General features: G+C 46.4%; 53 protein-coding genes. 23 read left to right on the forward strand and 30 right to left on the reverse strand.

Features of this window, described 5'->3' with window-relative positions:
• The first annotated feature begins 460 nt into the window (after window positions 1-460).
• Window positions 461-1,774: a 30S ribosomal protein S12 methylthiotransferase RimO gene (gene rimO / locus EOO49_RS10775; protein WP_290845519.1), complete on the forward strand. Its 1,314-nt coding sequence runs from the start codon at window positions 461-463 to the stop codon at window positions 1,772-1,774.
• 305 nt (window positions 1,775-2,079) lie between these two features.
• Here the strand turns inward: rimO and EOO49_RS10780 are convergent, their stop codons facing one another.
• Window positions 2,080-2,484: a DUF1573 domain-containing protein gene (locus EOO49_RS10780; RefSeq protein WP_290845521.1), complete on the reverse strand. Its 405-nt coding sequence runs from the start codon at window positions 2,482-2,484 to the stop codon at window positions 2,080-2,082.
• A gap of 149 nt (window positions 2,485-2,633) precedes the next feature.
• Here EOO49_RS10780 and EOO49_RS10785 point away from each other — a divergent pair, with 149 nt between their 5' ends.
• The 3 genes from EOO49_RS10785 to EOO49_RS10795 all read left to right on the forward strand — a co-directional run bounded on the left by EOO49_RS10785 (window position 2,634) and on the right by EOO49_RS10795 (window position 6,263).
• Window positions 2,634-3,896, forward strand: a complete 1,263-nt coding sequence (locus tag EOO49_RS10785) for a HAMP domain-containing sensor histidine kinase (RefSeq protein ID WP_290845523.1) — start codon at window positions 2,634-2,636, stop codon at window positions 3,894-3,896.
• Window positions 3,897-4,107: 211 nt separating this feature from the next.
• Complete coding sequence (locus EOO49_RS10790; protein WP_290845525.1) at window positions 4,108-4,785, forward strand: response regulator transcription factor; 678 nt, start codon at window positions 4,108-4,110, stop codon at window positions 4,783-4,785.
• 164 nt (window positions 4,786-4,949) lie between these two features.
• Window positions 4,950-6,263: an ATP-binding protein gene (locus tag EOO49_RS10795; RefSeq protein ID WP_290845527.1), complete on the forward strand. Its 1,314-nt coding sequence runs from the start codon at window positions 4,950-4,952 to the stop codon at window positions 6,261-6,263.
• On the opposite strand, the gene EOO49_RS10800 is transcribed toward EOO49_RS10795, so the two are convergent.
• The gene (locus tag EOO49_RS10800; RefSeq protein ID WP_290845528.1) at window positions 6,260-8,461 is read right to left on the reverse strand and encodes a radical SAM protein; all 2,202 of its coding nucleotides are present in this window, start codon (window positions 8,459-8,461) and stop codon (window positions 6,260-6,262) included. The genes EOO49_RS10795 and EOO49_RS10800 overlap by 4 nt on opposite strands.
• 105 nt (window positions 8,462-8,566) lie before the next feature.
• Here EOO49_RS10800 and EOO49_RS10805 point away from each other — a divergent pair, with 105 nt between their 5' ends.
• The 4 genes from EOO49_RS10805 to EOO49_RS10820 all read left to right on the forward strand — a co-directional run bounded on the left by EOO49_RS10805 (window position 8,567) and on the right by EOO49_RS10820 (window position 16,463).
• Window positions 8,567-12,202 carry a T9SS type B sorting domain-containing protein gene (locus tag EOO49_RS10805; protein WP_290845530.1) on the forward strand — a complete coding sequence of 1,212 codons (3,636 nt, stop codon included), beginning with the start codon at window positions 8,567-8,569 and terminating at the stop codon, window positions 12,200-12,202.
• Window positions 12,203-12,999: 797 nt separating this feature from the next.
• Entirely contained in the window at window positions 13,000-14,589 is a 1,590-nt protein-coding gene (gene bshC, locus EOO49_RS10810; protein WP_290845532.1) for a bacillithiol biosynthesis cysteine-adding enzyme BshC, read from the forward strand.
• Window positions 14,590-14,742: 153 nt separating this feature from the next.
• Window positions 14,743-15,918 (forward strand): T9SS type A sorting domain-containing protein, encoded by a 1,176-nt coding sequence (locus EOO49_RS10815; RefSeq protein ID WP_290845534.1) that lies wholly within the window; start codon window positions 14,743-14,745, stop codon window positions 15,916-15,918.
• A gap of 125 nt (window positions 15,919-16,043) precedes the next feature.
• Entirely contained in the window at window positions 16,044-16,463 is a 420-nt protein-coding gene (locus EOO49_RS10820; RefSeq protein WP_290845535.1) for a nucleoside-diphosphate kinase, read from the forward strand.
• A gap of 246 nt (window positions 16,464-16,709) precedes the next feature.
• On the opposite strand, the gene EOO49_RS10825 is transcribed toward EOO49_RS10820, so the two are convergent.
• The 4 genes from EOO49_RS10825 to EOO49_RS10840 are packed head-to-tail and all read right to left on the reverse strand — an operon-like array spanning window position 16,710 to window position 17,882.
• Window positions 16,710-16,859 (reverse strand): hypothetical protein, encoded by a 150-nt coding sequence (locus tag EOO49_RS10825; protein WP_290845537.1) that lies wholly within the window; start codon window positions 16,857-16,859, stop codon window positions 16,710-16,712.
• A gap of 24 nt (window positions 16,860-16,883) precedes the next feature.
• On the reverse strand, window positions 16,884-17,180 hold the full coding sequence (locus tag EOO49_RS10830) for a DUF721 domain-containing protein (RefSeq protein WP_290845539.1): 297 nt from the start codon (window positions 17,178-17,180) through the stop codon (window positions 16,884-16,886).
• Window position 17,181: 1 nt separating this feature from the next.
• Window positions 17,182-17,601 carry a lipocalin family protein gene (locus EOO49_RS10835; protein ID WP_290845541.1) on the reverse strand — a complete coding sequence of 140 codons (420 nt, stop codon included), beginning with the start codon at window positions 17,599-17,601 and terminating at the stop codon, window positions 17,182-17,184.
• A 44-nt stretch (window positions 17,602-17,645) separates the two neighbouring features.
• Window positions 17,646-17,882: a hypothetical protein gene (locus EOO49_RS10840; RefSeq protein ID WP_290845543.1), complete on the reverse strand. Its 237-nt coding sequence runs from the start codon at window positions 17,880-17,882 to the stop codon at window positions 17,646-17,648.
• Here EOO49_RS10840 and EOO49_RS10845 point away from each other — a divergent pair.
• Entirely contained in the window at window positions 17,875-18,942 is a 1,068-nt protein-coding gene (locus tag EOO49_RS10845) for a serine hydrolase (RefSeq protein WP_290845545.1), read from the forward strand. The genes EOO49_RS10840 and EOO49_RS10845 overlap by 8 nt on opposite strands.
• A gap of 239 nt (window positions 18,943-19,181) precedes the next feature.
• Here the strand turns inward: EOO49_RS10845 and EOO49_RS10850 are convergent, their stop codons facing one another.
• From EOO49_RS10850 to EOO49_RS10905, 12 genes are all read right to left on the reverse strand, one after another.
• The gene (locus EOO49_RS10850) at window positions 19,182-19,364 is read right to left on the reverse strand and encodes a hypothetical protein (RefSeq protein ID WP_290845547.1); all 183 of its coding nucleotides are present in this window, start codon (window positions 19,362-19,364) and stop codon (window positions 19,182-19,184) included.
• Window positions 19,364-20,317 (reverse strand): signal recognition particle-docking protein FtsY, encoded by a 954-nt coding sequence (gene ftsY / locus EOO49_RS10855; protein WP_290845549.1) that lies wholly within the window; start codon window positions 20,315-20,317, stop codon window positions 19,364-19,366. Before ftsY ends, EOO49_RS10850 begins: the two co-directional genes overlap by 1 nt.
• A gap of 378 nt (window positions 20,318-20,695) precedes the next feature.
• Complete coding sequence (locus EOO49_RS10860) at window positions 20,696-20,848, reverse strand: DUF4295 domain-containing protein (RefSeq protein WP_169528377.1); 153 nt, start codon at window positions 20,846-20,848, stop codon at window positions 20,696-20,698.
• Between the two features lie 9 nt (window positions 20,849-20,857).
• Complete coding sequence (gene rpmG / locus EOO49_RS10865; protein ID WP_290845551.1) at window positions 20,858-21,040, reverse strand: 50S ribosomal protein L33; 183 nt, start codon at window positions 21,038-21,040, stop codon at window positions 20,858-20,860.
• A gap of 29 nt (window positions 21,041-21,069) precedes the next feature.
• A complete protein-coding gene (gene rpmB / locus EOO49_RS10870; RefSeq protein WP_290845554.1) occupies window positions 21,070-21,306 on the reverse strand; it encodes a 50S ribosomal protein L28 in 237 nt (78 codons plus the stop codon).
• A 74-nt stretch (window positions 21,307-21,380) separates the two neighbouring features.
• Window positions 21,381-22,637, reverse strand: coding sequence for a CinA family nicotinamide mononucleotide deamidase-related protein (locus EOO49_RS10875; RefSeq protein WP_290845556.1), 1,257 nt, complete (start codon window positions 22,635-22,637; stop codon window positions 21,381-21,383).
• Window positions 22,638-22,672: 35 nt separating this feature from the next.
• On the reverse strand, window positions 22,673-23,416 hold the full coding sequence (locus EOO49_RS10880) for a TlpA disulfide reductase family protein (RefSeq protein WP_290845558.1): 744 nt from the start codon (window positions 23,414-23,416) through the stop codon (window positions 22,673-22,675).
• A gap of 395 nt (window positions 23,417-23,811) precedes the next feature.
• Window positions 23,812-24,156: a histidine kinase gene (locus EOO49_RS10885; protein WP_290845560.1), complete on the reverse strand. Its 345-nt coding sequence runs from the start codon at window positions 24,154-24,156 to the stop codon at window positions 23,812-23,814.
• Window positions 24,156-24,767, reverse strand: a complete 612-nt coding sequence (locus EOO49_RS10890; protein WP_290845562.1) for a fumarylacetoacetate hydrolase family protein — start codon at window positions 24,765-24,767, stop codon at window positions 24,156-24,158. The genes EOO49_RS10885 and EOO49_RS10890 overlap by 1 nt, the downstream gene beginning before the upstream one ends.
• A gap of 117 nt (window positions 24,768-24,884) precedes the next feature.
• Complete coding sequence (locus EOO49_RS10895; protein WP_290845564.1) at window positions 24,885-25,658, reverse strand: 3'-5' exonuclease; 774 nt, start codon at window positions 25,656-25,658, stop codon at window positions 24,885-24,887.
• Between the two features lie 303 nt (window positions 25,659-25,961).
• A complete protein-coding gene (locus tag EOO49_RS10900) occupies window positions 25,962-27,386 on the reverse strand; it encodes an RtcB family protein (RefSeq protein WP_290845566.1) in 1,425 nt (474 codons plus the stop codon).
• Between the two features lie 76 nt (window positions 27,387-27,462).
• Window positions 27,463-28,554, reverse strand: coding sequence for a slipin family protein (locus tag EOO49_RS10905; RefSeq protein ID WP_290845568.1), 1,092 nt, complete (start codon window positions 28,552-28,554; stop codon window positions 27,463-27,465).
• Between the two features lie 1,164 nt (window positions 28,555-29,718).
• On the opposite strand from EOO49_RS10905, the gene EOO49_RS10910 reads away from it, so the two are divergent.
• Both EOO49_RS10910 and EOO49_RS10915 read left to right on the forward strand, forming a co-directional pair.
• The gene (locus EOO49_RS10910) at window positions 29,719-30,771 is read left to right on the forward strand and encodes a WYL domain-containing protein (protein WP_290845570.1); all 1,053 of its coding nucleotides are present in this window, start codon (window positions 29,719-29,721) and stop codon (window positions 30,769-30,771) included.
• Window positions 30,768-30,995 (forward strand): hypothetical protein, encoded by a 228-nt coding sequence (locus EOO49_RS10915; protein ID WP_290845572.1) that lies wholly within the window; start codon window positions 30,768-30,770, stop codon window positions 30,993-30,995. The genes EOO49_RS10910 and EOO49_RS10915 overlap by 4 nt, the downstream gene beginning before the upstream one ends.
• Window positions 30,996-32,629: 1,634 nt before the next feature.
• Here EOO49_RS10915 and EOO49_RS10920 read toward each other — a convergent pair.
• From EOO49_RS10920 to EOO49_RS10935, 4 genes are all read right to left on the reverse strand, one after another.
• Complete coding sequence (locus tag EOO49_RS10920) at window positions 32,630-33,193, reverse strand: metallophosphoesterase family protein (protein ID WP_290845574.1); 564 nt, start codon at window positions 33,191-33,193, stop codon at window positions 32,630-32,632.
• Window positions 33,194-33,323: 130 nt separating this feature from the next.
• On the reverse strand, window positions 33,324-34,778 hold the full coding sequence (locus tag EOO49_RS10925; RefSeq protein ID WP_290845575.1) for a 2-oxo acid dehydrogenase subunit E2: 1,455 nt from the start codon (window positions 34,776-34,778) through the stop codon (window positions 33,324-33,326).
• 117 nt (window positions 34,779-34,895) lie between these two features.
• Window positions 34,896-36,032, reverse strand: a complete 1,137-nt coding sequence (locus tag EOO49_RS10930; RefSeq protein WP_290845577.1) for a glycosyltransferase family 2 protein — start codon at window positions 36,030-36,032, stop codon at window positions 34,896-34,898.
• Between the two features lie 181 nt (window positions 36,033-36,213).
• Window positions 36,214-36,648 carry an Hsp20/alpha crystallin family protein gene (locus EOO49_RS10935; RefSeq protein ID WP_290845579.1) on the reverse strand — a complete coding sequence of 145 codons (435 nt, stop codon included), beginning with the start codon at window positions 36,646-36,648 and terminating at the stop codon, window positions 36,214-36,216.
• A 190-nt stretch (window positions 36,649-36,838) separates the two neighbouring features.
• Between EOO49_RS10935 and EOO49_RS10940 the strand changes: the two genes are divergently transcribed.
• Window positions 36,839-37,564, forward strand: a complete 726-nt coding sequence (locus tag EOO49_RS10940) for a hypothetical protein (RefSeq protein ID WP_290845581.1) — start codon at window positions 36,839-36,841, stop codon at window positions 37,562-37,564.
• 186 nt (window positions 37,565-37,750) lie between these two features.
• Here the strand turns inward: EOO49_RS10940 and EOO49_RS10945 are convergent, their stop codons facing one another.
• Window positions 37,751-39,610 carry an ABC-F family ATP-binding cassette domain-containing protein gene (locus tag EOO49_RS10945; RefSeq protein ID WP_290845583.1) on the reverse strand — a complete coding sequence of 620 codons (1,860 nt, stop codon included), beginning with the start codon at window positions 39,608-39,610 and terminating at the stop codon, window positions 37,751-37,753.
• Between the two features lie 1,208 nt (window positions 39,611-40,818).
• Between EOO49_RS10945 and EOO49_RS10950 the strand changes: the two genes are divergently transcribed.
• The 4 genes from EOO49_RS10950 to EOO49_RS10965 all read left to right on the forward strand — a co-directional run bounded on the left by EOO49_RS10950 (window position 40,819) and on the right by EOO49_RS10965 (window position 44,668).
• Entirely contained in the window at window positions 40,819-41,511 is a 693-nt protein-coding gene (locus EOO49_RS10950; protein ID WP_290845585.1) for an NUDIX domain-containing protein, read from the forward strand.
• 71 nt (window positions 41,512-41,582) lie between these two features.
• A complete protein-coding gene (gene prs / locus EOO49_RS10955) occupies window positions 41,583-42,422 on the forward strand; it encodes a ribose-phosphate diphosphokinase (RefSeq protein ID WP_290845587.1) in 840 nt (279 codons plus the stop codon).
• A gap of 15 nt (window positions 42,423-42,437) precedes the next feature.
• Window positions 42,438-43,889: a nicotinate phosphoribosyltransferase gene (locus EOO49_RS10960; protein ID WP_290845589.1), complete on the forward strand. Its 1,452-nt coding sequence runs from the start codon at window positions 42,438-42,440 to the stop codon at window positions 43,887-43,889.
• Window positions 43,889-44,668 carry a class I SAM-dependent methyltransferase gene (locus EOO49_RS10965; RefSeq protein ID WP_290845591.1) on the forward strand — a complete coding sequence of 260 codons (780 nt, stop codon included), beginning with the start codon at window positions 43,889-43,891 and terminating at the stop codon, window positions 44,666-44,668. Before EOO49_RS10960 ends, EOO49_RS10965 begins: the two co-directional genes overlap by 1 nt.
• 59 nt (window positions 44,669-44,727) lie before the next feature.
• Here EOO49_RS10965 and EOO49_RS10970 read toward each other — a convergent pair whose 3' ends face one another.
• The 3 genes from EOO49_RS10970 to EOO49_RS10980 all read right to left on the reverse strand — a co-directional run bounded on the left by EOO49_RS10970 (window position 44,728) and on the right by EOO49_RS10980 (window position 47,120).
• Window positions 44,728-45,426, reverse strand: a complete 699-nt coding sequence (locus EOO49_RS10970) for a hypothetical protein (protein WP_290845592.1) — start codon at window positions 45,424-45,426, stop codon at window positions 44,728-44,730.
• Between the two features lie 2 nt (window positions 45,427-45,428).
• Complete coding sequence (locus EOO49_RS10975) at window positions 45,429-46,118, reverse strand: hypothetical protein (protein WP_290845593.1); 690 nt, start codon at window positions 46,116-46,118, stop codon at window positions 45,429-45,431.
• A gap of 333 nt (window positions 46,119-46,451) precedes the next feature.
• The gene (locus EOO49_RS10980; RefSeq protein WP_290845594.1) at window positions 46,452-47,120 is read right to left on the reverse strand and encodes a hypothetical protein; all 669 of its coding nucleotides are present in this window, start codon (window positions 47,118-47,120) and stop codon (window positions 46,452-46,454) included.
• Between the two features lie 212 nt (window positions 47,121-47,332).
• On the opposite strand from EOO49_RS10980, the gene EOO49_RS10985 reads away from it, so the two are divergent.
• From EOO49_RS10985 to EOO49_RS11010, 6 genes are all read left to right on the forward strand, one after another.
• Window positions 47,333-48,037 (forward strand): ABC transporter ATP-binding protein, encoded by a 705-nt coding sequence (locus EOO49_RS10985; protein ID WP_290845595.1) that lies wholly within the window; start codon window positions 47,333-47,335, stop codon window positions 48,035-48,037.
• A gap of 180 nt (window positions 48,038-48,217) precedes the next feature.
• The gene (locus tag EOO49_RS10990) at window positions 48,218-48,787 is read left to right on the forward strand and encodes a cob(I)yrinic acid a,c-diamide adenosyltransferase (RefSeq protein WP_290845596.1); all 570 of its coding nucleotides are present in this window, start codon (window positions 48,218-48,220) and stop codon (window positions 48,785-48,787) included.
• A gap of 159 nt (window positions 48,788-48,946) precedes the next feature.
• Window positions 48,947-49,168, forward strand: coding sequence for a DUF2795 domain-containing protein (locus EOO49_RS10995; RefSeq protein WP_022828503.1), 222 nt, complete (start codon window positions 48,947-48,949; stop codon window positions 49,166-49,168).
• Window positions 49,169-49,262: 94 nt separating this feature from the next.
• On the forward strand, window positions 49,263-52,619 hold the full coding sequence (gene secA / locus EOO49_RS11000) for a preprotein translocase subunit SecA (RefSeq protein ID WP_290845597.1): 3,357 nt from the start codon (window positions 49,263-49,265) through the stop codon (window positions 52,617-52,619).
• 93 nt (window positions 52,620-52,712) lie between these two features.
• Window positions 52,713-53,288: a hypothetical protein gene (locus EOO49_RS11005; protein ID WP_290845598.1), complete on the forward strand. Its 576-nt coding sequence runs from the start codon at window positions 52,713-52,715 to the stop codon at window positions 53,286-53,288.
• 9 nt (window positions 53,289-53,297) lie between these two features.
• Complete coding sequence (locus EOO49_RS11010) at window positions 53,298-53,885, forward strand: hypothetical protein (protein ID WP_290845600.1); 588 nt, start codon at window positions 53,298-53,300, stop codon at window positions 53,883-53,885.
• Window positions 53,886-54,361: 476 nt separating this feature from the next.
• Here the strand turns inward: EOO49_RS11010 and EOO49_RS11015 are convergent, their stop codons facing one another.
• Both EOO49_RS11015 and EOO49_RS11020 read right to left on the reverse strand, forming a co-directional pair.
• Window positions 54,362-54,829, reverse strand: a complete 468-nt coding sequence (locus tag EOO49_RS11015) for an HAD domain-containing protein (protein WP_290845602.1) — start codon at window positions 54,827-54,829, stop codon at window positions 54,362-54,364.
• 57 nt (window positions 54,830-54,886) lie between these two features.
• Complete coding sequence (locus tag EOO49_RS11020; protein WP_290845604.1) at window positions 54,887-55,231, reverse strand: hypothetical protein; 345 nt, start codon at window positions 55,229-55,231, stop codon at window positions 54,887-54,889.
• A gap of 129 nt (window positions 55,232-55,360) precedes the next feature.
• Between EOO49_RS11020 and EOO49_RS11025 the strand changes: the two genes are divergently transcribed.
• Window positions 55,361-55,522, forward strand: coding sequence for a FeoB-associated Cys-rich membrane protein (locus EOO49_RS11025; protein WP_290845606.1), 162 nt, complete (start codon window positions 55,361-55,363; stop codon window positions 55,520-55,522).
• Here the strand turns inward: EOO49_RS11025 and EOO49_RS11030 are convergent.
• The gene (locus EOO49_RS11030) at window positions 55,517-56,932 is read right to left on the reverse strand and encodes an FAD-linked oxidase C-terminal domain-containing protein (RefSeq protein ID WP_290845607.1); all 1,416 of its coding nucleotides are present in this window, start codon (window positions 56,930-56,932) and stop codon (window positions 55,517-55,519) included. The genes EOO49_RS11025 and EOO49_RS11030 overlap by 6 nt on opposite strands.
• 36 nt (window positions 56,933-56,968) lie before the next feature.
• On the reverse strand, window positions 56,969-57,607 hold the full coding sequence (locus tag EOO49_RS11035; RefSeq protein ID WP_290845609.1) for a peroxiredoxin: 639 nt from the start codon (window positions 57,605-57,607) through the stop codon (window positions 56,969-56,971).
• Window positions 57,608-57,671: the final 64 nt, after the last annotated feature.

Genomic DNA, 57,671 nt, shown 5'->3' on the forward strand with positions numbered 1-57,671 from the left:
AAGAGCTTCCTTCGGTCGCTTTGGCAAACCTGCAAAAAACTGGCATTTTTGGGCGAAAGGCTAACCGCTTGCATCGGGGCTACGGGAATTTGTGGTTTTGGGAGTTGTGGTCTTTGAGTGAAGTCTTTGACTTCGCGAGGTGTGTGGCGGAGTCTGTGACTCCGGAAAATCAACTCGAAACCTACAATTTCCCAACTAAAAGAGATTTCCGGCGACCAGGTTCAGCCCCGATGCAAGCGGTTAGCCTTTCGCAGGAAACAGCCTGGTTTTGTTGACGCGACAAAGCGACCAACGGAAGCTCTTGTCACGTCTTACAAAACCGGTTGTTTGCAAGAAAGCTAGCAGCGGGCAGCGGGATTCGCTGCATAAAAAAATCACAACTTTCCATCTTCGCTTCACAGGATTTCAAAACTTCAAAACTTCTTTCGTACTTTTGCACGCCCAAAACAGGGTTTACCGTATGAGAACCAAAACGTTAAAGAAGAACAAAATCAATGTGATTACGCTGGGTTGCAGCAAGAACGTGTACGACAGCGAAGTGCTGATGGGACAATTGAAAGCGTCCGGGAAAGACGTCGAGCACGAAGCGCCGGCCGAAAACGAAGGCAACATCATCGTGATCAACACTTGTGGTTTTATCGACAACGCCAAAGAGGAATCGGTGAACATGATCTTGGAATACGCCGACAAGAAGGAAAGAGGAATTGTCGACAAAGTATTCGTTACAGGCTGTCTTTCTGAGCGTTATCGTCCAGATTTGGAGAAAGAAATCCCGAACGTAGACCAATATTTCGGAACGACCGAATTGCCGTTGCTACTGAAAGCTTTGGGCGCCGATTATCGCCACGAACTGCTCGGCGAGCGCTTGACGACGACTCCAAAAAACTACGCCTATCTCAAAATCGCCGAAGGCTGCGACCGTCCTTGCTCGTTTTGCGCCATTCCAATCATGCGCGGAAAGCACGTTTCCCAGTCAATAGAGAAATTGGTCAAAGAAGCCACGAATCTGGCGAAAGACGGCGTAAAAGAATTGATTCTCATCGCCCAAGACCTTACTTATTACGGGCTTGACCTATACAAAAAAAGAAATCTGGCCGAATTGCTCGAAGCTTTGGCTGCGGTTGAAGGAATCGAATGGATTCGTCTGCACTACGCGTTTCCCAGCGGTTTCCCGATGGACGTTCTCGAACTGATGAAACGCGAGCCAAAAATCTGCAATTACCTCGATATTCCATTGCAGCACATTTCAGATAAGATCCTGAAATCGATGCGACGCGGTACGACTCAGGAAAAGACGACGAAATTGCTCAGGGAATTCCGCGAGGCTGTTCCGGGAATGACCATCAGAACGACTTTGATCGTGGGTTATCCTGGAGAAACCGAAGAAGATTTCCAGATCCTGAAAGATTGGGTTCAGGAAATGCGCTTCGAAAGATTGGGCTGTTTCACGTATTCGCACGAGGAAAATACACACGCTTATTTGTTGGAAGACGATGTTCCGGCCGACGTAAAGCAACAACGCGCCAACGAGATCATGGAAATCCAGTCGCAAATTTCATGGGACTTGAACCAGGAAAAAGTCGGACAGGTTTTCAAGTGCATCATCGACAGGAAAGAAGGCCAATATTTCGTCGGAAGAACCGAATTTGACAGCCCGGACGTAGACAACGAGGTTTTGATCGACGCATCGAATACCTACCTCAAAACTGGGGAATTCGTCAACATCAGGATCGTCGACGCCACCGAATTCGATTTGTACGGAGAAGCGGTCTAAATAAGAAATAACAAAAAATGTCCTTAGTGAGCGAATCCTTTTCAGTCGATTTGCGCAGTAAGGACATTTTATTTTTAACAGATCAGAGATGCCATCTGACCATTCATCTGTCAATTAGGCAAGTATCCAAAAGCAAAAATCCCCTAAATCCGGTATATTTTCCAATACCTGATTCAAGGGATTTTCTAAGTAAGTGACCTTTGGGCTATTAACCGCTTAAATAATTGAGTGGTGAAAACTCGGTTTCGAGTAGTCGGAAGAATCAAGGGCCGCGTTCAACTTCAGCTCCAGATTCCTATTTGTGTTTAGATGACAGTTCCTTTGAACGTCAGCACTTTCGGAGCGTCTTCGGCATTCGTCGTGACGGTAACCGTTTTGGAAAACGCGCCTTTGGGAGCAGCGTTGTAAGTCGCTTTCACTATTCCGGATTCGCCCGGTTTGATTGGCGTTTTGGTGTAGTCGGCGGCCGTACAGCCACAAGCCGGTTTTACGTTCGTGATGATGATGTCGGTTTTGCCCATGTTCTTGAAACTGAACTCGATTGTTTTTGGCGTGCCTTGCGGAATCTGACCGATTTCCTGTGTGTCGGCTTTCCAGGCGACCGGCGATGCGGTCACAGATTTGACGATCGGATCAACGATAACAGTTTTAGGAGCGAATGACATCAGCGAAAAAGCCGCGGCTACCAAAGTGATTGAAAGTGTTTTCATATTGAAGTTTTTAAAATGGTTGTGGTCAATCGATTTTGATATTCCAAAACTACCTACATAGAATCCCAATCGCTGTTAACCGCTTTCAAATGTTTGTTAACGACTTGTTAACCGGGAATACGCGCGCCTTTTTCGCCTAATATTGCAATATGAAAATCGGGAAACTAAACGCCATCATCATCCTTGGGCTCGTCGCGATCATCGGCATTCTCGTCGCCCAATTGCTTTGGACGAAACAGGCGTATTCACTGGAAGAGAAGAAGTTTTCGCAGAAAGTGCACGTGGCTTTGCTCGACGTCGCCAAACGTCTGTACGAAGGCACAAACAACGATATGCCAAGCGAAAATCCTGTCGTAAAAGTCTCGAACGACTACTATATCGTGAACGTGAACAACGATTTCGAGCCGGACGTTCTCGAGTTTTACCTCAAAGGCGAATTCGAGAAAATGGACATCCACACTGATTTTGAATACGCGATGTACAACTGCCATTCAGATGAAATGGTTTATGGCGACTACATTTCGGTTTCGAACAAAGACAAGACGAAAAAGACGGTTTACTTTCCGAAGCACAAAAATCTCGTCTATTATTTTGCGATCAGATTCCCGAATGAAACGACATATTTGTTCAGCTCGCTCAAGTTCTGGTTCTTTCTCTCCGGCGCGCTCATCATCATTTTGCTGGTTTACGTCTACTCGATCGTGACGATCTTGCAGCAGAAAAAATATTCCGAACTGCAACGCGATTTCATCAATAACATGACACACGAGTTCAAGACACCGCTTTCATCGATTTTGCTGGCTTCGAATTATCTGGCGAAACAAAATCTAATTTCGTCCGATGAAAAACTCAGGAAATACACCGAAATCATCATCAGCCAAAGCAACAAACTCAACAGTCACATAGGCGAGATCCTCACGATTGCCAAGAGCGATTCCGTGCCGCTTGCGATGGACAAAAAGCCGGTTTCGGTACTTTCGGTCTTGACGGAAGTGGCCGACACGATGTATCTCAAACACGAAGATTTACAGCTTTCGGTCGCTTCTGACAAGGATTTCGAAATTTCGGCCGACATTTTCCACTTTACGAACATCGTTTACAACCTCATCGACAATTCCATCAAATATTGCGATGGAAAATCCGTGATCTGCATCCGCTTGACGCAAGAAAACAGCATACTCAAACTTGACTTTTGCGACAACGGAATCGGGATTCCAGCCAACAAATTGTCTGACATTTTCGACAAATTTTACCGCATTCCGAACAAACTTTCCAACGAGGTCACAGGCTTCGGACTCGGTTTGTATTACGTGAAAAAAATCTGTACGTTGCACCAATGGAAGATTTCGGCTCGCAATAATCCTGAAAAGGGCATTTGTGTTTCGATTGGCATTCCTCGCAAAACCGGTTGATTCTCGAACCTTTATTTTGAACCATTATTTTGAACCATTAAGTTCAGTAAGGGAATTAAGATTGGGATTTTGTTCCGATAGTCATTGCGATGGATTTGGGAATTGGAATTTAGAATTTGGGATTTGGGATTTGGTCCCGATAGCTATCGGGATGGAATTGGAATATTGAACAATGAATAACGAACAACGAACAACGAATATTGAAGTTCTGATGCCGCGCATACTCTACGCCGAAGACGACGAAACCCTGGCGTTTCTCACCAAAGACAACCTCGAACAGCAAGGCTACGAAGTCGTGCATTGTGCTGACGGAAATACGTGTTTCGAACATTTCAGCCAGCAGGATTTCGACATCTGCATTCTCGATATCATGATGCCAAAGCGCGACGGATTCGAGCTTGCCGAAGATATCCGAAAGGTCGACGGTCACATCCCGATTATTTTCCTGTCGGCCAAAACCTTGAAAGAAGATCGCATCAAAGGACTCAAATTGGGTGCCGACGATTATCTCGTGAAACCGTTTTCAATCGAGGAATTGGTATTGAAGATCGAGGTTTTTTTGAAGCGTTCGCAGAAATTCGTCGTTTCTGGCAAACCAGATTATAAAGTCGGGAAATTTGCTTTTGACAGTTTGAATTATGCGCTGGTTTTTGATTCCGAGAAAGTCACTTTGACCCAACGCGAGTCGGAACTGCTCAAGTTTTTCCTCGACAACAAAGGCCAGGTCTTGAAGCGCGAGCAAATCCTGAAAGCGCTTTGGGGCGACGACGATTATTTCATGGGCCGAAGCCTCGACGTGTTCATTTCGCGTCTTCGCAAGATTTTGGCTTCAGAAAATGTGGTTATCGAGAACTTGCACGGCATCGGCTTTCGTTTTTCCGACCGATAAACCTTGCGTTCATGCAATCGGGAGCTAAAAGTCCTGAGCCATCGCGGCATTGACGGCGCGTACCAAACTGAGTAACGCGCAACCCGGATATTCAGTTGAAAATATCGCTCGCGCCACTTGGTGCAGTTCGTCGATTTTTCTACATTTAGGCACTGGCAAAAGTTATGGAAAAAGATACGCAAATCTCGAGCAGCAACGAGACGCTTCGAATGCAGGCGCTCAGGGAATACGACATTCTCGATACGCTTGGCGAACAGGATTACGACGATATCACAGAAATGGCCTCGGTCATCTGCGAAGTTCCGATCGCGCTTATAAGTCTCGTGGACGAAAGCCGCCAGTGGTTCAAGTCGCGAAAAGGTCTCGCAATCGACCAAACGCCTCGCGAATACTCCTTTTGCTCTCGGGCCATCCTAAAACTTGACGAGGCTTTGATCGTCGAGGATTCCAGAAAAGACGAGCGCTTCATGCACAATCCCTACGTCTTGGGCGACCCCAATATTGTTTTCTATGCCGGAATTCCATTGGTTTCCCAAAGCGGAATGGGTTTGGGAACGGTTTGCGTGATCGACAACAAGCCGAGGGTTTTGACAGAAAAACAAATCGCGGCACTTAAAATACTTTCTCGCCAGGTCATGAAATTGCTTGAGTTGCGCAAGAGCAACCTACAGCTTTTGGACGCACGCGAAGCGCTGGAAACGATAAACAACGGACTTGAGGACACGATCAACAGGATGGTTGACCAACGCGTTGGGGAAATCGCCGCCCAAAACGAACACCTGGAAAGGATGAACAAGGAACTTCAATCCTTTGCCTATATTTCGAGCCACGATTTACAGGAACCACTTCGCAAAATCCAGACTTTCATGTCATGGATTTCAGAAAAGGAGTCCCATTTGCTGTCTGAGAAAGGGCGCGACTATCTGCAAAAAACGCATTTGGCCTCAGATCGCATGCGAAACCTTATCCAGGATTTGCTTGCCTATTCGCGCACGACGGCCTCTGAGATCGTTTTCGAAAAGCGATCGCTTCAACACATCGTCAACGAAGTCTGCGAGGATCTGATGGAAGAATTCGAGCAAAAGAAAGCGTTGATCCATTTGGATTCGGATGCCGAAATAACCGTGATTCCGTTCCAGTTCAGGCAAATGCTCTACAACCTTTTTTCGAATGCGCTCAAGTTTACCAAATTTGACATCAGTCCGATAATAAATATTTCCGTATCGGATGTCTTACATGCAGATGGCGCGAACTACCACAAGATCAGTGTGAGCGACAACGGCATCGGGTTTGACAACGATTACAACAAAAAGATTTTCGAACTGTTTCACCAACTCCATTCCAAAAGAGGTGAAAACGGAACGGGCATCGGTCTCGCGATCGTGAGCAAAATTGCCGATAACCACAAAGGATTCGTAGAAGCACACAGCAAAAAAGACGAAGGCGCGACTTTCCACGTCTACGTGCCGGTTGCCTAAAGCGAAAGTAGTCCGGCTTCTTTCAACTTTTCCATCGGTTTCGAAAACCAGAACAATTCAAAATCATCCGAGACAAACGTTTCAAAATCGGTTTTAAGCTGGGCGAAAGGCATCGGTTTACCCGAAAATGCCGACAGCGATTCCAGAATCCTGAGCAACCACTCACCTTCTTTCTGGCCAACCTGAACCGTCGTGACCGAACGCCTGTCGTGGAACTCGAGCGAAAGCATCGGCCAAGAATTTCCCTTTTTCGATTTGGTGAAAGCCGAAACGACCGCTCGTTTTCCGATCCAGACGATTTTGGAAGTCGGTTTTGTCTGGAAATCGGAATCGTCCGATAAAGCATCGTGGATGAAGTCCGGACGCACTTTCGTACGCGGAATCCTGAAATCGAACCAATCCTGAAGCTCGTAGTCGAAACAGATTCCGTGCATGTAGTTGAACAGCGATTTCTTGAGTCCGAAGCTGAATTTGTCGTGATCAATCCCGGTTTTGTCCTTGAACGCGATATCGTTGTTGGCGAAACTCCCAACAATGTCCGAATCTGGAACTACGCCAAATTTCGCGGGTTCCAAACCCACCGGACTGTGAGCGGTCATCGCGAATTGGTGCCAAAATCCAGATTGCAGCACGCCGGCTTCGAACAATTGGCGCACCATTTCCAGACTGTCGACGGTTTCCTGAACGGTTTGCGTCGGATAACCGTACATCAGATAGGCGTGTACCAAAACGCCGTTTTCGGTGAAATTCCTCGTGACTTTGGCCACTTGTTCTACCGTGACGCCTTTGTCAATCAAGGCCAGCAATCTATCGGAAGCGACTTCGAGTCCGCCCGAAACAGCGATGCAACCCGAGGCTTTGAGCAATCGGCACAAATCGTAAGCGAAACTTTTCTCGAACCTGATGTTCGTCCACCAGGTCACGGTGAGTTTTCGCTTCAGGATTTCCAACGCCAAAGCGCGCATCAAGGCCGGTGGCGCGGCTTCGTCGACGAAATGGAACCCGTTTTGTCCGGTTTGTGCGATGAGTTCTTCCATGCGATCGCACAAAATCGTGGCCGCGACAGGTTCGTAAATCTTGATATAATCGAGCGAAATGTCACAAAACGTGCATTTTCCCCAATAGCAGCCGTGCGCCATCGTGAGTTTGTTCCAGCGGCCGTCGCTCCACATGCGGTGCATCGGGTTCACGATTTCGATCACCGAAATGTAACTGTCCAAAGGCAAACCGGAATAATCTGGCGTCCCGACTTGGTTTTGTTTGTAATCGTGGCGCAGCGAATCGTTTCGGTAAACGACTTTTCCGTTCTCGAGCAAAAAAGTGCGCTTGAGTTCTTTTCCTGACGGATTTTCGGTCAAGCCGATGAAATCGATCAGCAATTCGACGGGAAGTTCGCCATCGTCCAAAGTGATGAAGTCGAAAAATTGCAACACGCGTGCGTCACTCAGCGAACGCAATTCGGTGTTGGCAAAACCGCCGCCCATCGCGATCCTGATTTCGGGACGATTTTGTTTTAGCCATTGCGCGCATCGGAAAGCCGAAAAAAGATTGCCCGGGAAAGGCACCGAAATCAAAACGAGTTTCGGGTTTTCAGATGCGACTTTTTCGCGCAACACATCGACGGTAATCTTGTCAATGTAAGAAAGCGGTCGCGACAGCTCAAAATAAATTTCGTCGAAAGAGTTCGCGCTTCTTCCCAAACGTTCGGCATAACGCGAGAATCCGAAGTTCTCATCGACACATTCCACGATGAGATCTGAAATGTCCTCGAGGTACAAAGTGGCCAAATGCTTGGCTTTGTCCTGCGTTCCCATCGATCCGAAAGCCCAATCGAGTTCTTCCAATTGAGAGAACCGCGAAGCTTCGGGAAGGAAGTTTTCCTGGCAGATCTGAAGCGCCAAAGTTGGGTTTTTTCCCTGCAGGAATGCGATAACCGAATCGATCGTCGAAATATAATCTTCCGATAAAGCGATTATCCGCTTGACGTTATCGGATAATTCGTCGGGTTTTCTATATTTGACATTGCCAAACAAATCCTCCAAACCGCCCTTGCAAAACACGCGAAGTATTACTTCTATGCCCAAATCGGCCTGCGTAGAAGCGATCTCTTTGGTTTTTAGGAAACCTTTGAGATAAGCCGTGGCCGGATAAGGTGTGTTGAGTTGGGTAAACGGAGGCGTTAACAGCAAAAAATCCATGTGGAGACTTTAAGTCGCAAAAGTAACCGATTTTTTTCGTCGGGCGTAAATTGTGGCAAATCGTCTTTCATCGGAAACCAAAAAACAAACAAAAACAAGGACAAGTTGAAACTATTCTACGCCATTGTGGCTTTGCTTTTTTGTGCGACGAGCCACGCCCAGTACGAAAAATTGCATTCAAAGGACAAACAGGAACGCGATGCCTTTCTGGCCTCGGTCAAACTCGAGGACAGGCACGGACACCTGATCACGAATCTCGAGGAAAAACGCCAGATTTTGCTCAAGCGGCTAAAGGCTTCCGAATCGGCGAAAGCCAGCCAGAGACAAGTGGCGCTGAACGCGGTTCCGATGTGCTCGAATGGTGCTTTCGAGGAATTTACGCCAGGCGGCACTCCTACGTTGTCCAATTTCGCCTTCACTTCGGGAGATGTCTGGAATCCGATGGAATGCCAAACGCTGGAAGGAACGGCGACCGCGGGCATCCAACAGTACAATCCGAATGTTACGGATATCATGGCCACAACCGTTCCGGCCAACCATCTCGATCCTTACATTGGCGACATTGGCGCTTTCGACCAATATGCGCTCAAGATCAACCACCGCGATTCCTACACTTCGGTGAGTAAAGTGCAGGCCAAACGCTTCAAGACAGACAACGAAACCCAATTCAAGTTCAACTATAAGGTCGTGCTTCAGTCGATTGCCGAATCCGGGCACGACAATGAACAACCTTTCCTCAAAGTTCGCGTCATCAAAGCTTCGGGCGCCGTGGTCGATGAATTTTGCCTTATCGGAACACCTACAAACTGCATTTTCAAGCAATATGGCGCGATGGAATCGGATGCGATCATTTTGTACACGCCAAACTGGCAATCGGGCGTGATGGACATCAGTTCAATCGCGAACAACGAGGAATTTACCGTCGAATTCATGGCTTCGCGCTGCGGATTGAACGGCCATTTCGGTTACGCGTACATAGACGACATCTGCTTGCTGCACTCAGACGAAAATCTTCAGGGAAGCATCACGCTCGATCCTTTGTACAAGACTTGTCCGGCGTTGCCAGTGAACGTTTGCGGCAAATTCACGATCCCGAATTCGGGCGGAATTTCGGCTACCGTGCAAAGCATCACGCTCGAACTCAAGAACGAATCCAATGCCGTGGTTTACTCGACGACGCAAAATTCAGGCTTCGACCTGGTCAATAAGACGTTTTGTTTTCCTTTGGTCGCGGCCAATTTTCCGAACGTGACGGCAATGGGTTACAACGTTTCGGTCAAGATCCAATATGGTTTGGTGCAGACGAATTGTTCGGGAACGAATTTCAACATTGCGACAGATGACGACGCGAATCCGGGCTACGACATCTGGTTCCTGAACTGCGCGAATTGTCCGGTTGAGCTCCACACGGCCAACCTTTTCAAATGCGACACCGATCACGATGGAACCGAGGTTTTCAACCTGAACCAACTCAATCCACTCGTCATTGCAAATACGGCCGGACTGACTTTCTCTTATTTTACGACGGTTGCAGATGCGGTCGCGAACACGAATCCGATCACGGCTGCCACAGCTTACACTTCGGGAACGCGGACGATTTTCGTGCGTGCCGAACAAAGCGCGACCTGTTTCAAGATCATCGCTTGTCAGGTCATCGTAAAAAATCCTACGGCGACGATTTCGGGAATTCTGAATGTTTGTGCCGGAAGCACGACCTTGACCGCTTCGCCCGGCGCTTCCTATTTGTGGAGCAATGGTGCGACTTCGTCAAGCATCAATCCGACGGCGACCGGTTCTTATAGCGTAAACGTGACCGACAGTTTCGGCTGCCAATCTACGGCAACCGTAAACATTCCGAGTTCCGGAGTTGCGGCACAACCGAATATTGCACTCACGCATCCTACTTGTTTCAACGATTTCGGAAGTATTACGATCACGTCTCCGGCATCTGAAGTGAGTTTCGACAACGGCGCAACTTGGGGAACGAGTTTGTCACTGGGCAATTTACCTGTCGGATCTTATGTCGTGATCATCAAGACGGTCATGAATTGCATTTCGTATCCGGTAACGGTGACGATCGCGCCTTACCTTTCACCAAGACCAGATGTTTCGGCTGTGAATCCAACGTATTGCGGCGATGTAGGAAGCATTACCGTTTCTACCGTGGCGCCGTTTTACAGCTTTGACGGCGGCGTGACCTGGGTGACGCAGAACACGATGAGCAATTTGCCTTCGGGGATTTATCAGATTCGGGTAAAAGACGCCAATGGTTGTATGTCGAACTACACCAGCGTCGACCTTTTCGGACAATTTTTGCCGATGCCGGACTTTACCGCGTTCAATCCATACTGCGGAAATCTGGGCAGCATCACGATCGACACCCCAGCCGCCGAATACAGTTTCGACGGCGGAAATACCTGGCAAACGAGCAATACCTTGACCGGACTTGTTTCCGGAAGTTATCTGATAAAGATCAGGAATGCGCAAGGCTGTACATCGCCTCACGATTACGTTTACCTCACTGATCTGGAATACACTTATCCGGATTACGCGATCGATCCTCCGGGTTGCGACCATTACGGAAGCGTCACGATCACGACTCCGGGCGATTTCTACAGCTTTGACGGCGGAGCGACCTGGACGACGAATCCGGTCGTGGACAATCTTGGAGCGCCCCAGAATTTTACGGTGAAAGTGAAGAAAGGCAGTTGCGAATCGTTGACTTCCTGGGTGAATTTTTACGGAAATTACCTGCCGCTTCCCGTCGTAAATGACTACGCGCCTTTTATTTGCGATGTATTGAACGATGGAAAACAAAGCGTCGATCTGTCAGATTGGAACGCGAATCTCGTGGCCTCGGTAACCGGTTTGGGCTTCCGATATTTCAGGACGCTCAACGGCGCGACCGGAATCGATGCGAATTCGGAAATCATGAATTTCAACTCCTATTTATTGGACGGCACAAACATGGAGGTTTTCGTAAGAGTGACCGATGCGAACTATTGCCAAAACGTCTGCAAACTAAACTTCAGCCTGCTTCCCACTCCGGTCATCGCCATGGAAAACGAGTATCCGCTTTGCGTCGGGAAACACGTGATTATTCGCGCAGGTGTTTTTGACCGTTATCTTTGGTCGACAGGCGAAACCACAGCGTCGATCGTGATTACGCAAGACGGCGATTATTGGGTTACGGTTTTCGAGAATCACCTGACCGTAAACGGATTGCAGGAATGCGAGACCACGCACAACTTCCACATTTTTTGGTCCGACAAAGCGATCATCACCAATATAGAAACCGAAGATTGGACGTACGACTTCAACGCCTTGCACGTATTTATCGACGGAATCGGCGACTATGAATTTTCGCTCGACAACCACCATTTTCAGGATAGTCCTGATTTTGTCGACTTGCCAAACGGCACCTACACGGTCTATGTAAGAGATAAATTCGGATGCGGAACTGTCGACCAAATCGCGTATTTGCTCATGCATCCCCGATTTTTCACACCTAACGGAGACGGTTTCAACGACTATTGGCAAGTGAAACTCTCGAATACCGAACCCACAATGGTCATCCGGATTTTCGACCGACACGGCAAATTGCTCAAACAGCTTTCGCCTATGGACAAAGGCTGGGACGGAACGTACAATGAAAAACCAATGCCGTCCTCAGATTATTGGTTCACGGTCACGAGAGCCGACGGTCAGGAACATTTTGGGCATTTTTCGCTCAAACGTTAAAACACAAAGGCCGCTCATCTAGCGGCTTTTTTTTGGCTTCTTTTTGTCTTCTCCCGACTTTACACTGAGACTGATTTCAGATTTTCAAACCGCGAATGGGCGAATTTTTATCCGCAATCCGATTCTGATCCAAACGAACTTATCGGCAAGCATTCGCGAATTCGCGGCTAAAAAAACGCTTCTCGCTTTGGAAAACAAGCCGAGATTTTCGAACCGCGAATGGGCGAATTTTTATCCGCAATCCGATTCTGATCCAACCGGACTTATCGGCAAGCATTCGCGAATTCGCGGCTAAAAAAAACGCTTCTCGCTTTGGAAATACAAGCCGGGATTGTCGAACCGCGAATGGGCGAATTTTTATCCGCAATCCGATTCTGATCCAACCGGACTTATCGGCAGGCATTCGCGAATTTGCGGCTAAAAAAACGCTTCTCGCTTTGGAAAACAAGCCGGGATTTTCGAACCGCGAATGGGCGAATTTTTATCCGCAATCCGATTCGGATCCAACCGAACTTATCGGCAGGCATTCGCGAATTTGCGGCTAAACATTTCGTCGGAACACCGCGGCAAAAAGTATCGGCGTTCGATAGATTGGATTCAAAAAACTCCCGAAGACGAAAGTAAAATCCATAAAAAAAAGAAAGTTTACCGGCATTTGGATTTCGTATTGAGGTTTGTAGGCGGCAAACTCTGGAAAAAGCACAAAAAATTGACCAAATGCACTCGTCACAAATCTTTCCCTATGGGAAAAGACGGCGGGAATCTTTTCGTATTTTTACGGCAATTTTCAATTCACTATGCCAAGCGACTGTATCAGCTACCAGGATTCGGGTTATTTTTCGTCTTTGATCGTCGATTACCTGAACCAAAAATTTGAACTGAAAAATTGGTACAACCGCTTTCCGGCACTCGGGAATTTCGAAGATCAGATTGCCGAAAAAGCACGGAATTTTCCTGCTGGAAACCGTCAGATCCTTGTCGACTCGCTGACCAATCAATACAAGGATTTTGATGTCTCGGATGCGACGAAAGCCAACATCGAATCGCTGGCAAAAAACACGACCTTTACCGTCACGACCGGCCATCAGCTAAACCTTTTCACCGGACCGCTTTACTTTCTCTACAAGATCATCTCGGCGGTGAACCTTTCCAAAACGCTCAGGGAAAAACATCCCGAAAACGACTTTGTTCCCGTGTATTGGATGGCGACCGAAGACCACGATTTCGAAGAAATTTCATATTTCAATTTCCACGGGAAAAAATTCCGTTGGAACCGTGAAAGTTCGGGCGCAGTGGGACGTTTGTCTACCGAAGGTCTGGAAAGCGTGCTGAAGTTGTTCCAAATGGAACTCGGCCCGTCTGAAAACGCGAAAAAAATCGCGCAACTTTTCCAGAAAGCTTATCTGGATCACGATAATTTGGCCGATGCCACGCGCTGGCTCGCCAACGAACTCTTCGGAAGTTACGGCCTCGTGATACTCGACGGTGACGACAAAAATCTCAAACGCGTTTTTGCACCTTTCGTCAAACAGGAATTGACAGATGGAATTGCGTTCAAAAACGTATCGGAAACCATCAAAAATTTCGGGAATTACAACGTTCAGGTGAATCCGCGCGAGATCAATCTTTTCTATTTGGACGAAAAATTGCGCGAGCGGATCGTTTTCGAAAACGGGAAATATTTCGTGAACGAGACTTCGATCGCTTTTTCGCATGCCGAGATTTTGTCGGAAGTGGAAACTCATCCTGAGAAATTCAGTCCGAACGTCATTATGCGCCCACTTTACCAAGAAGTCATTTTGCCGAATCTTTGCTACATCGGAGGCGGAGGCGAAATCGCGTACTGGCTCGAACTCAAAGCTTTTTTCGACGCCGTGGATGTGACTTTCCCGATGCTCCTGATTCGGAATTCGGTCTTGCTCGCCTCTGAAAAACAGGCCAAAAAAGCCGATGGTCTGGGCTTGAGTTGGCAAGATCTTTTCTTGAAACAATCGGAGCTCGTCAACAGAAAAGTGTCCGAAATTTCAGAATTTCCTTTGAATTTGCTTCCGCAGAAACTGGCGCTCCAAAAACAATTTGCCGACCTTTTTGCCTTATCGGAACAAACCGACAAATCGTTCTCGGGCGCAGTAAAAGCCCAGGAGACCAAGCAGCTGAAAGGTCTGGAAAACCTCGAAAAGCGACTGCTGAAAGCCCAAAAGCGCAAACACGCCGAAGAACTCGAGCGGCTCATGAATCTTCAGAACGAACTCTTTCCGTTCAAAAGCCTTCAGGAACGACAGGCGAATTTCTCTGAATTCTGGTTGGCAGAAGGCGAAAACCTGATCCCGAAGTTGCTTTCGGAACTCGATCCACTTGCCCAAATCTTCAATATTGTAACGATTTAAATTACAACCACTCAATTTTTATCGCAATAAAATAAGGAGTTGACAAAGTTTTCAACACGAAAACGTTTGCGTGGATATGTCAGGGATTATTCATTTACGAAAACGATTACTTTCGCGACTGTAACTTTTAATCTTTCTAAAAATCAAGTCCTTATGGTAAAAAAATTACTCTCGCTTTTTGTTTTCCTGATCGCTTTTTCAGGCTATTGCTTTGACAATATCAGCCTTACGGGACCGGCAACCGGACCAACCGGCGACTGGGGAATCGACGTCTTCATGACTACGACGGACGGCATCAATTACACGTTGGCCAATCACACTTTCGTTTCCGGCGAACTTAAATTCCGAAAGAATTCAGACTGGAATTTCGCCTACGGCTACGCAACCGCTCCAGGCTTCCCAAGCGGCACTGGCACGACTCCGGGAACCAATATCGCGGTTACGGCAGGCACTTACAACGTGACCTTCAACATCAATACGCTGGCTTATTCGTTTACCGCCGGCGTTCCACAGTTTCCCGTGATCAGTCTTTACGGAACTTCCACCGCCAATTCAGATGTGATGTTGAGCACGACAAACGGTATCGACTACCTGATCAAAAGCGTGACTTTCACAGCCGGAAACGTGAAATTTCGCCGCAATGGGAATTGGACGCAAAACTGGGGCGCATCCGCATTTCCTTCCGGAACCGGCGTTCAGAACGGCCAGGACATTCCTATGCCGGGCGGAACTTACAACATCACCTTCAATTTCAACACCGGCGCTTATGGCTTTACGCCAACATCTGTAGCGATGATCGGAGTTGGCGGACCTTCGGGAAGTTGGGATGTGGACGCGCCGATGACGACTACCGACGCGATTCACTACACTATAAACAACGTTACGATTGCCGGCGGAATGATGAAAATTCGCGACAACGGAACCTGGGCAGTTCAGTTTGGAGCGGCCGGCGCTGCGGGATCGAACGCTTTTCCGACAGGATTTGCGGTGCAGAACGGATCTGACATGGCGACACTTGCCGGAACTTACAACATCACTTTCAACCGCACGACTTTCGAATATAGTTTCCAGAACGCTCTTGGCGTTTCGAGCGCCTCGAAAAAAGTGTTCTCGGTGGCTCCGAATCCGGCGAATGAGAATTGGACGATCACTTCTGATGGCGCAATCGGGAAGGTGTCGGTGTACGACGTCACTGGAAAATTGGTGAAAAGTCAAGCATCCGACCAAAACACAATGACCATAGACGCGTCTGACCTTTCGAAAGGAATCTATTTCGCAAAAGTGATTTCGGGATCGGCAAATGCCACTCTGAAACTCATCCGAGAATAAGGCGACTGATTATCAACAAAATCCCTGATTGTGCTAAATAGTCAGGGATTTTGCATTTGATTGAGATTCTTGCTTTTTTAATCGACGAATTCGACTTACTTTTGCGCCAAATTTAAAAATACACTATGGCAACTAACAGAACTTTTACGATGATCAAACCGGATGGTGTCGAAGCTGGCAACATCGGAGGAATCCTCAATATGATTACAGAAGCGGGTTTCAGAATCGTTTCGTTGAAATTGACGCAATTGACAAAAGCTGATGCAGAGCAATTCTACGCAGTTCACAACGCACGTCCGTTCTTTGGGGAACTCGTCGAATTCATGACCCGCGGACCAATCGTTGCCGCAATCCTTGAAAAAGACAATGCGGTAGAAGCTTTCCGTACTTTGATCGGAGCTACGAACCCGGCTGACGCTGCCGAAGGAACAATCCGTAAAAAATACGCGAAATCTATCGGAGAAAATGCCGTTCACGGATCGGACAGCGATGAGAATGCCGCTATCGAAGGCGCTTTCCACTTTGCCGGACGCGAGCAGTTTTAAGAAAGTTGCAGTTTGCAGTTGCAGTAGCAGTTGTTGAGCCGCTTAGAAAAAGCAGCAGCAAACAGTTGTAGCAGCTAGTTGTTGAAACAATTATATACAAGAAATCCCGTTAGATCGAATCTGACGGGATTTTTTATTTGGTTCATAGCAGATTGGAATTCCTTAGTTATCGGAATAGTGCATAACTAAATAATCGCTGTTTTCGCCGTCGCCGACGCCTTCTCTTACTTTTCTGCGCCTTTTACGCTACCGCTTCTGCAACTGCTTCTTTTTCTGCTCTACTTCTGCTTCTACTGCTGCTGCTGCTGCTTCTGCAACTGCTGCTGCTTCTGCTGCTGCTTCTGCTTCTGCTTCTGCTTCTGCTTCTGCAACTGCTTCTGCTACTGCTACTGCCACTGCAACTGCTTCTACGCTAAAAAGCTACCTCAAAACCACATCAGTAACAATCTCCCGTCCCAATTCCTCGTTGATCATGGCGACGATCTTGGTTTTTCCGTAACTCAATTCTTCGCGCAAAACCGCCGAGGTCAGTTCCACGTAAAGCGTAGAGCCTTTGAGGACAACGTTCCGCGTGTAGGTTTTCACGCCGTTTCCCATTAGCGAGAACCACGCGTCTTTTACGGCCACGGCGTCCATTCCGGGTTGGAGTTTGTTCGAGGAAATGATCTGTTTCAGGACGTCCGAGATCGAACCTTCGTTGCTGGTGCGCTTTGCCATGTCAGTCGAGTTTTATCGGACCTGCCTTTTTGTAGTGATATTCGATCTGCTGCGGATTTTCGACCACCAATTCTGCATCGGAAATCGAAATGATCTTCTCGCGCCACTTGTCATAGTCGGTCATATAGTTCAAAAAAGTTCCGTCCTTTTCATAGGTGACGACAATTTTTTCGGTGAGATCGTTCGTCTGGAACGTGCCGTCGAGCTGCGGCATCACTTTGGCGCGATAGCCTTTATCGGACTTGATTTCATAAAAATCGTAGACCGTATTTGCCTGATAATCCTTGTGCTCACCATCGTTTTTCACGACTTTCTCTATTTGCCAATAGCCGTTGATCTTTGCTACGTCATCTTTCGAAAACTTGGTTTGGCAAGCGGTAAAAACCAGTGAAAATGCGAATAGGAATGCGAAATTTCTCATGTTGCAAAAGTAGGTTTTTTAGAAGCCGATCCGGCTACCCGCTTTTAGCTTTTTTGAACAAATCGGCTTTTGTGACGCGCCAAAGTAGCTTCCTTTGGTCGCTCTTTGGCCGCGACAAAATCACGATTTCTTCCAAAAAAGGCTAACCACTTGTATCCGGGCTGGGGCGTTCGTTCGGAATCAAGCGTTTGCGCAAGATCAAATCCAAAATAGGGCGCTATTAAACCTTTCGTCGTTTTTACAATCCAACCTTCAAACCAAAACCTCCCGATGATGAACAAATTGCTATTCACCTTTTTGTCGGCTTTCACTTTATTGGCCTGCAATACAACCGACGACGACGACCAAATTCCAGCAGAAAACCTGTATTTCCCGCCTTCCACAGGAACTGTCTGGGAAACCAAAACTGCTTATGAACTCAATTGGAACGAAGACCAAATCCAGCCGTTGCTCGATTTCCTCGAGGAAAAACACTCCAAAAGCTTCATCATACTCGTGGACGGGAAAATCGTCATGGAAAATTATTTCGGTTCACACACCGCCTCTTCACCTTGGTATTGGGCGAGCGCCGGAAAAACACTGACCTCGACGGCCGTCGGGATCGCGCAACAACAGGGTTTGCTCGACATTGACAATCCGGTTTCAGACTATTTGGGCGCCGGTTGGACGAGTCTTACCTCGGCTCAGGAAAACCAGATCACCGTAAAACATTTACTCACCATGACTTCAGGCCTGGACGACGCGGCAAACGGAGATTGCACAACTCCGCAATGTCTCGAATACCTCGCTCCGGCGGGAACGCGTTGGGCTTATGACAATGTTTATGTGGTTTTGCAAAATGTCGTCGCAGCGGCTTCGGGTCAAACCTGGGAAAACTATTTCAACGCCAATATCAAGAACAAGATTGGCATGACCGGACTTTGGACGCAACTCGATGGATTGTCGGTTTACTATTCGACCACGAGAAGTATGGCGCGATTCGGGCTTTTGGCATTGGCAAGCGGCAATTGGAATGGGCAACAGGTAATTCCGCAAGCTTTTTTCGATGACGCAACGCACACTTCCCAAAACATCAACAAGTCTTACGGTTATCTTTGGTGGATTAACGGCGAACAAAGCTATCATCTGCCGCAAACCCAAGCCGAATTTCTCGGAAGTTTGGTGCCAAGCGGACCGAGCGACATGTTCATGGCTTTGGGCAAAAACGACCAAAAAATCTACGTGATCCCAAGCAAGAGAATGGTTGTCGTGAGAATGGGCGAAGCCGCCGACGACAGCAATTGGGCGCTTTCAGGCTTCGACGAAGCTTTGTGGGTCAAGATAAACGCTGTGATTAATTAGCGACAAAATCGAAATACAACGAAAACGCTAAAACAAATGATTTGCTTTAGCGCTTTCTGTTTTTCCAGTATTTCCAAAAACAAAGCCCGAACAAAAGAGCTCCGACGATCGCGAATCCGTAGTCCAGGAAATTTACTTTGTTGGAGAAAAATTTGGACAGGAAAAAACAGATTGCACCCAAGATAAACAACTTGGCTACCGAGAATCCTTTGGTCGTTGCGGGTTTTGCCGTGCGCTTTTTAGCCATTGTTTTCAGAGCGGAAAAGTTTGACGAATCCGATCACGCAAACCAAAATCCCGATTCCCGTCATGACGTAGAAAACGTTCGGGCTCGAATTTTTCACCGATTGAGCCGATGCCACGATAAGCATTCCCGCAATCGAGTAAAGCATTCCCGGAGATGTCGATCGGCGGCGTCTCATCATTTGAAGAATGAATCTACGAATTCGTATTTGTTGAACACCTGAAGGTCATTGATTCCCTCGCCTACTCCAATGTATTTCACCGGAATCTGGAATTGGTCGGAAATTCCTATCACGACGCCGCCTTTCGCTGTTCCGTCGAGTTTGGTTACCGCCAATGCAGATACTTCTGTGGCCGCCGTGAATTGTTTGGCTTGTTCGAAAGCGTTTTGTCCCGTCGATCCGTCGAGTACAAGAAGTACGTCGTGAGGCGCATCTGGAAGTACTTTTTGCATGACACGCTTGACTTTCGACAGTTCGTTCATGAGATTGATCTTGTTGTGAAGACGTCCGGCGGTGTCTATGATCACGACGTCGGCGTTTTGTGAAACCGCAGATTGTAAGGTGTCGAACGCCACTGAAGCAGGATCGCTGCCCATTTGTTGTTTTACGATTGGCACGCCCACGCGATCAGCCCAGATTTGGAGCTGGTCGATTGCCGCAGCGCGGAAAGTGTCGGCGGCGCCAAGCACGACTTTGTAGCCGGCTTTGTTGAATTGGTTGGCGAGTTTCCCGATCGTCGTGGTTTTCCCCACTCCGTTTACTCCTACGACCATGATCACATATGGCTTTTTGTCTTGCGGAATCGTGAATTCGGAGGCTTCACCACTGTTGGTTTCAGACAACAAACCGGCGATTTCCTCGCGCAGGATTTTGTTGAGTTCGTCCGTGCCCATGTACTTGTCTTCGGAGACGCGTTTCTCGATGCGTCCGATGATCTTGAGTGTGGTTTCTACGCCAACGTCGCTCGAAACCAGCACTTCTTCGAGGTTGTCGAGTACCTCATCGTCTACTTTCGATTTGCCGGCGACTGCTTTGGTGAGTTTGGAAAAGAACGAGGTTTTGGTCTGCTCGAGGCCTTTGTCGAGGGTTTCTTTCTTTTCGGAGGAAAATATTCGTTTGAAGAATGACATTCTTATTGTTCGCTGTTCGTTAATCGTTGTTGGTTTTTCCAACATCCCTTTTGTCTGCCAAAGATTCGGATTACGAATGATTCCTGACTAATGACGAATGTTGAAATGGAGCTCGCGCCCTAGCCCGGATGCAAGCGGTTAGCCTTTTGACGAAAACGGCTTTGGTTTTGTTCGTTTGCCCAAGCGACCGAAGGAAGCTCTTGGCAAGCGTTACAAAACCCGGCGTTTTCTAGAAAGCTAAAAGCGGGTCAGCCGGATTGGCTACAAATATAATTAAAAGTCGCCTCGAGGCAATGCCGAACGCAGCGAAGCTAAAGTGTAATGCAAAAAAAAAGCCACCTCGATCGAAGTAGCTTTTCCAATTCGCTTTTCAGCAAATTATTTCTTTTTCAAAAACTCGTCTACAAGTTCAGGAGCCATGATAGACTCAACGAACGTATATGCGCCTGTTTTTGGAGATTTCACCATCTTGATGGCTTTAGACAATCTCTTTGACTGTGTTTGCAGGGTTGCAACGGTCTTTTTTGCCATGACTTAAACTTATTTAATTTCTTTATGAACCGTCATCTTTTTCAAGATCGGGTTGAATTTCTTGATCTCCATACGATCTGGAGTGTTCTTTTTGTTCTTCGTAGTGATGTAGCGCGAAGTTCCTGGAAGACCAGTTCCTTTGTGCTCAGTACACTCTAAAATCACCTGGATTCTGTTGCCTTTCTTTGCCATTTTGCTCTATAGTAGTTTTCGGGAAAAGATTACTTGATGAATCCGTTCGCCTTTGCTTGTTTCAAAACAGCGGCAATCCCGTTCTTGTTAATAGTTTTGATAGTAGAGGCAGCAACTCGGAGCGTGATCCATCTGTCTTCTTCAGCAAGATAGAAACGCTTTTTAACCAGGTTTACTGAAAATTTCCTCTTGGTTTTGTTCATTGCGTGGGAAACATTGTTTCCAACCATCGCTCTCTTACCTGTAAGGTCACAAACTCTTGACATTATGCTTCTCTTTATTCGTTATTCAAAATCAGGGTGCAAAGAAAGTAAAAAAAAGCGTTTGCACAAAACATTTTTTATACATTTTTTAAAATTTCTTTTTGGAGCATTTCCAGCGATTTGTTTACGGCTCTATCGACCACTTTTTCACGAGGTTGGCCAAAGTTGAAGCGTTCGACGATCGTTTCCTTCGGTGTCGCGACCGCTATGAAAACAATCCCGATTTCCTCGTGAGTGTCGTCTGACGTTGGGCCGGCATTTCCCGTGACGCCGATTCCGTAGTCTGTTTTTAGCAGTGTCATGACGTTTTGCGCCATCTCTTTGGCGACCTCCGCACTGACAACTGAATGCGCTGCTATCGTCTTTTCGGAAACGCCGAGATTGTTGATTTTCACGTCTTTGGAATAACACACGATACTTCCCGAGAAATACTTGGACGAACCCGGAACCGAAGTCAAAACCTGTGCGATTTTGCCGCCCGTACAACTTTCCGCCGTCGCGATCGTAAAGCCTTTTTGCGTGAGTTGGCCGCCGAGAACCGCTTCAAGTGTCTTGTCTTCCTCGAGTCCGACGATGGTTTCGCCAAGGATTTTCGAGACCAAACCAATGTTTTCTGCCAAAGCCGATTCGAGCAATTCCTTGTCAACGCCTCTCGCCGACAGCCGCAAACGCACGCGACCCGGCGATGGCAAATAAGCCAGTTTTATGAATCCGGGCAGTGCGTCTTCCCATCCCGAGATCTTGTCGGCAAGCAAACTTTCGCCCATTCCGTAGGTCATTATCGTTTTGTGGATGATGTACGGACGCCTGAAATCCTGGACTATCTTCGGAATCACGATCGTATCTATCAAACCTTTCATCTCGAATGGAACGCCCGGCATCGAGATAAAAACCGTTTCGCCTTTTTGCAGCCACATTCCCGGAGCCGTCCCGAATTCGTTGTGTAACACCAAAGCTTTTGACGGAACGAGCGCCTGATCGACGTTCGTTTGCAGAAGCGGCTGTCGTTTTCCCGAAAACTTCTCGAACAGATTCTCTACGTGAGCCAAGACTTTCGGATCACTCACAAGTTCGTCTTCAAAGTATTCCGCCAGCGTTTTCTTGGTGATGTCGTCTTTTGTCGGGCCTAGTCCGCCGGTGATTATCACGAAGTTGGTTTTGTCCTGCAAACGCTTGAAGGTTTCAAGAATGTGTTGGCGATCATCTGAAACCGAAAGCATTTCATGCACATCGATCCCGATGTTGTCGAAAGCCTTAGCGATGTATTGCGAATTCGTATCGAGAATTTGTCCAATCAGGATTTCGTCTCCTATGGTAACTATCGTTGCTGTCAAAGTGGAAATTTTGACGTAAAGTTACGCAATGGAAACTATTTGGTGCGCGGAGCGTCCAACGCCATCTGCAATTGCAGCCGCATTCCTTTGCCGTCTGACATGACCAAGCTGCCGTCGTCTTTTGCAATCATTGGAATTCCTCCCGAAACATTGGCGATCTCGCCGTCTTTGTCGAGCATCACATTGGTGGGGAATTCCGAGATCTCGAGTTTGTCGATAAGTTCTCGTGCGTCGGTAATTTGTATGAAATCGAATTTGTGCGTCTTGAGGAACTTCCTGACTTTTTCCTTGGGCTCGTAAGTAACCGCGATAAAGTTGATCTTGTCCCCGAATTGCTTCTTGATATCGTTGAGCACTTTCATTTCCGCGATGCAAGGCGCACACGAAGTGTACCAGAAGTTAACGAGCGTTGGCTTTCCTGCTACGTCTGAAAAAGGGATCGTTTTCCCGTCGAGTGTCCGGAACTTTTCAAATGGAATTTTCTCCATGAAATGATTGTTGAGCTTTACCGCTTTGGATTCGTTTTCACTGATAGTGCCCACGTCGACTGCCCAATTGTAAACCATGATAACAGAATCTTTGTTGCGATAAGATTCCTGGGCGCCTTCGCTAAATTTGGCTTTCGGCATACGAACCTTGACGCCTGCGAAATAATCGTCTCTGGCATTATTGTATGTTGCCTCATCGAGCGTGACGCCGAGTGCGCCTTTGTAATACTTTTTCTGGGAAATCCCGACGAGCGGGAATAGCAACACCATTGCGAGAAGTACTGTTTTCATCATTTTGTAACGTATTGGTTGTCAACCTAAAATTATGTAAATGACAAATGACGCAATTACAGAAAATCTGTAAAAAATGTGAAAGTTTTGTTAATGGAATTCGGTCGGATTTTGTTTAGTAAACATCGATTTCTTTTTGAATTAAGAACCGCCATGACCGAAGTGCGATAACCTGTCCAACATCCGGAATGACTCGTCACCCAAAAGCCTAGCCCTGATGCAAGCGGCTAGCCTTTGCCCTAAAACACAAAAGTTTTGCCGACTTGGCGAAGCGACCGAAGGAAGCTCTTGCCAAGTCTTGCAAAACTTGTGTTTTGGGGTAAAGCTACTAGCGGGTCAGCAGGATTTAGCTACAAATCAAAGTAGCGGTTGCAGTCGCAATAGCAGTAATTACCTTATATGTTGAAATCTTTCTTGAGTTCCTTGACGGCTTTCTCGACCTGAGCCTCGACGCTGTCAAAAGTTTCATTGATTTCCTTGCGCTTTCCTTCGCGCTTGGTCCAGGCTTCGATCTCGAGGATTTCCTCGAAGGCCTGCGTCATTCCCAAAAGATCGAGAGTAGGCTTGATTTTGTGGGCGTAGCTGTAGGCGAGCTTGTGTTCTTTGGTCTTGATGCCGAGTTTGATCTGCATCACGTCCTGAGGCACTTCGGTAATGAAAAGGGTGATGATTTGCATCACGAATTCATCGTCGTTGTCCGATAGCGCGTGGACTTTTGATAGATTGTAATGTAGGGCCATTATTTGATTTGTATTCTGAATAATTGTTTGTCCTGGATAAAACCTTCGAGCACGTCTCCGGCCGAAACTTTGGCAACACCTTCTGGCGTTCCCGTAAAAATGATGTCACCGACGCGCAACGTGAAATATTTGGAAACGTAGGAAATTATCTCGTCAATCTTCCACAACATGTGCGCAGAATCACCTTTTTGTACGGTTTTTCCGTTGTTGGTGAGTTCAAAGGTAATGGATTCATCAGAACTAAAAATTTTTTTCGATAAGAAGTCGCCAATAACCGCTGAACCGTCAAATGCCTTGGCTTTTTCCCACGGCAGGCCTTTGTCTTTGAGGCGCTGTTGCACGTCTCTGGCGGTAAAGTCAATGCCAAGGCCGATCTCGTCGTAATATTTGTGCGCAAATTTCGCATCTATGTACTTTCCGACCTTCGTGATCTTGACCAAAAGCTCGACTTCGTGGTGCACGTCGTTGGAAAATTCCGGAATCACGAACGGAAATTGTTTGGGCAAAACCGCCGTATCGGGCTTTAGGAAAATGACGGGCTCGTCTGGCTTTTCGTTGTTGAGTTCGGCTATGTGTGAGGCGTAATTTCGGCCTATGCAGATGATTTTCATTTTTTTGAGTGCCTGGTTTTTTAGTGCCTGAGTGCCTGAGTTTCTGAACACTTGAGTCCTACGTTCGCTATTCGCAACTCATTATTAATTATTAACTATTAATTATTAATCAACGAGCTAGAACTTATTGTTAAGCCGGCGCAACTTGATCGCCGTCAGGACCTTTTTGGTGTAAAGCGGAAAATCGGCGCCTTGTATCCAGCCGAAATAGCCCGGTTCGCTATCAAAAACAGCTTCCACCAAAACGCCTTTGTGCTTTCCGAAGGTAAAAACCTCTCGCCCTTTGTCGTCGAATGCGATCATTCCCGCGAAATCGGCGGCTTTCTTGCGCGTGGTGTATTCCGACAAGGTTTTCATGTCGTTTTCCAGATCGGGGTAACGATCCAATTGCGCTTTCAGTATCTCGTAAGTCGCAACGGTATCGGCTTCGGCAGAATGCGCGTTCTCGAGCGCTTTCCCGCAATAGAACTTCAAAGCGGCGCTCAAAGTGCGTTCTTCTTTTTTGTGGAAAATCGTCTGGACGTCTACCGAAACGCGGCTTTTCATGTCGAAATCGACTTCGGCACGCAACAATTCCTCGGCCAATAACGGAATGTCGAAACGATCGGAATTGTATCCGGCCAAATCGCTGTCCTTGATCATCGAATAAACCTGGGAAGCAAGTTCCTTGAAAGTCGGTTCGTTTGCCACTTTTTCGTCAGAAATCCCGTGAACGGCGGTAGAAGATGGCGGAATCGGAATCGTCGGATTGACCAGCCAAGTCTTGCTTTCGCGGTTGCCGTTCGGAAAAACCTTGAGTATGGAGATTTCTACGATTCGGTCTTTGCAGATGTCGATTCCCGTGGTCTCGAGGTCAAAGAAACAGATGGGACGCGTGAGTTTTAGTTCCATAAAATTTTGTTGGAAGGCAAAGATAGGGGTTTTCTTTTGGCGCGAATGTGAGGATTTTCACAAATGCTTTCAGCCCTGTCAGTTTGCCAGCATTCTTGATTTTTTTGCCACGATACGGACTAATTTATTTAGGCATCTCAAACCGATCAAATTGAAGTGTTATCATTTTTAACCGCGAATTCGCGAATTTGCTTTGCGGTACGAGCGTAAATTCGCGAATTCGCGGTTCGAAAAAATGGATAGCTGCGACTTTCCGTGGACTTAAAAATACGAAGCTAAAAAAGCAGCCAAAACCTGACTGCTTTAATCCTCGCGGCTGCCATCATCTGCCATACGGACGATTTTTGGTGTGAATTTGGCCACGACATCGACAAGCTCTCTCTGGGAATCCATCACGAGGTTGATGTCTTTGTATGCCATCGGCGCTTCGTCCTTTCCGGCGCCTATCAATGTTACGCCGTGGTCTTTGAGGACTTGCGCCATCTCGTTTTTGGTGACCGTTTTCATCGCCTGGGTTCTCGACAGTTGACGTCCGGCGCCGTGCGAGGCCGAATTGATTGCGTTCTCTTCACCTTTTCCGCGAACCAAAAATCCGGGCGCGGTCATCGAACCCGGAATGATTCCCATCACGCCTTTTGCGGCCGGAGTCGCACCTTTCCTATGCACGATCACTTCCTCTCCGTTCCAGATTTCCTTCCAGGCAAAGTTGTGGTGGTTTTCGACTTTGGCCAAAACTTCGGCACCGATCGCCTTGGCCATTTTTTCGTGAATGACCTCGTGGCAAGCCGATGCGTAATCGCCGGCAAGGTTCATTGCCATCCAATATTCCTGTCCTTCCTGTGAATCAAGTGACAGCCAAGCCAGATTTTGCGCCTCTTTCGGAAGTTTTGTGATGCTTTTGGCCAGTCGCGTGTAGTGTCCGGCCAGGGTCGCGCCGAAACCTCTCGATCCGGAATGTGTCAACAAAGCGACGTATTTGCCTTTTTCGATATTTAGGATGTCGTCCTTTTCGGCGAACTCGACGATCCCGAATTCCACAAAATGGTTGCCGCCGCCCGATGTTCCGAGTTGCGACCAAGCCTTGTCTTTCAACTGCTTTACCATCGGCGTCATGTTGAAATCGCTGTTGTCCAGAATTTCGTGATCTGATTTGTGCTGTCCGTGGAAGCCGTGACCCGCTCCGAATTTAGTGTGCGCGACCAGTTCGCGTTGGTATTTCGCACGGTTTTGCTCGAAAACGGATGCGGGAATATCGTAGATCGAAAGCGCCATCCTGCATCCGATATCGACTCCGACGCCATATGGAATGATCGCGTTTTTGGTCGCCAGCACGCCTCCTATCGGCAATCCGTAACCTTGGTGCGCGTCCGGCATCAACGCTCCGGCGACCGTGATCGGCAATTTCATGGCGATGTCCATTTGGTTCCTCGCGCCCTCCTCGATGTGTTGCGCGCCGTAAACCGAATAAGCATCCGCGGAAGCGTTCAAAGCGAGAATTTCATCTTTGGGAATGCTCGCCTCTTCGATCATTTTGGCCACCAGATTCCCGAGAATTTCATCATCGAGGAAGTTTTTGGGATAGTCCGCGATTTTTTTGAACAACGCTACAAGTTCGTCTTTTTCGAGTTCGGAATACTTGGAATTGGCAAGTTTGAGCGCCACTCCCAGGATTTCATTTTGTTTGTATCCGACAGCCAATAGATCGTTGCCGTTGATTTTTGTTTCCATTTTATCAATTTTGTGTTTTGATCATTGGATCGTCGGAAAACCCGATAATCTGAAAATCCTATTAATCCGATACTCATCATTTAGAAAATATCTGACGCAACTGGTCGACAATCTGTCCGCTTCCGGAAACCGAGATAGAGCCCACTTTTTCAGCGATTTTCTCGACATACTCCATTTCCTTGAGCTTGAAAAGCATCTCGTTTTCTTCCATCAGTTTCGCCGTGTTGAGCAAACTTCTGGTCGAGGCGGTTTCTTCCCGCCTCATGATGCTGTTGGCCTGGGCTTTTTTCTCGGCGACCAAAACCTGGTTCATGATGTCTTTCATTTCGCCCGGCAAGATCACGTCGCGGATTCCGGCTTCGAAAACCTCGATTCCCATAGCTTTCGCTTTCTGGGCAACTTCCGATAGGATTTCTTTGCCCAAACTGTCTTTTTTCGACAGCAACTCGTCCAGCGAAAGCGCACTCACGGTTTGCCTTAAGGCCAATTGCAACAAAATGTACAACTGTTTTTCGTAATCGCGGTTCTCGCTCAAGACCTTGACAGCATCGAACACTTTGAACTGCGCGAAAAAATTGATGCGGAGCGCAGCTTTGTCTTTCGTAAGCAATTCCTGTCCCGAAATCTCGAGAAACCGCAAACGCAGATCGACGCATTTTACTTCTACCGTGACGTTGTTTTGCCAGAACGAGTACATGCCAGACTTGAGTTGCTTCTCGAATTTTCCGTCTATGTAAAGCAACCCGGTTTCGTCAGACGGAACGAAAAACTTACGCACGAACGGACGCAATTTGACGTGGTCGAGCAAAACATCGGGAACCTTGTCGTCAATTTCGGCCTTTGAAATATCGGCTTTGACGAATTCGTAGCTCATGATGCTTTTCCAGAAGGCGTAGCGTCCGGCGGTCAAGACAGCGTTGAAGATTCCGTTTGTGAACAAAAGCACGATTTCGCCGTCCTTGACTTCTACAACTTCAAGCATCGCTGCCAGTTGCTGGTTTTGCAGTAAAATATTGAGTTCGGTTTTGGATTGGAACGAATGTGTCATGTCGTGTACTTCCACGTAATCGTATCCGAATACCCAATTTTTGCCTTGGGTAAGGACTTTCTTGACTTTTCCGTCGTTGAATACTAATCCGGCTTGGTTGGCTTTTAGGATATAAAACATGATTTCTCCAGTAATTATTAATTGTTAATTATTAATTGTTAATTAAAAAAAACGCCTTGCCTCGCCACCATCGCAAGCGGAATCAAAACAAGCAAAACGGAATCCGAATTTTGTTCTTGAGGACTTTTCGCGCCTGGCATTTCGCTTTCGCGGATTTGTCCTTTCGGAAGAAAATTGGCCCTGAATCCTTTTGTGCTGATCCAGGCCTTTGACTGGTTTGCGTCTCTTGGAAAAGAGTCGCCGGCAAAGGCAATTTGTCTTTTTTTGGTCGCGCTTTTTTGAGGAGTTCGCGCCTCCTAACTACATTTACAGTGTAGCACTCTACCACTTGAGTTACCCGATAACCTAAATCGGAGAAGGATTCGAACCTTCAACTGGAACTATTGCTATAACCGGACTTAGCTACAAGGCTTTCGCCAAGGCGGGATTCGAACCCGCGACACATAGTTGTGGGGAATTTTTGTGGAAAAACACCCGGAAACCTTCAAATCAAGTTGAACGAAACGCACTGATACCGAATGGCAAGTCATTTCGCAATGGTGCCTTTTGAAACACGCAACAAGACCTGATCGAACTCTTATTTATGTTGGAACGTTTGCCTGATTCCAACTAATTTCTTTTAAAAAGAATGAGGCGGTAGGCGAAAAGGCTCATTTTTGAATGAAACGGCCTGATCTTGGTTTTTGGAAAGGAAATTAAATTTCATGACGTTGTTATTTACTGGTTTGACTTGCATCAGTTTCATTGATTGTTCCTGACAGTGCAAAGATGGCCGCCTGTGTGTGCAACCGAATTGCGCAGTTGTTTTTTAGTTGCAACTTTTATTTCAAAAAACTAACAATCAATAACTTAAATCTTAAAATAATTTATTTTTTGTTTATGAGTCCAGAAAGTGCGCAGATAGATTGCGCAGTTGGAACCGGATTTGTTATTTTTGGATGGATGCTGCAATTCAGATGGCAGTGGCAGTTGCAGTTGCAGTTGCAGTTGCAGTTGCAGTGTTGTGCCGAAAGTTGAACCGAAGTTTTACAGGAATTGAAGCGAAGTTGAACCGAAGTTTTACCGGAATTGAAACGAAATTGATTCCAAATTGATTCCAAATTGATTCCAAATTGATTCCAAATTGACCCGAAAAACTGAATTGGAATTTTTATCCGAAATAGAATGGCTACGAACAAACTTGCGTTGATACGCTACAAAACGCTCGATGAATGCTTGAAAAACCGCTTTCGCAAGTGGACGCTCGAAGATTTGATGGAAAAGGTTTCGGATGCACTTTATGAGTATGAAGGCATTACTTCGGGCGTAAGCAGGCGCACGATCCAAGGGGATTTGCAGACGATGCGCAGCGACAAACTCGGCTACAATGCGCCGATCGTAATCGTGGATCGCAAGTTTTATGTCTACGAAGATCCTGATTTTTCGATCGCGAATTCTCCTATAAACGCCAGTGACATGGAGAAAATGAAGGAAATCGTGAGCGTTCTGAAGCATCTGAACGGCTTTCGCTATTTCGACGAGATGAGCGACATGATCGCCAAATTGGAGAACAACCTCAACAAATCGGCTGACAAGACCAAGAATTACATCCAATTCGAGAACAATTCGCAGTTGAAAGGTTTGGGTTTCATCAATCCTTTGTATCAGGCGATCCTGAAGAAAACGCCGCTGCTGATCGAATACAAATCGTTCCGCGCGAAGCAGTCGCAACAGAAAATCTACTTTCCTTATTTGCTCAAAGAATATCGGAACCGTTGGTTTTTGATGGCTTTGCCCAAGAAAAGTTCGACTTTGATAACAATGGCCTTGGACCGCATCGTGGAGTTTCACGAGATTCCGAAAGAGACGTTCATCGACTACGAAGGTGTGGCATTCGAAAGGTATTTCGAGGACTGCTTGGGCGTGACCAAAAGCGCCAAAGACCGCGGCCATCGAGTGGTTTTGCAGTTCGACGCATATAACGCGCCATATGTTTTGACCAAACCGTTGCACACCTCGCAACAGGTTTTGAAAGAGGACGAAAACGGCGTGGTAATTAGGCTTGACGTGGTTTTGAACTTCGAGCTCGAACGCGAGATTTTAGGTTTTGGCGAATGCGTCAAGGTTTTGTCGCCTCGAAATCTGGCCATGAGAATTGCCCGGCGTTTGGGACGCGCTTCCGGTCAATACGAGGTTTCGGAACAATCAGCCGATAAACAAACCGCAGAAACCCGATGACGCTGGTAATCTTGTTTGGGATTTTGGTTTTGATCTGGATGACGAACTATATTTTCGGACGGCTTTTTCCGCCCAAAGCGCAACGCGGGATTTTGTTTTTTTTCTTCGCGGTTTTGGGAGTCGTGATGGCGATTTTGCTTTTCAAAGTGCTCAAGACGTTTTTTGTGGTCGCTGTTCCTGTTGCGATTTTGCTGACTTTTATGGTTTTGACGCGCAAAAAGTAGCTTTTCGTCGCTTGAATTTTTACTTCGCTTTTCGATCACTTAGCTATTTATCCGCGGGCGAGTCACGTTTTTTCATGAAATGATACGTTTCCGAATTTACCACTAACATTCAACCGCGAATTCGCGAATTGCACAGATTTCCGTTTCACTTTTGGATCTCACAGATCTGGACGAATATCAAGCCGCAGACTCGTCGCAACAACCTTAATTTTCTTAACTATCTTAATTGTTCAAAAACTTCCACAAAGAATTTCCGGCGCGACAAAGCGAAGCGTCTTAATGTTCTTAATGTTCTTAATGACCTTAATGGTTTAAATCACTCGTGTTGTGTCAAGCCACGAATGCACGAATTTTCATTTCGCCTATTTTTTTGCCACGGATACACGGATTTTCACAGATTGCACAGATTTCCGTTTCACTTTTGGATCTCACGGATCGGGACGAATTTCAAACCGAGAATTCGTCGCAACAACCTTAATTTTCTTAACTATCTTAATTGTTCAAAAACTTCCACAAAGAATTTCCGGCGCGACAAAGCAAAGCGTCTTAATGTTCTTAATGTTCTTAATGACCTTAATGGTTTAAATCACTCGCGTCGGTGTGAAGCCACGAATGCACGAATTTTCGTTTCACTTTTGGATCTCACGGATCGGGACGAATTTCAAACCGAAAATTCGCCGCAACAACCTTAATTTTCTTAACTATCTTAATGGTTCAAAAACTTCCACAAAGAATTTCCGGCGCAACAAAGCAAAGCATCTTAATGACCTTAATGGTTTAAATCACTCGCGTCTGTGTCAAGCCACGGATACACGGATTTTCACAGATTGCACAGATCTCCGTTTCACTTTGGATCTCACGGATCTGGACGAATTTCAAACCGAGAATTCGTCACAACAACCTTAATCTTCTTAACTATCTTAATTGTTCAAAAACTTCCACAAAGAATTTCCGACGCAACAAAGCAAAGCGCCTTAATGTTCTTAATGTTCTTAATGACCTTAATGGTTTAAATCACTCGCGTCGGTGTGAAGCCACGAATGCACGAATTTTCGTTTCACTTTTGGATCTCACGGATCTGGACGAATTTCAAGCCGCAGACTCGTCGCAACAACCTTAATCTTCTTAACTATCTTAATTGTTCAAAAACTTCCACAAAGAATTTCCGGCGCAACAAAGCAAAGCGTCTTAATGTTCTTAATGACCTTAATGGTTTAAATCACTCGCGTCTGTGTGAAGCCACGAATGCACGAATTTTCATTTCGCCTATTTTTTTGCCACGGATACACGGATTTTCACAGATTGCACAGATTTCCGTTTCACTTTTGGATCTCACGGATCGGGACGAAGTCCAAACCGAAAATTCGTCGCAACAACCTTACTCTTCTCAACTATCTTAATTGTTCAAAAACTTCCACAAAAAATTTCCGGCGCAACAATGCGAAGTATCTTAATGCCCTTAATGCCCTTAATGGTTCAAAAACTTCCGCAAAGAATTTCGGGCGCGACAAGCAAAGCGTCTTAATGTTCTTAATGATCTTAATGGTTCAATTAATTGTTTTTGACGCGGATTTGCGTGCAAACGTTTCATGTCGCTTCCGCGGAATTTGAAACAACGCCTCAAAGAAAACTCGTCAATTCCGTGGCTCGAACGGCGACGTCCACGTTTTTCGGGACATGATCTGTTTTACTTCCTGATACGAAATCGGGTAAAAGTCATGACAGTCCACGCCAACGTCGAACGACAGAGAAGTTCTATCGTCGGGAAGTTCGTTGTGCGAATGACCATACAAATGCCACGAACCGTGATGGCTCGCGTTCCAGACGCGCATGGCATAATGAAAAAGCACGATCAGCCTTTTGCCGGCGTGCGCTTCCGGATCAGGAATTATGAGTTCGTGATAGTCTTTGACAGACTCGAAACAATCGGCGCATTGCAAGGCCACGCTTTCATGATTGCCCGTTACGAGATGGATTTTTCCGTTCAATTCGCCAAGGATTTCCCTGACTTTAGGTACGGAAGCAAGTCCGAAATCGCCCAAGTGATAAACGATATCCTCAGGTTTTACCTTTTCGTTCCAGCGCTTTATCAGCTCAGAATTCATTTCGTCAATATCGGCGAAAGGTCGGTTTGAAAATTTGATGATGTTCTTGTGACCGAAGTGATGGTCAGATGTGAACCATAAAGTAGATTCCATTGTAAAAAAAATATCGCGCCAAGATAGCATTTTTTCCGATTGGCATTTTTTCCGACCACCAGATTCAAATAATCGGAAATAAAAAAACCTCAGCGTTAACCGAGGTTTTGTATTCAAATAGGATTTTTCCTTAGAAATCGCGGTTCACATCGAAAGCTTCCATGTAATCAGCGACGCGTTTCACGAAACTTCCGCCAAGTGCGCCATCGACGACTCGGTGGTCGTAACTGTGCGACAGGAACATTTTCTTGCGGATTCCGATGAAGTCACCTTCCGGCGTCTCGATTACGGCTGGCACTTTGCGGATCGCTCCAAGTGCAAGGATTCCGACTTGCGGCTGGTTGATGATCGGCGTTCCGAACACAGAACCGAAAGTTCCAACATTCGTCACTGTATATGTTCCGCCTTGCGTATCGTCCGGTTTCAATTTTCCGGCTTTGGCGCGATTGCCCAAATCGTTTACGGCTTTCGCCATCCCAATAAGGTTCAACTGGTCGGCGTTCTTGATTACCGGAACGATCAGGTTCCCGTTTGGCAACGCGGCCGCCATTCCTAAATTGATCGCTTTTTTCTTGATGATGTAATCGCCTTCGACGGCAATGTTCATCAACGGGAAATCTTTGAGCGCTTTGGCCACGATTTCCATGAATATCGGTGTAAAAGTAAGCTTCTCGCCTTCTCTTTTCTCGAATTTTGTCTTGTTCTGTTCTCTCCAGTCCCAAATATTGGTCACGTCGACTTCGATGAAAGACTGCACGTGAGCCGACGTTTGGACCGACTCGACCATGTATTTCGAAATGAGTTTGCGCATGCGGTCCATTTCGATTATTTCATCCTGTCCGTTTACCGATACCGGCACTTTTGGAGCGGCCGGAGCAACTTGTCCGTTTGTAGATGGTTGCGTTTGCGCTGGTTGTGCAATCGGTTGTTGGGGCGAAGTTTGTTGAACTGGCTGTGCAACCGGTTGTGTTTCCTGTACCGACGCGGTTTGCGTTTGCACCGCAGGTTGAACCGGCGCGACTTGAGGTGCGTTTTCGCGATTTTCGACATAAGCCAAAATATCGTTTTTGGTCACGCGACCTTCGGCTCCGGTGCCTTGGATCACTTCGAGTTCGGACATCGAAATGCCTTCCTGAAGCGCTATGTTTTTCACCAATGGCGAATAGAATCTGTCTGAATTGTGGTAGTCTTCTTTTGTCGGTGGCGTGCCCGATGCGACTGGAGCTGCCGTGAACTGGCGCGCATTTTCTACCGTTTTTTCGATTTCCGATGCCGAGGCGACAACTTGAGGCGTCGGCGTTTCATCGGCTGACGGAATACTTGGCGCATCTACCACAACTCCGCCCTCGACCTCAATGATGGCGACCGTTTGCCCGACTTTTACGACATCGTCTTTCTGGAACAATTGCTCGACAAGTGTCCCCGAAACCTCGCTCGGAACTTCGCTGTCGACCTTATCGGTCGCGATTTCGAGCACGGCTTCGTCTGCCGAGATATGATCGCCCGGCTGTTTGAGCCAGTTGGTAATCGTCGCTTCCGCAACACTTTCGCCCATTTTCGGGAGCTTGAGTTCGTATCTTGCCATATTGATAAGCTGAACGCTGTATTTTAAAATCTGTTTGCGAAATTACCGATTTATCTTCTATTACAATAATGATAGTGTAATTTTTAGACGAAGTGCAAACGTTTTCGTTGAATGGTTTCAGAATGTCAGGACTTCTCCTCTATCGTTGCTGGAATCGCTTCCTATCGCCACATTTTCGAGTAAAATCCTGAAAGTATTTTCTTCGGACGAAAGCTTTTGCATCTCACCGATGATCGCACCGAAAGACAACTTGCCGGAATCGAGCCAGATTTGCGTCCTTTCGCGTTTTGACGAATATACTTTTTTTTCGTCCGAAGCACTTGACGCGACAAAGTTTTTTCCTAACAATTTTTCGACATTTTCGCGTTTTTCGGAATCGGCCGGAACGAACACGAATCGATCGGGTTTCGGAATAAAAACCTTCGCATCACCGCGTTTCTTGAGCGAAAACAGGAACGCGCCAAACTTCATGAAGAGATCGAAAACCGGCGATATCCGGAAATGCTTTTTGTAGAAAAAATTCATGGCTTCGCGAAAGCGTTTCATGTACAAACCGTCGCGAATCGTGCTTTCTCCTTTAAAATGAACCACAGTCGTATCGGCATAATAGTAGTTTTTCTTGCCCGATTTCAAGATCGTGTACGAGAGATCGATATCGTCCGAATACATAAAACAGTCCTCGTCGAATCCGCCGACGGCCAGGTAATCTTCGCGTTTCATCACCATAAAAGCGCCTACCAGAATCTCGACTTCGCCCGTTTGGTCAGGCGTGAGATGCAACGCGTAATAGCGTCCGAAAACAGATGGCAGCACTTTGTACAAACCTGTGACTTTTCCGAAGGCCGTGAACGGTTTAGGGATGCCGCGCTTGCTTTCCGGCAGGAATTTTCCGGTTCCGTCGATGAGTTTGCAACCGATGATTCCCAGATTTCGTTGCGCATCGGCGAAAGCCAGAACTTTTTCGAAAGTATCTTCGGCCACGACCGTATCGGGATTCAAAATGCAGATGAATTTGCCTTTGGCCTCGGCTACGCCAATATTGTTACCTTTTGGGAAACCGGAATTTTCGGTGTTCGCGATCAGTTTTACTTTAGGAAACATTGCGCGTACCATTTCGCACGAATCGTCTCGCGAATTGTTGTCGACCACAATGATTTCGGCCTCGAGATTCGCGATCGCCTTTTCTACCGATGCGAGACAAAGCCGCAAAAAATGCCGGACGTTGTAGTTCAGGATGACGACGGAAAGCTGCATTTGGCAAAGATAGCAAAGAGTGCCTCGAGTTCAAAGTGCCCGAGTTGTCGAGTTTGTTCGATTGCCGAAAATGGGCAAAGTTCTTTCTGCACCAATCTCAGGAACTTGTCAGGAACTCCGTCGCTTCAAAAAAAAAAAAAAAGCGCCCCAAATAAGGACGCTTTCTACTAAACACTCGCAATCAATCATTAACCTCAATCAACCTCTTCGCTTTAGCGAGTGCTTCTTCTTTTTTCGGAATCGAAATCTTCAAAACGCCGGCCTCGTAAGCTGCCTTGATCTCGTCCTCATTTGCCGTTTCAGGCAACGTGAACGAACGCTTGAACGAGGCGAAAGCGAATTCGCGTTTCGTGTATTTTCCTTCCTGTTTGTTTTCTTCAGTTTTTGCTTCGGATGAAATCGTCAGAACATTCTTGTCGACTTCAATACTGAAATCCTGTTTGGTTTTCCCTGGCGCCGACAACTCGATCTCATACGCATTTTCGGTTTCGCGAATGTTCACCGGAGGCAAATTCGACGCGTTGAAGTTCAGCTGGCGTCCGCCAAAGTCCGGGCGGAACAATTCGTCAAGTACGTGCGGAAAAAAATGGGCCGGATTTCTTTTTACTGTATTCATAATTGCTATTCTTTAAATGGATTATTGTATTTGACGTCAATTAGTCAACATTTATACCGATTCGATTGTAGCTGACAAAACGGCATTTTTAACGACATTTTGGCATTTTACCAAATTTCAGGATTTCTGCCAATATATTTTGTGTGCTGATTCTCAAGCACTATATTCGCGGCCTAATCAAAACAAAACCATGAAAAAACCAGTATTGTTGTTGTCAGCTATCGTTTCGTCTTTGTTGACAGCTTGCGGAAGCGATGACAATCCATCTCCGGTAACGTCTACCGAAAAGTACATCGCGAGCGTTCAGACCTTTTCTTCTGACGATGATCCGCAAAGCCTTACCGTAACTTATAACGCCCAAGGAAAAGTTACAGGCGTGAACGACGGAAGCGAAAGCCACGGACTCAACTACGCCAGCAATGGCGATTTGGACAACGTGACAGGAAGCGATCCTTTCTCGATTTCGGAATTGTATCAAGATCCTTACAACGGGTACGAAATTGGCGACGTCGTAGCGTACGACAGCAAAGGAAACCCAACGGAACTGCGTCTGTTCGAAAGAGATTACGACGGAACGATCATCGAAGAGTACAAAGGTTTCATCACTTATGACAGCGAGCCGAACCCGTTCTATTACACGCTTAAGGCGGCCGGAATCATCGAAGTTTTGGAAAACGTACAGTTGAATTTCAGCTCTGCGCCACAATCGGAAGAATTGATCATGGCCAAGAAACTTTTGTTCGTGAACAACCCGAAGACTTTCGTGGTGAAGCACCAAAACGGAACGATCGCTTCGCAAGTGACGGCGTCCTACACCTACGATGCTGACGGATACGCAACTTCAGGCGTGTTCAATTCGAGCAACGAAGAAGGAGAAAGCTCTTCGTCTTCTGCGACTTACACTTACAGAAACTAGTCGTTACAGACCCAAATAAAATCGCCCGATCAAATTTTTGGTCGGGCGTTTTTGTTTTCGGATGATGCCTGAACTGCTGATAAAAAGCAACTCGTATCGCAATATAAAGCCACGAATGCACGAATAAGGGTTTGATTCGTGCATTCGTGGCCTTATTATTTCTATGGGAGAACCTAAAATTGGTGACTAGCTTTCCAGTTTTGCGCTGAGCTCGAACCAACGCTCCTCCTTGCTTTCCATATCGGAAATGATTTTCTGCAATTCCTGGGCTTTCGGATTGATATCGGCTTCGGCCACATTTCCTTCCGAAAATGCTTTCTCAATTTCCTTTTTCTTCCACTCCAGATCCTTGATTTCCTTTTCGAGTTTGGTGAATTCCTTTTGCTCGTTGAAAGACAATCCGACCGACGCCTTGTTCTGCTTCCAGTTGTTTTTCTCCTTCGGAGCGTCGTCTTTCACGGGTTCGGCAGAATCTTCGTATGTTCTGAAATCTGAATAATTGCCAGGAAAATCCTCGATCACGCCTTGTCCGCGGAAAATGAACAAGTGGTCGACGATCTTGTCCATGAAATACCTGTCGTGGGAAACGACGACGAGACACCCGGGATAATCCATAAGGAAATTTTCGAGCACGTTCAAGGTTACGATATCGAGGTCATTCGTAGGTTCATCGAGAATCAAAAAGTTCGGATTTTGTATCAAAACCGTACACAAATACAAGCGTTTCAACTCGCCACCTGAAAGTTTCTCGACAAAATCGTGCTGCTTTTTCCTGTCGAACAAAAAGCGCTCGAGCAATTGTCCGGCCGAAATCGTGCGTCCTTTCGCAAGCGGAATATACTCGCCGAATTCCTTTATGACGTCGATGACTTTTTGGCCAACTTTGGGATTGATGCCGCTTTGCGTGTAATATCCAAGCTTGATCGTGTCACCAATGACGACTTTACCCGAATCAGGTTGCATCGAGCCCGTGACGAGATTCAGGAACGTCGACTTTCCGGTTCCGTTTTTGCCGATGATTCCGATGCGTTCGCCTCTCTGGAAGTCGTAAGTATATTTATCTAGGATGATTTTCGAGTCGAAATGCTTGGTAACGTTGTGCAATTCGATGACTTTCGAACCCAGACGCTCCATATTTATTTCAAGTTCGACCGATTGCTCACGTCGTCTGCTGCGCGCTTTTTCCTGGATCACGTAAAAGTCGTCCTGACGCGATTTTGATTTCGTGGTTCGCGCTTTAGGCTGGCGGCGCATCCAATCCAATTCCTTTACAAAAAGGTTCTGGGCTTTGTCGACGCTAGCGTTTTCCGAAGCGATCCTGAGTTCTTTTTTCTCGAGATAATACGAGTAATTTCCTTTGTATTGGTACAATTTTCCGTTCTCGAGTTCGATGATTTCGTTGCAGACCCGTTCCAGAAAAAATCGGTCGTGCGTGACCATGAACAACGTCATGTTTTCCTTGGCGAAGTAATTCTCGAGCCATTCGATCATTTCGAGATCCAAATGGTTTGTAGGTTCGTCGAGAATCAACAAGTCCGGTTTCGAGATCAGGATGATGGCCAACGCGAGACGTTTCTTTTGTCCGCCCGACAAATTCTTGACCTTAAGCGTCAAATCGTCGAGTTTCAGCTTGGACAGAATCTGCTTGAACTGGGTTTCGAAATCCCACGCATTGTGGCGGTCCATGTCGTCGAACGCCTTTTGGTAGACTTCTTCGTTTTCGGGATTTTCGAGCGCTTTTTCGTATTGCTCGATGACTTTGAGGATTTGGTTGTCCGATGCGAAAATCGATTCCTCGATCGTCAATTCGTCCTGTAAATTCGGCACTTGCGACAAAAATGCCATCTTGATTTCCTTGCGCATCACGACTTGTCCCGAATCGGCTTCGTCGATGCCCGTCAAAATGTTCATGATCGTCGTCTTTCCCGATCCGTTTTTGGCGATAAACGCAATTTTCTGGTCTTTGTTGATCCCGAACGAAATGTTGTCAAATAACGTGCGTTCGCCGTAATGCTTGGAGATATTCTCTACTGAAAGGTAATTCATGGCGCAAAGATAATCGGAGATATCAGATAATGGATGATAGACGAAAAGATAATGGACGAAAAGATAACAGACTTTTTGATTTAGAGATTTTTGGATTTTCAGGCATATCAATTCCAAAGCAATCCGAATTTGGGATTTGGGATTTGGGATTTGGGATTTGGGATTTGGTGATTTAAAATTTCAAATTTTCGTTTTAGAATTTAACCTCTCAGGTTACCTTGTCAGGTTTTAGACCTGTCAGGATTTAAAAGGTGACAGGTTTGTTTTTGAGTTTTCAGGTCGGTGGATTTCAGGTTCTCGTATTTGGGATTTGGTCAGATAGCCATATGGGTTAGAATTGGGATTTGGGATTTGGAATTTGTCCCGACGCTATGGGAAAGAGTTCTTCACATTTTCCTACAAAAAAAGCACACCCTGTCAGGGTTATAAACCCTGTCACTGTTTTAAACGGTGACAGGTTGATTTGTAGGAATTCCAGTTTCAGCTTCCAAACTCCCTTTTTAAATACGGGATTTGGTTTTCGGATTTTCAGATTTGCGAATTCGCAGATTTTCGGCTTTTCAGACATATCGATCCCAAAGCAAGTCAAAATTTAGGGTTTGGAATTTGTCCCGACAATTATCGGACGAAATCCTTGCCATTTCCTACAAAAAAAGCACACCCTGTCAGGGTTATAAACCCTGTCACTGTTTTAAACGGTGACAGGGTGATTTGTAGGAATTCGGTTTCGGCTTCCAAACTCCCGATTTAAATACGAGATGTGATTTTCGGCTTTTCAGATTTTCGCAGATCTTCGGCTTTTCAGACATATCGATCCCAAAGCAAGTCAAAATTTAGGGTTTGGAATTTGTCCCGACAATTATCGGACGAATTCCTTGCCATTTCCTACAAAAAAAGCACACCCTGTCAGGGTTATAAACCCTGTCACTGTTTTAAACGGTGACAGGGTGATTTGTAGGAATTCGGTTTCGGCGTCCAAATTACCAATTCTAAACACAGTTTCGATTCGCACATTTACAGACTCGCCGATTTTCCGTTTTAGAATTGAACCTCTCAGACTACTTTGTCAGGTCTTAGACCTGTCAGGATTTAAAAGGTGACAGGTTTGTTTTTTGGGTTTTCAGATTTTCGACTCGGTGGATTTCAGTTTCGTATTTGGAATTTGGGTTTTGGAATTTGAGATTTCCGATTTCCCCTATATTTACGAAATGATTCCCCAAAACATAAAAATCGCGGTCGACGCCATAATCTTCGGATACGAAAAAAACAACCTGTTCGTGCTGCTTATCAAACAAAAATCCGGACCATTTTCGGGCGTTTGGTGCTTGCCCGGCGGGTTCGTGCTCGATTCCGAATCGCTTACGCAAGCCGTGGAGCGCGAACTTCTCGAAGAAACGGGCGTGTCGGTAAACTATCTCGAGCAACTTTACACTTTTGGCGATTTGGGACGCGATCCTAGGCAGCGCGTGATTTCGGTGGCTTATTTCGGATTGGTCGACCCTTCGAAACTTTCGTTGGTCGAAAAAACCGATACCGATGCCGAAGACGCGCATTGGTTTGCGGTGAACGAACTTCCAAAATTGGGTTACGATCATTCGCAGATCGTCCAAACGGCCTTGGAGCGTTTGCGTGCGAAGTTGGCTTATCAACCCATCGGATTCGACCTACTTCCGAAGAAATTCCCTTTTTCCGACCTTGAAAACCTTTACGCCTCGATTCTCGAAAAGGAAATTGACCGCCGAAACTTCCGTAAAAAAATCCTGAGCTTTGGCCTTTTGCACGAAACCGATGAGCAAATCGCCGTTGGCAAAGGTCGTCCGGCCAATCTTTTCCAATTCGACAAAACCAGATACGAGCAACTCCTGAAAGAAAATTTCCTGTTTGAAATCAAATTTGCGTAATTTTTACACAAAATAATTTGCCAGACAAAATTCTCTTTTTATATTTGCGTATAATTTACACAAAATAACAAATGATACTCAATCTCGATCCCAACTTCAAACCCGCAAGCGGAACTGAAATCGCCTTTAAGGCTTTCACGTTCTCGGGTGGCGAACCTCACATCAAAATCGAGGCTTTCGACACGACACAAAAAGTCACGGTCACGCACCGACTCAACTCTTTCAACGACTTCGGACTTTTCATCACGGCCATCGACGCGCTTCGCAACATGGGTGCAAAAACGATCGAAGCCGTAATTCCTTATTTCCCCGCGGCCAGACAAGATCGCCTGATGATTCCCGGCGAACCTTTGACCGTGAAGGTTTACGCAAGAATTTTGAACAGCCTGAACCTCGATAAAGTCTACGTTTTCGACGCACATTCCGAGGTTACGCCGGCTTTGGTCGAAAACTGCGAAGTGATTCCGAACCACGAATTCATAGCCGATGTCTTGAAGCAAGTGCCATCGGTTTCCAAACTCGTTTCCCCGGACGGAGGCGCGCTCAAGAAAATCTACAAAGTCTCGACTTTCCTTGGCGGAATGGACGTTGTGGAATGTTCGAAAAACCGAGATGTCAAGACCGGAAGATTGTCCGGATTCAAGGTTTTCGCCGACGATCTGTCTGGCGCCGACTGTTTGATTGTGGACGATATTTGCGATGGTGGCGCGACATTCATCGGTCTGGCCGAAGCTTTGAAAGCGAAAGGCGCCGGAAAACTCTATCTGGCAGTTTCCCACGGAATCTTCTCGAAAGGCGTGGAAAATCTGACGCAAATCTTCGACACTACTTTTACGACGAATTCGTTCCGCGACATTTCCGAAAACGGCGTCGTCCAACTTCCTATAAAAAAATTAATAATTAATAGTTAATAATTAATAATTATCATGAATCCGCTACTCTTGACCGACGGTTACAAACTCGACCATAGAAGACAATATCCAAACGGAACGACGCTCGTTTACTCGAACTGGACGCCGCGAAAAAGCCGACACGAAAACATCGGGGAAGTCGTGTTTTTCGGACTTCAGTATTTCCTCAAAAAATATGTGATCGACGATTTCAATGCGAACTTCTTCGGAAAGCCAAAAGAAGAAGTGCTGGCCAAATACACGCGCCGCGTCAACAATTATCTAGGGGAAAACCTCGTCGGGATCGATCACGTGGGCGATTTGCACGATTTGGGATATATTCCGATGGTTTTCAAGGCGTTGCCCGAAGGTTCAAAAGTTCCTTTGCGCGTTCCGATGTTCACTTTGTACAACACTTTGCCCGAATTTTTCTGGCTCACGAATTACTTCGAGACGCTTTTGTCGGCGGTGATCTGGCTGCCTTGCAACTCGGCGACGATTGCGGGCGAATACCGAAAAATCCTCGACAAATATGCTGCCGAAACTTCTTCCCAACCCGGATTCGTCGATTGGCAAGGACACGATTTCTCAATGAGAGGAATGGGCGGAATCGAGGCTTCGATAACATCTTCGGCCGGACATTTGCTGTATTTCATGGGAACCGACACCATTCCGGCGATAGACTTTCTCGAGGAATTCTACAACGCCGATTCTGACACCGAATTGATTGGCGGATCTGTCGCGGCGACCGAACACAGTGTGATGTGCATGGGCACGACCGAAGGCGAATTCGAGACGTTCCAGCGTTTGGTGACCGAAGTCTATCCGAAGGGAATCGTGTCGATCGTCTCCGATACTTGGGATTTGTGGAAAGTTTTGACCGATTATCTGCCAAAACTCAAAGATACGATCGTGAGCCGTGAAGGAAAAGTCGTGATTCGCCCTGACAGCGGCGATCCGGCCGACATCATTTGCGGCAGTCCGAACGGAAAGAACGAAAACGAGAAAAAAGGCGTGATCGAACTGCTTTGGGAAGTTTTCGGCGGAAGCACTAACGACAAAGGTTTCAAGGAACTCGTGCCGCAAATAGGCGCGATTTACGGCGACAGCATCACGCCAGAACGCGCGATCCAAATCTGCGAACGCTTGAAGACCAAAGGTTTTGCGAGCACGAACATCGTTTTCGGAATAGGCTCTTTCACTTATCAATACAACACCCGCGACACTTTCGGATTCGCCATGAAAGCGACTTACGGCGAAGTGAACGGCGAAGGACGCGCGATTTTCAAAGATCCGATCACGGACGACGGAACCAAAAAATCGGCTAAAGGCTTGATGAAGATCACTTTGGAAAACGGAATCTTCACTTTGCACGACAACGTTTCGTGGGAAGAAGAAAAAACGGGCGAGCTCAAGGAAGTTTTCCGCGACGGCAAAATCCTGATCGACCAAAAATTATCCGAAATTCGCCAACGCGCCAGAAAATAATGCTTTACCCGATCAAATCATATTTGCGCTTCCTCGCCAAATCGTCGAACCAACACGGCGTCCACTCGCCTTTTGTCTTCGATTTGGTGACGAAGTGTTTTTATGACAAACGCGATTTTCGCGAATACCGACCTTTGGAAGACTATCGGAATTCACTTCTGAAAAACGACGAAATCATTTCCGTAACCGACTTTGGCGCGGGTTCGAGAGTCTTCAGGTCGAATGAAAGGAAAGTTTCCGACATCGCCAGAAACGCCGGAATTTCGAGAAAAAGAGCAAAACTGCTGTTTCGGATCGTGCGCTATTTCCAACCCGAAAACATTCTTGAAATCGGGACTTCGCTTGGTTTGGCGACTTCAGCTCTGGCTTTGGGAAATGCGTCGGGAAACGCAATCTCGCTTGAAGGCTGCGCAACTACATCCGCGCAAGCGAAAAAAAACCTGTCGGAACACGGTTTGGAAAATGTCGAGGTAAAAGTTGGGGAATTCAATGCGACGCTCGGTTCGCCTGACATCCAAACGTCAATTTTCGACCTGATCTACTTTGACGGAAACCATCAGAAAGACGCGACTTTGGCCTATTTCGAGCAATTGTTGCCGACGAAAAACAACGATTCGGTCTGGATTTTCGACGACATCCATTGGTCAGAGCAAATGTCGCAAGCCTGGAAAATCATAAAGAAACATCCGCAAGTCACCGTCACGATCGACACTTTTCAATGGGGTTTCGTGTTTTTCAGAAAAGAACAGGAAAAGGAAAATTTCACCATTCGCGCCTGACGACACAACTGCTTCTGCATCTGCTTCTGCCACTGCCACCGCCACTGCTTCCGCTTCCGCTACTTCAACTTCGTAATTCCGATATTGAAAATCTTCGCCTCCAAAGCAGTTCCATTGTTGTTCAGGACATATTTGAGTTCGATCACGTCGTTCGCGTTGGCCGAAATCGACAGCGAACCGCTCGTTCCCCATTCGTCTGTGGCGTCAAGATTGGCCGTTCCTCTGGTTAGATATCCCAGAAGCGCCCCATTTTGGTAAACACCGATGATGAATTTGCGTACGCCGCTTGGCATGTTCGTAATCGAAAAACTGGCCGTGACCATATAAACGCCACTTTCCGATACCTTGATCTTTCCGGCGCCCGAAATCGTGTATATCGCGTTGTCGACGGTCATTGCGTCTGAAGCCGTGAGCGGGAAATTCGTGTAACTGTTGTTCGTGGTCGAAACCGATGTGTTTCCCGATGCGAATACTTTGTTGAGAACGACAGACGCGTTCGAGGTTTCGAAAAAGTTCTTCCAACCGTTTGATGTCCGCACGAACATGGCGTTGTAGGTCGTGTTGTAGATCATCGATCCGTTGAGCGGCGAAGCAATCGCCATCATTTGGGCGTTGGTCATGCGCGGCGGCACGAAGGTCTTGTCGGTAGCATCGAGTTGCAAAATGGCGCTCGGACTTGGATTTGTCGTCCCGATGGCGACCTGGGCCGAAACCGAACTGACCAGAAGCAAGAACAAAAAGGATAATCTTGTCATCATAATTAGTTGAGTTTGGTGATACAAATGGTTTGGATGGCATTGGTAAGCGTCGCGGTGTGGGCTACGAAATACCTGAAATAGAATTGGTCGCCCGCATTGGCGTAGTACATCAAGGTTCCGGTCGCGCCCCAATAATCGTTTGCCGGATTTTCGAGCTTGGATTTTGTCAGAAAGCCCAATAGCACGCCGCTTCTGTAAACGCCTATGTAGAAATTTCTCGAGCCCGCGGGCATGTTCGAGGTGGAAATACTTGCAGACAAAAGGTAAACGCCAGCCCTCGAAACCGTAATTGCGCCCGGACTGTCAACCGTGAAATAGGCCGAGCTGTTCGAGACGATGTTGGACGAGGAAAGGTTTATAGGATAAGACGTCGCGGTTGACGTAAGCATATTTCCGCCACTTCTCGACAAGATGATCGTGGGATTCGAGTTCAAATCGAAACTCGACCATCCCAAATCACTTTTAAAGTACGGCAGGTTTTCGTTCGTGTTGAAAATCATCGAGCCCGTGGCCGGATTCGAAACTGCGGTCATTTGGGCATCGGTCAGTCTTGGCAAGACAAAGGCCGAGGTCGTGCTTTCAAGCTGAAGCAACGCACTGCTGTGGACGTTTGCCGTGCCGATTCCTACTTGGGCGTTGGCGACGGTAAAAAACATCAGGCAAATTCCGACGAGTTGTGTTGTTGTTGACATTTCGGTTTTTTGATTCTGATGCCAAAAATAACCATCGGATTCCTGTTAAAATCGCTTGTGGAGGTTGCCGAAATGTTAAATGTGGGAAACCGCAATAAAAAATAGTTCATATTGCGACTATTTAATATAACTACATCGAAAAAATCTCCTTACGCGAACAATTTCCGGCTTCTTGTCAAAAATAAACTGTAAGAAAATACTGTGTCGTCAATGTATTTCGTCGATTTTTTATTACACTTCATCGGACTTTTGCTTTATAACGACAAAATGGTACATAAAAAAAACCACGATCTTTCGACCGTGGCTTTCCCTGAATTAATAATCAACGATGTCTTATTTCGCAGCGTCTTTCGCTTCTTTGTTCTCTTCACCTTTTGTAGTGATTCGCTCCCATTTGAATTTCGGGGCAAACTTGATTTTAAGCTCTGCGATCTTTCTGTTGTCCGGACCTGAAAGTCCTTCTTTTTCTACTGTGTTCTTGCGGCTGTCAAGTGCTTCATAAAGCAATTTCACCTCGTCAAGATCTTCGCGGCTATAGTTGTCCTTGTTTTTGTCGAACTCGTTATAGAAGTCGTTGTACGTTTTTAGGATGTTGTCCTTGTTCACCCAAGAGAAAGACATATCGTCACCGATAGTTCCCATTGGAAACAAAGCAGCTCTCAAAGTTGTTTTTCTGTCCGGTGTTTCGGCAGCGGCTTCAGCCTGCACTTTCGCTTTCAGTTCTTCGTATTTCATTTTGCTGTCGTCAAGTTTCTTTTGAGCAGCTTCTTTGTCTTTCAATTCAGAAAGTGCCATTTCGGCTTCTGATGTTCTGGCTTGGTAAGCAGCTTCGATCGCCGCCCAGTTCGCCTTTGCATCCGCGGAAGCGAGACTTCCTACAGAATCGACATAGACTACATAAGTATCAACGGTTTTCTCGGCCTTTGCCTCTGTTTCGTTTTTACACGAAGTGAACGCCAACGCAAATGCGGCTACGCCCAAAAATAATTGGATTTTTTTCATGATTATTGGTTTTGATTTATAATTTCCATCGTTTCTGTGAACAAATTTAGTCTCAAATCCATTTTTTAACCTAATTCATTAAGAATAGTTTAATAATTAACACAATTTTATATTTATTTTACAACCATTTATGGGAATTGTGTAACCGAATATGGGTTTGCGGTTTCTATGTTATTCCGCATTTGCCTACTTTTAGGCCACAATTCGATCACATGGCACAACCTCTTATTCAGATCACCGACATCAAACGCGACTTCACGCTGGGAAATGAGATTGTCTATGTCCTCAAAGGCATCAATCTCGACATCAACAAAGGCGAATATGTTGCACTTATGGGGCCGTCGGGTTCGGGAAAATCGACGCTGATGAATCTTTTGGGTTGTCTTGATACGCCGACGTCGGGCAGTTATATCCTCAACGGATTCGACGTAAGCAAAATGCACGACGATCAGTTGGCGGAAATCCGGAACAAGGAAATCGGATTTGTTTTTCAGACGTTTAATTTGTTGCCGAGGACGACCGCCCTTGACAATGTTGCACTTCCGATGGTTTACGCCGGATATTCCAAATCTGACAGAAGACAACGCGCCACCGAAGTTTTGACGCAAGTGAATCTTTCCGACAGAATGGACCACCAACCGAACCAACTTTCCGGCGGACAAAGACAGCGCGTGGCAATCGCGAGAGCTTTGGTGAACAAACCTTCGATCATTCTCGCCGATGAGCCTACGGGAAATCTTGACAGCAAGACATCGGTAGAAATCATGAACCTGTTCGCCGAGATCCACAAAAACGGAAATACCGTGATTCTGGTGACGCACGAAGAAGACATCGCGGCTTATGCCAAACGCGTGATCAGGCTTCGAGACGGACTTATCGAAAGTGATACGGATGGGATTAACGCTCCAAAACCGTAATCAATTAATAATGAGCAAGTACTAATGAATAATGAATAATGAATAATGAATAATGAATAATGATTGGTGATTAATGACTAATGACACTAATCACCGACTAGCCAAAAGATGAACCAACTCATTACACCAGAATCGCTAAGCCCAGCCATTATTTATTATTAATCATTAATTATTAATTGAATGAAAGTATATACGAAAACGGGCGACAAAGGCACAACAGCACTTTTCGGCGGAACGCGTGTGCCCAAAGACCACATCAGGATCGAAAGCTACGGAACGATCGACGAACTCAATTCGCATATCGGGTTAATTCGCGATCAGGAAATCGATTTGCGCTATAAGGACATTCTGGCTCGCGTTCAGGACCGACTTTTTACCGCGGGCGCGATTTTGGCGACTCCGCCAGAGAAGGAAACTTTGAAAAACGGAAAACCGCGGCTCGATATCCCGAGAATTTCGGAAACCGACATCGAACTTCTGGAAAACGAGATTGACGCGATGGAACAGGAATTGCCGCCAATGACGCATTTCGTGCTTCCGGGCGGACATACTACGGTGTCATATTGTCACATTGCGCGTTGTGTTTGCCGTCGAGCGGAACGGCTTTCGGTCGCTTTGTCACACAATGAGCCTGTCGACGAGCTTGTTTTGAAGTATCTGAACCGACTTTCTGACTATCTTTTCGTCTTGGCAAGAAAGTTGTCAAACGATCTGGACGCGAATGAAGTGAAGTGGATTCCGGGCGGCTAAATCGTTGGAATTCCATTTGGCGGATTATCCGAAAAACAAGTTATCTGTCTATATATCAGATTTTTAACTTCACGTTCTTGACTTTTCTCAAAATAAATCCAATTTTACTTGACTTTTTCAGTAGAAAATTTATTTTTGCATAAATTTAAATCGACAAACATGTATTGGACACTAGAATTGGCGTCATACCTAAGCGATGCGCCGTGGCCTGCAACAAAAGACGAACTAATCGATTACGCTATTCGTGCGGGAGCCCCGCTTGAGGTTGTCGAAAACCTTCAATCCATTGAAGACGAAGGAGAAATCTACGAATCTATGGAGGAAATCTGGCCAGATTACCCAACTGACGAAGATTACCTCTGGAACGAGGACGAATATTGATCGGCAAAATAAAAACTATACTAAAAGTCTCGATAAGAGGCTTTTTTTTTGCTTAAATTTGCACACTTTTTATAACAGTTTTATACCATAGAACATGAGTTTCATCAACAGTATCATCAAGGTTTTCATAGGCGACAAGTCTGAAAAGGACATCAAGGCCTTGCAGGGAAACGTGACCAAAATCAAAGGTTTCGAGGCCGAGCTTCAGGCGCTATCGCACGATCAGCTTCGTGAGCGCACGGTGAAATTCAAGTCGTTGATCAAAGATGCCAGAGCTGAGAAGGACGCGAAAATCGCCCAGCTGAAAACCGAAGCCGACACTACCGAAGACATCGACTCCAAAGAAGAAATCTACCAAAATATCGACGCTCTCGAAAAAGAGGCGTATGAAATATCAGAAAAAATACTGAACGACCTGCTTCCTGAAGCTTTTGCGGTAATCAAGGAAACCGCGCGTCGTTTCAAGGAAAATACGACAATCCGCGTCCGGGCGACTGCCAAAGACCGAGAGCTTTCGGGCGAAAAAACATATATCGAACTCGAAGGAGACGAGGCCGTTTGGGCAAACTCGTGGAGCGCGGCCGGAAAGCCGATCACTTGGGACATGATTCACTACGACGTGCAGTTGATCGGTGGAATGGTCTTGCACCAGGGAAAAATCTCCGAGATGCAAACAGGTGAAGGTAAAACCCTCGTGGCGACGCTTCCGATGTATCTCAATGCGCTTACCGGAAACGGGGTTCACCTCGTGACCGTGAACGACTACTTGGCAAAGCGTGACAGCACGTGGAAAGCGCCGTTGTTCGAATTCCATGGACTGACCGTTGATTGTATCGACAACCACCAACCGAATTCTGACGCCAGAAGAAAAGCTTACGAAGCCGATATCACTTACGGAACCAACAACGAATTCGGTTTCGATTACCTGCGCGACAACATGGCGCACTCTCCTACTGATTTGGTGCAGCGCAAACACAACTTCGCGATCGTCGATGAGGTCGATTCGGTTTTGATCGACGACGCCAGAACGCCGCTTATCATTTCCGGTCCGGTTCCCCAAGGCGACAGACACGAGTTCAACGAACTCAAGCCTTTGATCGACAAATTGGTCGGTGAGCAACGTCAATTGGCAAACGGATTTTTGGCCAACGCCAAGAAACTGATCGCCGAAGGAAACATGAAAGACGGAGGTTTCAACCTTTTGCGTGCCCACCGCGCACTTCCGAAGAACAAGGCTTTGATCAAGTTTTTGTCAGAAGAAGGCGTGAAACAGCTTTTGCAGAAGACCGAAAACACATACATGGCCGACAACAACCGCGACATGCACAAGATCGACGAAGCTTTGTACTTCGTAATCGAGGAAAAGAACAACCAGGTCGAACTTTCGGATAACGGAATCAAATACCTGTCAAAGGATACCGACGATACTTTCTTCGTACTTCCAGACATCGGAACCGAAATCGCGCGCATCGAAAAACAAGGTCTCGACAAAGATGCCGAAGCCGAAGAAAAAGAGCGCCTGTTCCAGGATTTCTCGATAAAAAGCGAGAGAATCCACACGCTTACACAACTTTTGAAAGCGTACGCCTTGTTCGAAAAAGACGTGGAATACGTAATCATGGACAATAAAATCCTTATCGTAGACGAACAAACCGGCCGTATCATGGACGGACGCCGTTACTCTGACGGTTTGCACCAAGCCATCGAGGCCAAGGAAAACGTGAAGATCGAAGCGGCGACACAAACCTTCGCTACGATCACGCTCCAGAATTATTTCCGTATGTACAACAAACTTGCGGGAATGACGGGAACGGCGGTTACCGAAGCAGGCGAATTCTGGGAAATCTACAAACTCGACGTAGTTGAAATTCCTACCAACAGAGGTATTTCGCGCAAAGATCACCAGGATTTGATCTATCGTTCGGTTCGCGAAAAGTTCAACGCCGTTATCGAAGACGTGGCGAAATTGTCTGCAGAAGGCCGTCCGGTTTTGATCGGTACGACTTCGGTTGAAATTTCGGAACTTTTGAGTCGTATGCTCAAGATGAGAAACGTACAACACAACGTCCTGAACGCGAAATTGCACAAACAGGAAGCGCAGATCGTAGAGGAAGCCGGTAAAGCCGGAGTCGTTACGATCGCGACGAACATGGCCGGTCGTGGTACCGACATCAAACTTTCTCCAGAAGTGAAAGCCGCCGGAGGTTTGGCCATCATTGGTACGGAAAGACACGATTCCCGTCGCGTCGACCGCCAGTTGAGAGGTCGTTCCGGACGTCAGGGCGATCCGGGAAGTTCGCAATTCTATGTTTCTTTGGAAGACAACCTGATGCGTTTGTTCGGATCGGAAAGAGTCGCCAAGATCATGGACAGAATGGGCTTGAAGGAAGGCGAAGTCATCCAGCACTCGATGATGACAAAATCGATCGAAAGAGCGCAGAAGAAAGTCGAGGAAAACAACTTCGGAATCAGAAAACGTTTGCTCGAATATGACGATGTGATGAACGCCCAAAGAGAAGTCGTCTACAAACGACGCAAGCACGCTTTGCACGGGGAACGCCTCAAACTCGACATCGCCAACATGATGTATGACACGGCCGAACTGATCTCGACGCAAAACAAACAAACCAAGGACTTCAAGAACTTCGAGTTCGAGTTGATCCGATATTTCTCCATCACTTCCCCGGTTTCCGAATCGGAATTCGAAAGAGCGACCGAAATGGATCTCGCCGGAAAAGTCTACAAAGCCGCATTGGCTTACTATGCAGAAAAAACCGACCGCAGCGCACGCGAATCGTTCCCGATCATCAAAGGCGTTTTCGAACAACCGAACAACATGTTCGAGCGCATCGTGGTGCCGTTCACCGATGGCGTGAAATCGCTCAACGTCGTCACCGATCTCAAAAAAGCCTATGAAACCGAAGGCCGTTCTTTAATCGCTGATTTCGAGAAAAACATCACGCTTGCCATTGTCGATGAAGCCTGGAAAAAGCACTTGCGCAAAATGGACGAGTTGAAACAATCGGTTCAGCTTGCCGTCCACGAGCAGAAAGATCCGCTTCTTATCTACAAATTCGAAGCTTTCAACTTGTTCAGCAACATGATCAACAACGTGAATAAGGAAGTGATTTCTTTCCTTTTCAAAGGCGATCTGCCGCAACAACAGCAACCTGAAATCCAGGAAGCGCGTGAGTTGCCGCGTCAGCCGGAGAATTACACGACTTCCAAGGAAGACGCGCTGAACACGGACGAAATCGCACAGGAAGTTCGCGAGGCCGGACACACCCAACAACGTCAAATCACAGAAACGATCGTCCGCGAAATGCCGAAAATCAACCGCAACGACAACGTCACGATCAAACACGTGATGAGCGGAAAAACCGAGACGATGAAGTTCAAGAAAGCCGAGACCTTGATCGGTTCAGGCGAATGGGTTATCGTAAACGAGTAATACAGCACTTATAAAAAATCCCCGGAGACCAATGTTTTCGGGGATTTTTTTATGTCTGAAGTTTAAATGACTATTTTTATGAAAAGCCCGAACATGAAAAAATACGTGTTTTCCATTTTGCTGCTGTTGACGTTTTCCATCGGATTTTCACAGACCGAAGAATCGCTCAAAGCGCGAGCGGAAATCCTATTCAACGCGACCAACAAGCTCGATATGGTCGCCATCATGAAACTCACTTACAATCAGGCGTTCAAGGATTTCGACAAAGATGCATTGGCCGAATCGATGAAACAGGCGTTCGACAACGAATACATGAGTATCACCTTCAAGAATCCCTCGCCCGTGCCTTTTACGACTACGCCCATAAAGTCGATCGACGGCAAGAAATTCAGCGTGATCCGATATCGGAACAAAATGATTCTGAAGCTGAAACAACCTTTCGAGAAAAGTGCGATAGACGCCATGACCACCGGACTCAAACAAAGCGAGAACTACGAGATCGTGGTTTACGACGAAAAGACAAACAGCTTCAACATCGAGGGAAAAGGCGTAATGATTGCCGTTTCGGACGCGTCCACAAAAGGCGAATGGGAATTCATCAACTACGAGAACAAGGAAATGTTCAACGCCGTTTTCGGGGAAAAAATCAAAACCGAACTCGGACTTTAATTTTTGCACATGAACTCATCAAGACCAACTTTCCTCATCTTTTTACTGCTGATTTTCCTAAAGGTTTCGGCACAAGACCAAGCCGCGATTCTCAAAGGTGCGTCGCAGGTTTACGATGCGAATTATTACATGGATTTCGATCCTATTCCGGAATTGACTTACCCTAAAGTCGTCGAACAGCTGGGCGGAAAGCAGAAATTCCGCGAAAAACTCGATCAGGATTACCAGAACGACAAATTCCGCAAGCGCTTGCAATTGACGGCTCCGGTTTTTCAGGTAGAACCGACCAAATCCTTGAACGGACATAAGTTTTGCGTGATCATCTACAGAAATCCGACGCGATATACCTATGAGCAAAAACTGTCCGATGGCGAGATGAACAAGGAAGTCGAGAGCTGGAAAAAGATTGCGGGCACGAAAGAAGTTTTTCCCGAACCGAACCGAAACAGCGTGAACGTCAAGCGCATATCGAAACTTGTCGCAATCCAGGACGCGTCCACGGCAAATGAATGGAAGTTCTTCAACCTCGACGATGCGCAACAGGCCGAGATTTTCAACGCGCTTTTCGCATCTGAAAAAACACAACTGGGATTGTAAAACGAATTCAGATTTTGCTATTTTTATATACGAAATGGCAGCTGACCTCGTTAAAATATAACCTAAAAACGCAAAATCATGTCAAAAGGAACCGACACCCGAAAGGAACAGAAGAAAGAACCTACGAAAACCCTGAAGGAAAAAAGACAGGAAAAAGTAGACAAGAAGAAATCCAAGAAAGACTAAAAATGAAAAACCACGGCAACGACACCGTGGTTTTCCTTTTTTAAACTAAAACAAAAGATAAAACGTCGTTCTTCCACGAACTGCCTTTTCAGCATGCGACGTCTTATTTGCCCTTTGTCAAATTTAGTTTGTCGCAGGTTCTTTTCAATAGGGCAAATGCCGTATTTTGAGTAGATTTTTGTTTAGTCGTTTTGAGTTGGATTTACTTTCGATTCCAACTCTCATTTGCTAAATCTCCGGCAAACAAAAAAGCCTCCGTAAATAGAGGCTTTGTAACTATCATCAATAATTTAAATCGTTATCAATTCTTGATTAGTTAAAATCTGAATTGCTTCCTCGGCTTGGTCGGGAGTCAATCCTACCGTTCCGCTTGTTATAATAGCCTTACTCTTGAGGTGATTTGGCAGTCCGTTCAATGATTTGTCATCATCTAAAATTACAAAACTTTCTGAAGTATTGGCCTCTGTAAACCAACGAATTATCTCATCTTTTCTCGTGAGATAATCGTTGTTACTTCTAAGGATATCGATATCGGCAATAATTCCTCTGTTCCTGAATATCTCCATCCATTCCGAAATGTCAAATCTCGATTTATGCGAAGTAGTCAGTAAAATAGAGGTTCCGGTCCTATCAATAATTGTTTGAAGACTATTTTTGGCTCTACTATTAAAGTTCGCAAATCCGTCAGAAAGAATTTCTGAAGGTTTCCAAGTTGTAGTGGGAACCATTACACCGTCTATGTCCAAAAGTAATAACATGTTTACAAAAATAATTCTTTTCTTATTAAAGCCCCTAAAACTTAATTTCTTTTTAACTTATTGTATATCATAACGTTCCACAAATCTCTTTGCACTATCCTCATCATCATAATCATCAGGTGTAAGGTTTATCATCTTCCATTCAAATTCTATTTGATGAGTATTTGCTCCACCAACGTTGGTCTCTGGAACGATGTTCAATAATTTGTGACATATATATCTATGATGCCCATCCACAATCCTTCCATTTCTGGTTTTTATGGCGCTGAAGGAATTTCCTTGTTGTAATCGTCTATGTATTCGTTGTAAAATCGGAAAACTGATTTCTATCTGCCCAGGTTGATGGTCGAACTCTGTTTCTTGCAAAAACCTTTTTACTTCCTCAAAAGTGATTTCAGTCATAGTAAATTATTTTTTAAATGAAGAAAACAAAATAGAGACACGAAGCTCATCTTTTCAAAACCTTAAAACAACCTCCCAACAATTCATATTCCCATAACATTCCGCTTGGTAACTTTGGAAAAACGCCCCATGCAACCCAATTACATCATCGTCGGAATCGTGATTGTCGCGGCAATCGCATTGGTAGTTTACCTGACGAAACAAAACCGAAAAGACCAAAAAGCCTACGAGGAATATCTCAAAAACCAAGGCAAACCCAAGACCGAGAAAGATGTCGCGGACGGTTTATGACAAATGGTCGGGCAGGATTTTCCCAGGATTCAAGATGCCTTTTGGGTCGAAAACGCGTTTGATCCCTTTCATCAACTGGAGCGAAATGGGCTGGAAAGCGATGTCCATGTAATTTTTTTGGACGTAGCCGATGCCGTGTTCGCCCGAAAGTGTGCCTTTCAAAGCGACCGTAAGCTCAAAAATCTCGCGGATTCCTTTCGGAACTTCGGTGTTCCAGGCTTCGTCGGACATTTCGCCTTTTACGATATTCACGTGAAGATTCCCGTCGCCGGCGTGTCCGTAGCAAATCGATTTGAAACCGTATTTTTCCCCGATCGATTTGATGCCCTTGAGCAACTTCGGAAGTTCGTATCGCGGCACGACCGTGTCTTCTTCCTTGTAAACCGAATTCGATTTCACGGCCTCGCCCACCGCGCGACGCAGTTTCCACAAAGCGTTCTTGTAATCTTCCGTATCGGCGAACAGGATTTCGTCAATATTGAATTGTTCTACAACCTCGGTGATTTTTTCGGCTTCCGAAAACAAAACGTCCGGATAATTTCCGTCGACTTCGATTAACAAATGCGCTTCGATCCCATCTTTTATCGGCACATTCACGCCGTCTACGAACCGCATCGTCCAATCGATCGCGTCGCGTTCCATGAATTCCAAGGCACTCGGAACGATTCCGGCCTTGAAGATTCTCGAAACAGCCTCGCAAGCCTGCGCCCCGTCGTAAAAAGGCACGAGCATCAAAATGTTGTGGTTGTTGGCCGGGAGCAATTTCATCACGATTTTGGTGATGATGCCAAGCGTGCCTTCGCTGCCGACCATGAGTTGCGTCAAATTGTATCCCGTGGAATTCTTGAGCGTGTTCGCGCCCGTCCAGACGATTTCTCCGGTCGCGAGCACGACTTGTAAATTCAGCACATAATCTTTGGTCACGCCATATTTCACGGCTCTTGCGCCGCCGGCGTTTTCTGAAACGTTTCCGCCAATGAAGCAACTTCCCAAAGAACTGGGATCTGGCGGATAAAAAAGTCCTTTTTCGGCGACGGCCTCGCGCAGATTGTGAGTGATCACGCCAGGTTCGACCATGACTTGCAGATTCTGTTCGTCAAGGTGGATGATTTTGTCGAAACGTTCCATCGAAAGCGCGATTCCTTTGTGGATTGGAAGTGCACCTCCGCTCAATCCCGTCCGTCCACCAATTGGTGTGACCGGAACATTCCAGTCGTTGGCGAATTTGAGAATCTGGGAAATCTCTTCGGGAGTTGCAGGTTTCACGACGACAGACGCCGGAAAAACGTAATCTTCGGTTTCGTCATGACCGTAGTCGTTTCGCGTGGCGATATCGGTGTAAACGAAAGATTGCCCAACCACGGCTTGCAATTGGGCAATCATTTCGGAATTTATTTCAGAGAATTTCATAGTCTTGGAATGAATCCCAAAAGTACGAAATCTCGATTACTTGTTGGGTTGAGGCGTGATGCGCAAATACGGTTTCACGGTTTCGTATCCTTTGGGAAATTTCTGCAAAGCATCTTCGTCGGAAACCGCCGGAACGATCACGACATCGTCTCCGTCCTTCCAATTCGCGGGTGTCGCAACCTGATGGTAAGCAGTGAGTTGCAAAGAATCGACCACGCGCAGCAGTTCGTCGAAATTCCTTCCCGTCGAGCTTGGGTACGTCATCGTGAGCTTGATTTTCTTGTCCGGACCGATCACAAATACCGATCGCACCGTAAAATTCTCGCTGGCGTTCGGATGCAACATGTCGTACAAAAGCGCAACCTGCTTGCTTTCGTCGGCAATAATCGGATAATTCACCGTCGTGCCCTGTGTCTCGTTGATGTCTTTGACCCACTGGAAATGCGAGTCGATCTTGTCTACCGAGAGCGCGATGACTTTGGTATTGCGCTTCTCGAATTCCGGAATGTATTTGGCCACGGTTCCGAGTTCTGTCGTGCAAACTGGCGTAAAATCGGCCGGATGCGAGAAAAGGATTGCCCACGAATCACCAAGCCATTCGTGAAAATTGATCGTGCCTTCGGTGCTGTTCGCGGTAAAATCTGGAGCGATGTCGCCCAAGCGAAGTGATGCCATAAATGTGTGTTTTTAAGGTTACGCCTAAATTTAGCGAATTTGAAAAAACACGTAAGTCGTTGGC

The sequence above is a fragment of the Flavobacterium sp. genome (assembly GCF_004295795.1).
Taxonomy (GTDB): Bacteria; Bacteroidota; Bacteroidia; order Flavobacteriales; family Flavobacteriaceae; genus Flavobacterium.

What these genes read in the sequence shown, in the direction of transcription:
- EOO49_RS10860 (WP_169528377.1), bottom strand. Translation starts at nt 20,848, where the DNA reads ATGGCAAAAAAGACCGTTGCAACCCTGCAAACACAGTCAAAGAGATTG.
- EOO49_RS10890 (WP_290845562.1), bottom strand. Translation starts at nt 24,767, where the DNA reads ATGAAAATCATCTGCATAGGCCGAAATTACGCCTCACACATAGCCGAA.
- EOO49_RS10985 (WP_290845595.1), top strand. Translation starts at nt 47,333, where the DNA reads ATGGCACAACCTCTTATTCAGATCACCGACATCAAACGCGACTTCACG.
- EOO49_RS10910 (WP_290845570.1), top strand. Translation starts at nt 29,719, where the DNA reads ATGGCTACGAACAAACTTGCGTTGATACGCTACAAAACGCTCGATGAA.
- prs (WP_290845587.1), top strand. Translation starts at nt 41,583, where the DNA reads ATGATACTCAATCTCGATCCCAACTTCAAACCCGCAAGCGGAACTGAA.
- EOO49_RS10995 (WP_022828503.1), top strand. Translation starts at nt 48,947, where the DNA reads ATGTATTGGACACTAGAATTGGCGTCATACCTAAGCGATGCGCCGTGG.
- EOO49_RS10785 (WP_290845523.1), top strand. Translation starts at nt 2,634, where the DNA reads ATGAAAATCGGGAAACTAAACGCCATCATCATCCTTGGGCTCGTCGCG.
- EOO49_RS10820 (WP_290845535.1), top strand. Translation starts at nt 16,044, where the DNA reads ATGGCAACTAACAGAACTTTTACGATGATCAAACCGGATGGTGTCGAA.
- bshC (WP_290845532.1), top strand. Translation starts at nt 13,000, where the DNA reads ATGCCAAGCGACTGTATCAGCTACCAGGATTCGGGTTATTTTTCGTCT.
- EOO49_RS10930 (WP_290845577.1), bottom strand. Translation starts at nt 36,032, where the DNA reads ATGCAGCTTTCCGTCGTCATCCTGAACTACAACGTCCGGCATTTTTTG.
- EOO49_RS10880 (WP_290845558.1), bottom strand. Translation starts at nt 23,416, where the DNA reads ATGAAAACAGTACTTCTCGCAATGGTGTTGCTATTCCCGCTCGTCGGG.
- EOO49_RS10830 (WP_290845539.1), bottom strand. Translation starts at nt 17,180, where the DNA reads ATGGCAAAGCGCACCAGCAACGAAGGTTCGATCTCGGACGTCCTGAAA.
- EOO49_RS10790 (WP_290845525.1), top strand. Translation starts at nt 4,108, where the DNA reads ATGCCGCGCATACTCTACGCCGAAGACGACGAAACCCTGGCGTTTCTC.
- secA (WP_290845597.1), top strand. Translation starts at nt 49,263, where the DNA reads ATGAGTTTCATCAACAGTATCATCAAGGTTTTCATAGGCGACAAGTCT.
- EOO49_RS10990 (WP_290845596.1), top strand. Translation starts at nt 48,218, where the DNA reads ATGAAAGTATATACGAAAACGGGCGACAAAGGCACAACAGCACTTTTC.
- EOO49_RS10920 (WP_290845574.1), bottom strand. Translation starts at nt 33,193, where the DNA reads ATGGAATCTACTTTATGGTTCACATCTGACCATCACTTCGGTCACAAG.
- EOO49_RS11020 (WP_290845604.1), bottom strand. Translation starts at nt 55,231, where the DNA reads ATGACTGAAATCACTTTTGAGGAAGTAAAAAGGTTTTTGCAAGAAACA.
- EOO49_RS10780 (WP_290845521.1), bottom strand. Translation starts at nt 2,484, where the DNA reads ATGAAAACACTTTCAATCACTTTGGTAGCCGCGGCTTTTTCGCTGATG.
- EOO49_RS10795 (WP_290845527.1), top strand. Translation starts at nt 4,950, where the DNA reads ATGGAAAAAGATACGCAAATCTCGAGCAGCAACGAGACGCTTCGAATG.
- EOO49_RS10965 (WP_290845591.1), top strand. Translation starts at nt 43,889, where the DNA reads ATGCTTTACCCGATCAAATCATATTTGCGCTTCCTCGCCAAATCGTCG.
- EOO49_RS11005 (WP_290845598.1), top strand. Translation starts at nt 52,713, where the DNA reads ATGAAAAAATACGTGTTTTCCATTTTGCTGCTGTTGACGTTTTCCATC.
- EOO49_RS10935 (WP_290845579.1), bottom strand. Translation starts at nt 36,648, where the DNA reads ATGAATACAGTAAAAAGAAATCCGGCCCATTTTTTTCCGCACGTACTT.
- EOO49_RS10980 (WP_290845594.1), bottom strand. Translation starts at nt 47,120, where the DNA reads ATGAAAAAAATCCAATTATTTTTGGGCGTAGCCGCATTTGCGTTGGCG.
- EOO49_RS10800 (WP_290845528.1), bottom strand. Translation starts at nt 8,461, where the DNA reads ATGGATTTTTTGCTGTTAACGCCTCCGTTTACCCAACTCAACACACCT.
- rpmB (WP_290845554.1), bottom strand. Translation starts at nt 21,306, where the DNA reads ATGTCAAGAGTTTGTGACCTTACAGGTAAGAGAGCGATGGTTGGAAAC.
- EOO49_RS11025 (WP_290845606.1), top strand. Translation starts at nt 55,361, where the DNA reads ATGCAACCCAATTACATCATCGTCGGAATCGTGATTGTCGCGGCAATC.
- EOO49_RS10915 (WP_290845572.1), top strand. Translation starts at nt 30,768, where the DNA reads ATGACGCTGGTAATCTTGTTTGGGATTTTGGTTTTGATCTGGATGACG.
- EOO49_RS10885 (WP_290845560.1), bottom strand. Translation starts at nt 24,156, where the DNA reads ATGGCCCTACATTACAATCTATCAAAAGTCCACGCGCTATCGGACAAC.
- EOO49_RS10960 (WP_290845589.1), top strand. Translation starts at nt 42,438, where the DNA reads ATGAATCCGCTACTCTTGACCGACGGTTACAAACTCGACCATAGAAGA.
- EOO49_RS10835 (WP_290845541.1), bottom strand. Translation starts at nt 17,601, where the DNA reads ATGAGAAATTTCGCATTCCTATTCGCATTTTCACTGGTTTTTACCGCT.
- rimO (WP_290845519.1), top strand. Translation starts at nt 461, where the DNA reads ATGAGAACCAAAACGTTAAAGAAGAACAAAATCAATGTGATTACGCTG.
- EOO49_RS10950 (WP_290845585.1), top strand. Translation starts at nt 40,819, where the DNA reads ATGATTCCCCAAAACATAAAAATCGCGGTCGACGCCATAATCTTCGGA.
- EOO49_RS10850 (WP_290845547.1), bottom strand. Translation starts at nt 19,364, where the DNA reads ATGAGACGCCGCCGATCGACATCTCCGGGAATGCTTTACTCGATTGCG.
- EOO49_RS10815 (WP_290845534.1), top strand. Translation starts at nt 14,743, where the DNA reads ATGGTAAAAAAATTACTCTCGCTTTTTGTTTTCCTGATCGCTTTTTCA.
- EOO49_RS11010 (WP_290845600.1), top strand. Translation starts at nt 53,298, where the DNA reads ATGAACTCATCAAGACCAACTTTCCTCATCTTTTTACTGCTGATTTTC.
- EOO49_RS10905 (WP_290845568.1), bottom strand. Translation starts at nt 28,554, where the DNA reads ATGTTTTATATCCTAAAAGCCAACCAAGCCGGATTAGTATTCAACGAC.
- EOO49_RS11035 (WP_290845609.1), bottom strand. Translation starts at nt 57,607, where the DNA reads ATGGCATCACTTCGCTTGGGCGACATCGCTCCAGATTTTACCGCGAAC.
- EOO49_RS10845 (WP_290845545.1), top strand. Translation starts at nt 17,875, where the DNA reads ATGAACAAATTGCTATTCACCTTTTTGTCGGCTTTCACTTTATTGGCC.
- EOO49_RS10940 (WP_290845581.1), top strand. Translation starts at nt 36,839, where the DNA reads ATGAAAAAACCAGTATTGTTGTTGTCAGCTATCGTTTCGTCTTTGTTG.
- EOO49_RS10900 (WP_290845566.1), bottom strand. Translation starts at nt 27,386, where the DNA reads ATGGAAACAAAAATCAACGGCAACGATCTATTGGCTGTCGGATACAAA.
- ftsY (WP_290845549.1), bottom strand. Translation starts at nt 20,317, where the DNA reads ATGTCATTCTTCAAACGAATATTTTCCTCCGAAAAGAAAGAAACCCTC.
- EOO49_RS11015 (WP_290845602.1), bottom strand. Translation starts at nt 54,829, where the DNA reads ATGTTATTACTTTTGGACATAGACGGTGTAATGGTTCCCACTACAACT.
- EOO49_RS10975 (WP_290845593.1), bottom strand. Translation starts at nt 46,118, where the DNA reads ATGTCAACAACAACACAACTCGTCGGAATTTGCCTGATGTTTTTTACC.
- EOO49_RS10895 (WP_290845564.1), bottom strand. Translation starts at nt 25,658, where the DNA reads ATGGAACTAAAACTCACGCGTCCCATCTGTTTCTTTGACCTCGAGACC.
- EOO49_RS10945 (WP_290845583.1), bottom strand. Translation starts at nt 39,610, where the DNA reads ATGAATTACCTTTCAGTAGAGAATATCTCCAAGCATTACGGCGAACGC.
- rpmG (WP_290845551.1), bottom strand. Translation starts at nt 21,040, where the DNA reads ATGGCAAAGAAAGGCAACAGAATCCAGGTGATTTTAGAGTGTACTGAG.
- EOO49_RS11030 (WP_290845607.1), bottom strand. Translation starts at nt 56,932, where the DNA reads ATGAAATTCTCTGAAATAAATTCCGAAATGATTGCCCAATTGCAAGCC.
- EOO49_RS10970 (WP_290845592.1), bottom strand. Translation starts at nt 45,426, where the DNA reads ATGATGACAAGATTATCCTTTTTGTTCTTGCTTCTGGTCAGTTCGGTT.
- EOO49_RS10925 (WP_290845575.1), bottom strand. Translation starts at nt 34,778, where the DNA reads ATGGCAAGATACGAACTCAAGCTCCCGAAAATGGGCGAAAGTGTTGCG.